The sequence below is a fragment of the Domibacillus sp. DTU_2020_1001157_1_SI_ALB_TIR_016 genome (genome assembly GCF_032341995.1).
Classification (GTDB): Bacteria; Bacillota; Bacilli; order Bacillales; family Domibacillaceae; genus Domibacillus; species Domibacillus indicus_A.
Genome location: NZ_CP135439.1, coordinates 2,800,533 through 2,858,203, shown reverse-complemented (window position 1 = coordinate 2,858,203; position 57,671 = coordinate 2,800,533). Strand labels below are relative to the sequence as shown.

General features: G+C 45.7%; 54 protein-coding genes, 4 pseudogenes and 3 riboswitches (1 of these 61 only partly in view). Of the genes and pseudogenes, 35 read left to right on the top strand and 23 right to left on the bottom strand.

What is annotated here, in order from left to right:
* Positions 1–132 precede the first annotated feature (132 nt).
* Together RRU94_RS22730 and RRU94_RS22725 are read left to right on the top strand one after the other, a co-directional pair.
* Positions 133–1,152, top strand: coding sequence for an STAS domain-containing protein (locus RRU94_RS22730; RefSeq protein WP_315693122.1), 1,020 nt, complete (start codon positions 133–135; stop codon positions 1,150–1,152).
* A 128-nt stretch (positions 1,153–1,280) separates the two neighbouring features.
* Positions 1,281–2,954, top strand: a complete 1,674-nt coding sequence (locus RRU94_RS22725) for a ribonuclease J (RefSeq protein ID WP_315696108.1) — start codon at positions 1,281–1,283, stop codon at positions 2,952–2,954.
* A gap of 32 nt (positions 2,955–2,986) precedes the next feature.
* Here the strand turns inward: RRU94_RS22725 and RRU94_RS22720 are convergent, their stop codons facing one another.
* Positions 2,987–4,006 carry a C40 family peptidase gene (locus tag RRU94_RS22720; RefSeq protein WP_315693120.1) on the bottom strand — a complete coding sequence of 340 codons (1,020 nt, stop codon included), beginning with the start codon at positions 4,004–4,006 and terminating at the stop codon, positions 2,987–2,989.
* A 212-nt stretch (positions 4,007–4,218) separates the two neighbouring features.
* Here RRU94_RS22720 and RRU94_RS22715 point away from each other — a divergent pair, with 212 nt between their 5' ends.
* From RRU94_RS22715 to RRU94_RS22705, 3 genes are all read left to right on the top strand, one after another.
* Complete coding sequence (locus tag RRU94_RS22715) at positions 4,219–4,617, top strand: hypothetical protein (protein WP_251272091.1); 399 nt, start codon at positions 4,219–4,221, stop codon at positions 4,615–4,617.
* A gap of 215 nt (positions 4,618–4,832) precedes the next feature.
* Positions 4,833–5,501 (top strand): thermonuclease family protein, encoded by a 669-nt coding sequence (locus tag RRU94_RS22710; protein WP_315693119.1) that lies wholly within the window; start codon positions 4,833–4,835, stop codon positions 5,499–5,501.
* 13 nt (positions 5,502–5,514) lie between these two features.
* Positions 5,515–6,291 (top strand): alpha/beta hydrolase, encoded by a 777-nt coding sequence (locus RRU94_RS22705; RefSeq protein ID WP_315693118.1) that lies wholly within the window; start codon positions 5,515–5,517, stop codon positions 6,289–6,291.
* Positions 6,292–6,297: 6 nt separating this feature from the next.
* Here RRU94_RS22705 and RRU94_RS22700 read toward each other — a convergent pair whose 3' ends face one another.
* Entirely contained in the window at positions 6,298–6,678 is a 381-nt protein-coding gene (locus tag RRU94_RS22700) for a ferritin-like domain-containing protein (RefSeq protein WP_251272088.1), read from the bottom strand.
* 112 nt (positions 6,679–6,790) lie between these two features.
* Here RRU94_RS22700 and RRU94_RS22695 point away from each other — a divergent pair, with 112 nt between their 5' ends.
* Positions 6,791–7,792, top strand: coding sequence for a quinone oxidoreductase family protein (locus tag RRU94_RS22695; RefSeq protein WP_315693117.1), 1,002 nt, complete (start codon positions 6,791–6,793; stop codon positions 7,790–7,792).
* Positions 7,793–7,842: 50 nt separating this feature from the next.
* Here the strand turns inward: RRU94_RS22695 and RRU94_RS22690 are convergent, their stop codons facing one another.
* The gene (locus tag RRU94_RS22690) at positions 7,843–8,406 is read right to left on the bottom strand and encodes a DUF3267 domain-containing protein (protein WP_315693116.1); all 564 of its coding nucleotides are present in this window, start codon (positions 8,404–8,406) and stop codon (positions 7,843–7,845) included.
* 235 nt (positions 8,407–8,641) lie between these two features.
* Here RRU94_RS22690 and RRU94_RS22685 point away from each other — a divergent pair, with 235 nt between their 5' ends.
* The 9 genes from RRU94_RS22685 to RRU94_RS22645 all read left to right on the top strand — a co-directional run bounded on the left by RRU94_RS22685 (position 8,642) and on the right by RRU94_RS22645 (position 17,819).
* Positions 8,642–9,634, top strand: coding sequence for a zinc-binding dehydrogenase (locus RRU94_RS22685; RefSeq protein WP_315693115.1), 993 nt, complete (start codon positions 8,642–8,644; stop codon positions 9,632–9,634).
* Between the two features lie 46 nt (positions 9,635–9,680).
* Positions 9,681–9,782: riboswitch (TPP riboswitch) on the top strand.
* Positions 9,783–9,858: 76 nt separating this feature from the next.
* The gene (locus RRU94_RS22680; protein WP_410492998.1) at positions 9,859–11,142 is read left to right on the top strand and encodes an acetylornithine deacetylase; all 1,284 of its coding nucleotides are present in this window, start codon (positions 9,859–9,861) and stop codon (positions 11,140–11,142) included.
* Between the two features lies 1 nt (position 11,143).
* Entirely contained in the window at positions 11,144–11,818 is a 675-nt protein-coding gene (tenA, locus tag RRU94_RS22675; protein ID WP_315693114.1) for a thiaminase II, read from the top strand.
* Entirely contained in the window at positions 11,811–12,575 is a 765-nt protein-coding gene (locus RRU94_RS22670) for an ABC transporter ATP-binding protein (protein ID WP_315693113.1), read from the top strand. Before tenA ends, RRU94_RS22670 begins: the two co-directional genes overlap by 8 nt.
* The gene (locus tag RRU94_RS22665; RefSeq protein ID WP_315696104.1) at positions 12,575–13,318 is read left to right on the top strand and encodes an ABC transporter permease; all 744 of its coding nucleotides are present in this window, start codon (positions 12,575–12,577) and stop codon (positions 13,316–13,318) included. The genes RRU94_RS22670 and RRU94_RS22665 overlap by 1 nt, the downstream gene beginning before the upstream one ends.
* The gene (locus tag RRU94_RS22660) at positions 13,315–14,325 is read left to right on the top strand and encodes an ABC transporter substrate-binding protein (protein ID WP_315693112.1); all 1,011 of its coding nucleotides are present in this window, start codon (positions 13,315–13,317) and stop codon (positions 14,323–14,325) included. Before RRU94_RS22665 ends, RRU94_RS22660 begins: the two co-directional genes overlap by 4 nt.
* A 118-nt stretch (positions 14,326–14,443) precedes the next feature.
* Positions 14,444–15,325 carry an alpha/beta fold hydrolase gene (locus RRU94_RS22655; RefSeq protein WP_315693111.1) on the top strand — a complete coding sequence of 294 codons (882 nt, stop codon included), beginning with the start codon at positions 14,444–14,446 and terminating at the stop codon, positions 15,323–15,325.
* A 164-nt stretch (positions 15,326–15,489) separates the two neighbouring features.
* Positions 15,490–16,419 carry an AEC family transporter gene (locus tag RRU94_RS22650; protein ID WP_315693110.1) on the top strand — a complete coding sequence of 310 codons (930 nt, stop codon included), beginning with the start codon at positions 15,490–15,492 and terminating at the stop codon, positions 16,417–16,419.
* A 68-nt stretch (positions 16,420–16,487) separates the two neighbouring features.
* Positions 16,488–17,819 (top strand): DUF2252 domain-containing protein, encoded by a 1,332-nt coding sequence (locus tag RRU94_RS22645; RefSeq protein WP_315693109.1) that lies wholly within the window; start codon positions 16,488–16,490, stop codon positions 17,817–17,819.
* A gap of 30 nt (positions 17,820–17,849) precedes the next feature.
* Here the strand turns inward: RRU94_RS22645 and RRU94_RS22640 are convergent, their stop codons facing one another.
* From RRU94_RS22640 to argJ, 4 genes are all read right to left on the bottom strand, one after another.
* Positions 17,850–18,164 carry a DMT family transporter gene (locus RRU94_RS22640; protein WP_315693108.1) on the bottom strand — a complete coding sequence of 105 codons (315 nt, stop codon included), beginning with the start codon at positions 18,162–18,164 and terminating at the stop codon, positions 17,850–17,852.
* Entirely contained in the window at positions 18,161–18,496 is a 336-nt protein-coding gene (locus tag RRU94_RS22635) for a DMT family transporter (RefSeq protein ID WP_315693107.1), read from the bottom strand. The genes RRU94_RS22640 and RRU94_RS22635 overlap by 4 nt, the downstream gene beginning before the upstream one ends.
* Positions 18,493–19,029, bottom strand: coding sequence for a TetR/AcrR family transcriptional regulator (locus tag RRU94_RS22630; protein WP_315693106.1), 537 nt, complete (start codon positions 19,027–19,029; stop codon positions 18,493–18,495). Before RRU94_RS22630 ends, RRU94_RS22635 begins: the two co-directional genes overlap by 4 nt.
* A 90-nt stretch (positions 19,030–19,119) precedes the next feature.
* The gene (gene argJ / locus RRU94_RS22625) at positions 19,120–20,268 is read right to left on the bottom strand and encodes a bifunctional glutamate N-acetyltransferase/amino-acid acetyltransferase ArgJ (RefSeq protein ID WP_315693105.1); all 1,149 of its coding nucleotides are present in this window, start codon (positions 20,266–20,268) and stop codon (positions 19,120–19,122) included.
* 170 nt (positions 20,269–20,438) lie between these two features.
* On the opposite strand from argJ, the gene RRU94_RS22620 reads away from it, so the two are divergent.
* Both RRU94_RS22620 and RRU94_RS22615 read left to right on the top strand, forming a co-directional pair.
* Positions 20,439–20,897 carry an N-acetyltransferase gene (locus RRU94_RS22620; protein WP_315693104.1) on the top strand — a complete coding sequence of 153 codons (459 nt, stop codon included), beginning with the start codon at positions 20,439–20,441 and terminating at the stop codon, positions 20,895–20,897.
* Positions 20,898–21,020: 123 nt separating this feature from the next.
* Positions 21,021–22,478: pseudogene (locus tag RRU94_RS22615) on the top strand (alpha-amylase); the annotation flags it as partial.
* 338 nt (positions 22,479–22,816) lie between these two features.
* Here the strand turns inward: RRU94_RS22615 and RRU94_RS22610 are convergent.
* From RRU94_RS22610 to RRU94_RS22600, 3 genes are all read right to left on the bottom strand, one after another.
* Entirely contained in the window at positions 22,817–24,469 is a 1,653-nt protein-coding gene (locus tag RRU94_RS22610; protein WP_315693103.1) for a glutamine--tRNA ligase/YqeY domain fusion protein, read from the bottom strand.
* Between the two features lie 77 nt (positions 24,470–24,546).
* On the bottom strand, positions 24,547–25,977 hold the full coding sequence (putP, locus tag RRU94_RS22605; protein WP_410493060.1) for a sodium/proline symporter PutP: 1,431 nt from the start codon (positions 25,975–25,977) through the stop codon (positions 24,547–24,549).
* Between the two features lie 152 nt (positions 25,978–26,129).
* Positions 26,130–26,459 (bottom strand): DUF948 domain-containing protein, encoded by a 330-nt coding sequence (locus tag RRU94_RS22600; protein ID WP_315693101.1) that lies wholly within the window; start codon positions 26,457–26,459, stop codon positions 26,130–26,132.
* Between the two features lie 117 nt (positions 26,460–26,576).
* Between RRU94_RS22600 and RRU94_RS22595 the strand changes: the two genes are divergently transcribed.
* Positions 26,577–27,812 carry a DUF2254 domain-containing protein gene (locus tag RRU94_RS22595; protein ID WP_315693100.1) on the top strand — a complete coding sequence of 412 codons (1,236 nt, stop codon included), beginning with the start codon at positions 26,577–26,579 and terminating at the stop codon, positions 27,810–27,812.
* A complete protein-coding gene (locus RRU94_RS22590) occupies positions 27,766–28,392 on the top strand; it encodes a DNA-3-methyladenine glycosylase (RefSeq protein ID WP_315693099.1) in 627 nt (208 codons plus the stop codon). Before RRU94_RS22595 ends, RRU94_RS22590 begins: the two co-directional genes overlap by 47 nt.
* A gap of 27 nt (positions 28,393–28,419) precedes the next feature.
* On the opposite strand, the gene RRU94_RS22585 is transcribed toward RRU94_RS22590, so the two are convergent.
* Complete coding sequence (locus RRU94_RS22585; RefSeq protein WP_410492997.1) at positions 28,420–28,620, bottom strand: hypothetical protein; 201 nt, start codon at positions 28,618–28,620, stop codon at positions 28,420–28,422.
* Between the two features lie 106 nt (positions 28,621–28,726).
* Between RRU94_RS22585 and RRU94_RS22580 the strand changes: the two genes are divergently transcribed.
* Complete coding sequence (locus RRU94_RS22580; RefSeq protein ID WP_315693097.1) at positions 28,727–29,896, top strand: DEAD/DEAH box helicase; 1,170 nt, start codon at positions 28,727–28,729, stop codon at positions 29,894–29,896.
* 70 nt (positions 29,897–29,966) lie between these two features.
* On the opposite strand, the gene RRU94_RS22575 is transcribed toward RRU94_RS22580, so the two are convergent.
* Together RRU94_RS22575 and RRU94_RS22570 are read right to left on the bottom strand one after the other, a co-directional pair.
* Positions 29,967–30,626 (bottom strand): Dph6-related ATP pyrophosphatase, encoded by a 660-nt coding sequence (locus RRU94_RS22575; protein WP_315693095.1) that lies wholly within the window; start codon positions 30,624–30,626, stop codon positions 29,967–29,969.
* Between the two features lie 5 nt (positions 30,627–30,631).
* The gene (locus RRU94_RS22570; protein WP_315693094.1) at positions 30,632–32,188 is read right to left on the bottom strand and encodes an ABC-F family ATP-binding cassette domain-containing protein; all 1,557 of its coding nucleotides are present in this window, start codon (positions 32,186–32,188) and stop codon (positions 30,632–30,634) included.
* Positions 32,189–32,312: 124 nt separating this feature from the next.
* Between RRU94_RS22570 and RRU94_RS22565 the strand changes: the two genes are divergently transcribed.
* The gene (locus RRU94_RS22565; protein ID WP_315693093.1) at positions 32,313–33,347 is read left to right on the top strand and encodes an STAS domain-containing protein; all 1,035 of its coding nucleotides are present in this window, start codon (positions 32,313–32,315) and stop codon (positions 33,345–33,347) included.
* A gap of 136 nt (positions 33,348–33,483) precedes the next feature.
* Positions 33,484–34,794 carry a hemolysin family protein gene (locus RRU94_RS22560; RefSeq protein ID WP_315693091.1) on the top strand — a complete coding sequence of 437 codons (1,311 nt, stop codon included), beginning with the start codon at positions 33,484–33,486 and terminating at the stop codon, positions 34,792–34,794.
* 33 nt (positions 34,795–34,827) lie between these two features.
* Here RRU94_RS22560 and RRU94_RS22555 read toward each other — a convergent pair whose 3' ends face one another.
* The 4 genes from RRU94_RS22555 to RRU94_RS22540 form a co-directional block, all read right to left on the bottom strand.
* The gene (locus tag RRU94_RS22555) at positions 34,828–36,516 is read right to left on the bottom strand and encodes a methyl-accepting chemotaxis protein (protein ID WP_315693090.1); all 1,689 of its coding nucleotides are present in this window, start codon (positions 36,514–36,516) and stop codon (positions 34,828–34,830) included.
* Between the two features lie 137 nt (positions 36,517–36,653).
* Positions 36,654–37,103 carry a C40 family peptidase gene (locus tag RRU94_RS22550; RefSeq protein ID WP_315693089.1) on the bottom strand — a complete coding sequence of 150 codons (450 nt, stop codon included), beginning with the start codon at positions 37,101–37,103 and terminating at the stop codon, positions 36,654–36,656.
* A 695-nt stretch (positions 37,104–37,798) separates the two neighbouring features.
* Positions 37,799–39,976, bottom strand: a complete 2,178-nt coding sequence (locus RRU94_RS22545; RefSeq protein ID WP_315693088.1) for a GDYXXLXY domain-containing protein — start codon at positions 39,974–39,976, stop codon at positions 37,799–37,801.
* 33 nt (positions 39,977–40,009) lie between these two features.
* Positions 40,010–40,714, bottom strand: a complete 705-nt coding sequence (locus RRU94_RS22540; RefSeq protein ID WP_315693087.1) for a TspO/MBR family protein — start codon at positions 40,712–40,714, stop codon at positions 40,010–40,012.
* A 138-nt stretch (positions 40,715–40,852) separates the two neighbouring features.
* Between RRU94_RS22540 and RRU94_RS22535 the strand changes: the two are divergent.
* Positions 40,853–41,167: pseudogene (locus RRU94_RS22535) on the top strand (toprim domain-containing protein); the annotation flags it as partial.
* Between the two features lie 292 nt (positions 41,168–41,459).
* Here the strand turns inward: RRU94_RS22535 and RRU94_RS22530 are convergent.
* The 3 genes and pseudogenes from RRU94_RS22530 to tnpA all read right to left on the bottom strand — a co-directional run bounded on the left by RRU94_RS22530 (position 41,460) and on the right by tnpA (position 44,772).
* Positions 41,460–43,649, bottom strand: a complete 2,190-nt coding sequence (locus tag RRU94_RS22530) for a DNA topoisomerase III (protein WP_315693086.1) — start codon at positions 43,647–43,649, stop codon at positions 41,460–41,462.
* A gap of 74 nt (positions 43,650–43,723) precedes the next feature.
* Positions 43,724–43,954: pseudogene (locus RRU94_RS25755) on the bottom strand (transposase); the annotation flags it as partial.
* 497 nt (positions 43,955–44,451) lie between these two features.
* On the bottom strand, positions 44,452–44,772 hold the full coding sequence (tnpA, locus tag RRU94_RS22525) for an IS200/IS605 family transposase (RefSeq protein WP_315696102.1): 321 nt from the start codon (positions 44,770–44,772) through the stop codon (positions 44,452–44,454).
* Between the two features lie 2 nt (positions 44,773–44,774).
* On the opposite strand from tnpA, the pseudogene RRU94_RS22520 reads away from it, so the two are divergent.
* Positions 44,775–45,080: pseudogene (locus RRU94_RS22520) on the top strand (DNA topoisomerase III); the annotation flags it as partial.
* Between the two features lie 134 nt (positions 45,081–45,214).
* Positions 45,215–46,123, top strand: a complete 909-nt coding sequence (gene metA, locus RRU94_RS22515) for a homoserine O-acetyltransferase MetA (RefSeq protein ID WP_315693085.1) — start codon at positions 45,215–45,217, stop codon at positions 46,121–46,123.
* A gap of 95 nt (positions 46,124–46,218) precedes the next feature.
* Here the strand turns inward: metA and RRU94_RS22510 are convergent, their stop codons facing one another.
* Entirely contained in the window at positions 46,219–46,995 is a 777-nt protein-coding gene (locus RRU94_RS22510) for a carbon-nitrogen family hydrolase (protein WP_315693084.1), read from the bottom strand.
* Between the two features lie 101 nt (positions 46,996–47,096).
* A riboswitch (SAM riboswitch) is annotated at positions 47,097–47,198 on the top strand.
* Between the two features lie 72 nt (positions 47,199–47,270).
* Here RRU94_RS22510 and RRU94_RS22505 point away from each other — a divergent pair.
* The 4 genes from RRU94_RS22505 (at position 47,271) to pabC (ending at position 50,628) form a co-directional block, all read left to right on the top strand.
* Positions 47,271–47,783: a class I SAM-dependent methyltransferase gene (locus RRU94_RS22505; RefSeq protein ID WP_251272057.1), complete on the top strand. Its 513-nt coding sequence runs from the start codon at positions 47,271–47,273 to the stop codon at positions 47,781–47,783.
* A 63-nt stretch (positions 47,784–47,846) separates the two neighbouring features.
* On the top strand, positions 47,847–49,220 hold the full coding sequence (locus RRU94_RS22500) for an anthranilate synthase component I family protein (protein WP_315693083.1): 1,374 nt from the start codon (positions 47,847–47,849) through the stop codon (positions 49,218–49,220).
* Complete coding sequence (gene pabA / locus RRU94_RS22495; protein ID WP_242233872.1) at positions 49,217–49,807, top strand: aminodeoxychorismate/anthranilate synthase component II; 591 nt, start codon at positions 49,217–49,219, stop codon at positions 49,805–49,807. Before RRU94_RS22500 ends, pabA begins: the two co-directional genes overlap by 4 nt.
* Positions 49,792–50,628, top strand: a complete 837-nt coding sequence (gene pabC / locus RRU94_RS22490) for an aminodeoxychorismate lyase (protein WP_315693082.1) — start codon at positions 49,792–49,794, stop codon at positions 50,626–50,628. The genes pabA and pabC overlap by 16 nt, the downstream gene beginning before the upstream one ends.
* Here pabC and RRU94_RS22485 read toward each other — a convergent pair.
* Positions 50,597–50,932, bottom strand: a complete 336-nt coding sequence (locus RRU94_RS22485) for a general stress protein (protein WP_315693081.1) — start codon at positions 50,930–50,932, stop codon at positions 50,597–50,599. The two genes, pabC and RRU94_RS22485, sit on opposite strands and share 32 nt — an antisense overlap.
* Positions 50,933–51,045: 113 nt before the next feature.
* Here RRU94_RS22485 and rraA point away from each other — a divergent pair, with 113 nt between their 5' ends.
* A complete protein-coding gene (gene rraA / locus RRU94_RS22480) occupies positions 51,046–51,528 on the top strand; it encodes a ribonuclease E activity regulator RraA (RefSeq protein WP_315693080.1) in 483 nt (160 codons plus the stop codon).
* A gap of 103 nt (positions 51,529–51,631) precedes the next feature.
* On the opposite strand, the gene RRU94_RS22475 is transcribed toward rraA, so the two are convergent.
* Entirely contained in the window at positions 51,632–51,808 is a 177-nt protein-coding gene (locus RRU94_RS22475; RefSeq protein ID WP_251272051.1) for a hypothetical protein, read from the bottom strand.
* 133 nt (positions 51,809–51,941) lie between these two features.
* Positions 51,942–52,129: riboswitch (cobalamin riboswitch) on the top strand.
* Positions 52,130–52,233: 104 nt separating this feature from the next.
* Between RRU94_RS22475 and RRU94_RS22470 the strand changes: the two genes are divergently transcribed.
* The 5 genes in view from RRU94_RS22470 to cobD are tightly spaced (each overlapping or abutting the next) and all read left to right on the top strand, a layout consistent with a single transcriptional unit that may run on beyond the window.
* The gene (locus RRU94_RS22470) at positions 52,234–53,190 is read left to right on the top strand and encodes an ABC transporter substrate-binding protein (protein WP_315693077.1); all 957 of its coding nucleotides are present in this window, start codon (positions 52,234–52,236) and stop codon (positions 53,188–53,190) included.
* Positions 53,153–54,208 carry a FecCD family ABC transporter permease gene (locus RRU94_RS22465; protein ID WP_315693076.1) on the top strand — a complete coding sequence of 352 codons (1,056 nt, stop codon included), beginning with the start codon at positions 53,153–53,155 and terminating at the stop codon, positions 54,206–54,208. The genes RRU94_RS22470 and RRU94_RS22465 overlap by 38 nt, the downstream gene beginning before the upstream one ends.
* A complete protein-coding gene (locus RRU94_RS22460) occupies positions 54,208–55,677 on the top strand; it encodes an adenosylcobinamide amidohydrolase (protein ID WP_315693075.1) in 1,470 nt (489 codons plus the stop codon). The genes RRU94_RS22465 and RRU94_RS22460 overlap by 1 nt, the downstream gene beginning before the upstream one ends.
* Positions 55,674–56,636: an adenosylcobinamide-phosphate synthase CbiB gene (gene cbiB / locus RRU94_RS22455; RefSeq protein WP_315693074.1), complete on the top strand. Its 963-nt coding sequence runs from the start codon at positions 55,674–55,676 to the stop codon at positions 56,634–56,636. The genes RRU94_RS22460 and cbiB overlap by 4 nt, the downstream gene beginning before the upstream one ends.
* Positions 56,611–57,671, top strand: partial view of a threonine-phosphate decarboxylase CobD gene (gene cobD, locus RRU94_RS22450; protein ID WP_315693072.1) — the 5' portion only. 10 nt of this gene lie beyond the right edge of the window; only the first 1,061 of its 1,071 coding nucleotides appear in the window; it begins with the start codon at positions 56,611–56,613; its stop codon lies beyond the right edge, outside the window. Before cbiB ends, cobD begins: the two co-directional genes overlap by 26 nt.

The window sequence follows — 57,671 nt, the reverse complement described above, 5'->3', positions numbered from 1 at the left end:
AAAAAAGACATAAACAACTTTAAATACGCTTTTGTAACAGAAAAAGATTCGAAATTGGACACGCTCTTAGACAAAAACTATAATGGGATTACTGTATAAAAAACACGTACTTACTACAAAGGGGCATCATAGATGGCAGCGAATCCACATATTACAATTGGCGGGCTTGAATTTGAGTGGGATTTGGAAAAAGGCAGGTTTATATTTGAAAGAGAAGATGCTGTCCTGTTTTGGATTTCTTCCGCGATGAGAACATTTTTTGATACCATTGAAGAAATTTCTGGTGAAGAAGCATCAAACCTTGTGTTTGAAACAACCGGTTTTCGGCAGGGACTGGTTGTAGGGCAGTATTTTGAAAAAATAAAAGATGTGAATGCGGCACAGGCAGCAGAGTTGATTACCAACACGTACGCATCGGCGGGCTGGGGACGAACGACGATCCAGGATTTGAACTTTGAAGCGAAAACGTTGACCGCTTTTATAAAAGACAGCTGGGAATACAAAATCAACAAAGCACAGGCAAAAAGGCAGGGCGGTAACTATCTTCCTGCTCATTATGCCGGTATTTTCACAGGGCTGTTTGGAGAAAACATCTGGTATGAAGTCGTGCAGGACCAGCTGGATGGGCATGAGCACAGCATTATTAAATATTTTCCATCGGACGTAACCATCTCCAATAATATTCACGAGCTGGCTCGTAAAAAAGAAGCGGAGGAAATTCTTCGGCTGGAAACTATTGTCGAAGAAAAAACAAAAGAGCTGAAAGAATTGGTCAGACAGCTGTCCTCGCCGATTATTCCTGTTCTTGAAGGAATCGTGGTCGTACCGCTTATTGGCAAATATGATGAAGACCGCTCAGAAGAGCTTGTGGTCAAAACGCTCAACAACCTTCCAGCCCATAAAGCAAACTATCTTGTCCTGGATTTAACAGGACTCGATAAAGACATCAGCGGCCATACCGTCAGCTTGATTGAGAAAATTGGCTCTGCCGCTTCCTTGATTGGGACTGAGACAATTCTTGTCGGTATTTCCCCGGAACTTGGCATGGTTATTTCACAGTCAACAATCAACTTGTCTCGATTTGATTGCTTTCAAACACTGCAGCACGGCATTTATTTTGCGCTGGCGCAGCATGGCCGAAAAATCGTTTAACCAGAAAAAAGCGGCGCTTCTTTTGAAGCGCCGCTTTTTTTGGTTAAAATCCTCTTCCTAAAGAAGGGCATAAAAGCGTTCGAACGGGGCACAATTTGGATAATGAGTTCATTGGGGAGGAAGACATGATGAATGCACAGGAAAATACACTATCCATCTTTGCCCTGGGCGGCGTAAATGAAATCGGGAAAAACATGTATGCCGTTCAGTATGCGGATGATATTGTTTTGATTGACTGCGGCTCGAAGTTCCCGGACGAAAGTTTATTAGGCATTGATTTAATTATCCCGGATATTACGTATTTACGCGAAAACGAAGAGAAAATTCGAGGGCTCGTGGTAACGCATGGACACGAAGATCATATCGGGGGCATCCCGTATTTTTTGAAACAGCTGAATGTGCCCATTTATGCGACACGCCTGACAATCGGCTTGATCGAAATTAAGCTGAAGGAGCACGGGCTGCTCGGCGATACCAAGCTGACACCGATTCATTCTGATTCAACCATTGAACTTGGAACCATCCGTCTGACCTTTTTTAAAACAAACCATAGTATCCCGGACTGCTTGGGCGCTGCGTTTCACACGCCGGAAGGAACGGTCGTACATACGGGGGACTTTAAGTTTGATTTGACGCCGGTCAATGATCAGTATCCGGATATTCATAAAATGGCGGGGCTTGGCCAAAACGGGGTGCTTGCTCTTTTATCAGAGAGCACGAACGCAGAGCGGCCGGGGTTTACGCCGTCTGAAAAGCATGTTGGACGGCATATTGAAGAAGCATTCAGTAAAGCACAGGGAAAAGTGTTTATTGCCACATTTGCTTCTAATGTTCATCGTGTGCAGCAGGTAGTGGATGCAGCAAGGAAAACAAACCGCAAGCTTGCACTGTTAGGGCGGAGTATGGTGAATGTCGTGTCGGTCGCCATTGACCTTGGCTATTTAGATATTCCGGATGATATGCTCATTGATGTAGAGGAAATCCACGACTTGGATCCAGAAAACGTAGCAATTCTTTGTACGGGAAGCCAGGGAGAGCCGATGGCAGCTTTGTCCCGACTGTCCAATTCAAAATACCGGCAGGTGGAAATCTACCCGGGAGACACAGTCATCTTGTCTTCATCGCCAATTCCGGGAAATGAACGAAATGTCGCACGCATTATTGATAATTTGTTCCGTCTTGGCGCTCATGTTATTTATGGATCAGGAGCGGCGACAGGGATGCACGTATCCGGCCATGGCTGTCAGGAAGAACTAAAGCTTATGCTGACTTTGATGAAGCCGAAGTACTTTATCCCGATTCATGGCGAATTCAGAATGCTGCAGCAGCACCGGCTGCTGGCTGAGTCTGTCGGTGTCCAGCGGGAGAATATTTTTGTGGTAAACAACGGAGATGTTGTAGATATCAACCAGTCTGAAGCCCGTCAGACACGGAGAATCCCGGCTGGAAACATTTTTGTGGATGGTCTTGGGATTGGGGATGTTGGCGATATTGTACTGCGCGACCGCAAACAGCTTTCCGAGGACGGCATGCTTGTGATTGTGATTACTTTAAGCAAAGCGGAAAACAAAATTGTCTCAGGACCTGATACGATTTCACGCGGGTTTGTGTATGCCCGCCAGTCAGAGGATTTATTGAATGAAGTAAACCAGATTGCAGCAAGTACGATTCAACGGTTGCAGGAAGCTGAAGTGACCCAATGGAAAGTGATGAAGCAAAACTTAAAAGAAACGGTTGGGAAGTTTTTGTACGCTCAAACAAAAAGGCGTCCGATGATTGTCCCTATTATTATTGAAGTGTAAAAAACATCCCCGGCAGAAAACCGGGGATGTTTTTATTGAATGTAACGGCGTGCGCCTGCATACTCCTGTTTGTATGGAGCAGTATTCATGGAAATAATTTCAATCCGCTTGCCGGCTTTTGGAGCATGGATCATCTGGCCGCTGCCGGCATACATGGCGACATGATGAACACGTCCTTTGCCATTATTATAAGCAAAAAACAGCAGGTCGCCTGGCTGAAGAGCGGATTTTGCCACTGCTTTGCCCGCTTTTGCCTGTTCGGACGCATCACGTGGAATGCTGATGCCGTGATACCGGTAAACCGAAGAAGTGAATCCTGAACAGTCAAAGCCGTAAGCCGACATCCCCGACCATAAATATGGAAGGCCGAGAAACTGTTTTCCTGTTGCCAAAAGCGTAGACCCGGTTGGTTTCGGAATGTTTGGAACTGCATCAAGCACCCGGATGTCGCTTTTCTTAAGCCATTTGGCGCCATTTGCCGGAGTCATAACTTGTACCCAGTTCGTTTCTGATTTAATAATCGGCAGTTCTGTATTAAAGCTGATTTCCATAAACGACTGTTTCTTATCATGAAACAAAAAAGCGGTCTTGGATTTTACCCATGCCGTCTGGCAGCCCTCGTAAGCAGCAGGCTGTGTGGTAAGTTGTGATTTAGGCAGCCAGCCTGGATAACCTTTACTGTTTTTGGACGTGAGCTGATCTTTCACAGCTACTTGTGCCCAGCTGCCGCTTGTTTTAAGCACAGTGACTTCCTGGCCATACAAGGCCTGTGTTTCTGCCCTTCCAGTAAGCCAAAGACGGTCTTTCACAGTGGACATGTTCGCTGTCCAGTCCCGCATGTTGACAGGATTTGAGAGGGACGGCTGATCTATCTTTCGTTTTGCACTCGTATCTTTCCAGAGCGTGGCAACAGATACATTAATATATGTTTTGCTGGCGGCTTTTTTTGTATAACAAGCAGTGGCAGGTTCAGCGGCTTTTGCAGCGGGAGATACGAGTGATAAAGCCATTACGCAAAGCATGATCGCTATCATCACCTTTTTGAAGGTCATATCTTAAAGCTCCTCTATTATATGGTATTTGTTGTCATGACTATATCATGATTTAAGAGAGTTGTTAATAGAATTTTTGTGTCAATATGCCCACGTCAGAGCATTTAAGATTATTCATAGTATATGTACCTCAGACAGAGAGGTTGAATGGAAATTGACTGATAGGCGCCTGCATCATGTATAATAGAGATGATTAAAAAGGAGGCGTTTGTATGGGAAAACAGTTACCAGTAGCAGAACAGGTGCTTCTTGCTTATTACGTACAGTATTATTTAGAGAACAAGCCGGATGTCATGTACGAGCTGCATGAACGGATGAGTGAGAATATGAAGCCGGCGGTTTATGAGATTGCCATGAACGACTTGTTTGACCAGGGGCTTATTAATGGCCTGGCAAAAATCCGTCATTACTATGAAACGGACGGGCATGTAATCAAGCCGATGATTACAAATGAAGGCATTTTATATATTAATAACATACTCAATATTCAGTCGTATGCAAGTGATGATAATAAACTTCAATATGTGCAAAATAGTTTGTCTACAAGCGGCCTCGAGCTGTCTGTTCCGGTTATTGCCGACTATATCCAGGAAGCAGCTGCCCGAAAATAATGCGAGAGTGTAGACAAACTAAGAAAGCAGGCTGATTGAAAACGCCTGTCTTTCCAGGAACGCCGCCGGCTGGGAAGCGGAGTGCCCTTTTCGGGGTCATGAGCATTCGCAGACGGCAAGTGACGCCGAAAGCGGGCGTTTGCGGGCAGCCTAAAACCTCTTTCAAAGAGGTTTTTTTTGTAGAAGTTCAAGCAGATAGAAAAGAGGATTAAAACGTGAAAAGAAAGGTGACACTGATTCTATGTTCAGCCGCAGCTTTCGTTCTGTCAGCCTGCAGCTTAGAAGATGTGAACGATGTTCTTGAAGTAACAGAAGATGTATTAACAGCGATTGAACAAGAAAATGAGCAAACAGAAACGAATATCGATGAGGCAGAGGAGCCGGTTAATGAAGCAGGCAGCATTCTAAAAACAAAAGGAGTAATGGAGCCGATACCGGCAAAGCTCGTCCGCCCGGTTGACGGTGACACCGCTGTGTTTGCTTTTGACGCGGACCGTGACGGGAAAGAAGAAGAATTCAGTGCCCGGTTTCTGCTTATTGATACACCAGAAACCCGTCATCCGCAGCTGGGCAGGCAGCCGCTCGGTGAGGAAGCAAAGGAGCGGACTGCAGAATTGCTCAAAGGCGGAGATATTACGATCGAATTTGATATTGGACAGCGTCTGGACAAGTACAATCGAATATTAGTGTATGTCTATGTGAATGGAAGAAGCGTACAGGAAACGCTTCTTGAAGAGGGGTTGGCGCGAGTGGCTTATGTATATCCGCCAAATACACGCTATCTGGATGAGTTTGAAGCGAAACAAGAAATAGCCAAGAAAAAGAAAAAAGGTATCTGGTCTATGGATGACTATGTGACCGAGCGTGGATTCAATTCAAAATAAGGGAGGAAGCAGAATGATTCACCTGTGGGAAGAAGAAATTCCTTTTAAGCTTGAGGGAGAGGAAACACCTTCTATGATGGCTTATCCAGCTGGGGATAGTACAGCGCCGGCTATGCTGATTTTTCCGGGAGGAAGCTATGCGAGAAGAGCTGACCATGAAGGAGAACCTGTCGCAAAGTGGCTGAACGGTCTTGGTATTCATGCCTTTGTTGTTCATTATCGAACAGCACCTTACCGTCATCCCGTTCCGCTTTTGGATGCTTCCCGCGCCATTCGTCTTGTCCGGCATCATGCAGTGTCATGGAATGTAGATCCAAACCGAATTGGCGTGCTCGGTTTTTCGGCGGGAGGCCACCTTGCCTCAACGCTTGCCACTAAATACGATCAGGGAATAGCAGATGCTGCTGATCCCGTTGAACAGCAGCCGTCTCGTCCGGACTTGCTCGTTTTAGGTTATCCCGTTATTACATTCGGCGAGCATCGCCATGAAGGATCGATGGAAAATCTGCTTGGACCCGGTTCATCGGGTGAACAGCGGCTGTTTCTATCGAATGAGCGGCACGTAACGAAAGAAACGCCGCCTTCCTTTTTATGGCACACAGCAGATGATGAGCCGGTCCCCGTGGAAAACAGCTTATTATTCGCGGCTGCATTGAGCCGGGCTTCGGTTCCCTTTGATTTGCACATCTTTGAAAGCGGCCGTCACGGACTTGGTCTTGCTGAGGATTATAAGGAAGTGTCTAAATGGGCGTCTATATGTGAAAGCTGGCTTCGCAAGCACGGTTTTTAAAAGAGATTATAAAAAAGATAGAAACCAAACCGCATGGCGCTGTTCATCGGCCGCCGCCCGGTTAAATACTTTTTTCACGTAAGGAAGATGAGTGGAATCGGCTATGTCCTGATAAAACTCAGACGTTTCCTGTTCGTCCTTAAAAGCCCGCAAAATGCCTTGCTTGAATGTTTTAGGAAAGGGTTCGGCACATACAGGAGAAGGAGCGTTTCCGGTTAACGCATGATAAAGGGAGGAGAATGTTTCTAAATGCCGGACTTCATCCGTGCGAATGGCTAAAATTCTTTCTTTCTGAGAAGGCGTTGAAGCCATATCTGCCAGCTTCTCATAAATGTGAATGGCTGTATATTCTCCATTGATCGCTTTTGTGAGTTTCTCGGTCAGCATCACAAGCACATCCTTTTCAGCAGCGTAGTGCTATATCGTATGCAGAGGTATGTTTTCTTGTTAAAATGGACGGGTAAACGCAGAAAAATGTCGAACAAAGGAGGAGAATGCAATGAAAGCCATGTTACTGCAGGAAACAGGCGGACCGAACGCGCTAAAGTGCGTGGAAGTAGAAAAGCCGTCTGCGGGCAGCTGGGAAATTATTGTGAAGCTGAAAAATGCTTCCTTAAACCGGCGTGATGTTTTCATTACATATGGCATGTACCCGGGTATGAAGCTGCCGGCTGTTCTTGGAGCAGACGGAGCAGGTATCGTAGAGTCCGTGGGAGACGGTGTGGAAAGTCTGCGGGCAGGGGATGAAGTTGTCATCAATCCAGGCCTTCAATGGGGAGATGACATTCGATTCAATCAGCCGGACTTTCACGTTCTCGGCATGCCTGCAGATGGAACCTATGCCGAATATGTAAAAATCTCATGCGAGAATGTGTATAAAAAGCCGGCTTACTTAACATGGCCGGAAGCAGCGGCTCTTCCGCTTTCTGCCCTTACGGCTTACCGGGCACTCATTACGCGCGGAGAACTGAAAAAAGGCGATACGGTCTTCGTCCCCGGCATTGGCAGCGGTGTAGCTTTATTTGCTCTTCAAATTGCTGTTGCAAAGGGAGCGCGTGTATTTGTTTCGTCAAGTAATGATGAAAAAATCGAACGGGCTAAACGAATGGGTGCAGCCGGCGGCATCAACTACCGGAGTGAGGGCTGGGCCAAAGCATTAAAGAGCGAAATGGGCGGCGCCGACTTGATCGTTGATGGGGTTGGCGGGGAAACCTTTAACCGTTTAATCGACCTTGCCAAGCCGGGAGGCCGGATTGTAAGCTTTGGTGCTACAGCGGGTCCAGTGCCCCAGCTCGTTTTGCCCCGCGCGTTTTTTAAGCATCTGGATATACGTGGAACCACAATGGGCAGTCCACAGGAATTTGCCGATATGCTGACATTATTTGAACAGGAAAAAATTCATCCAGTCATTGATAAGCATTTTCCGCTTGAAAAAGCTGCGGAAGCTCTCGGCTACATGGAAAATGGCGATTCATTCGGAAAAATCGTACTTGATATTTAATGACCGCATATCGAAATGCATTAAGCTGGAAAGCAAAAGTGGGCAGCTCCTCAAGAAGGACTGTCTATTTTTTGATTAAAAATATACAAAATTGGTTTGTGAAGATGGTCAAAAACGAACGCATTTTTAGGTACACGGCGCAGCTGCCCGTACATAGAAAAGTCACCTGCAGCTCCCCCGATTAAAAAAGCAGAAACGGTCATAAGAGAAGCACTGTTCAGCCAAATACCTATTACAAACGGAAGCAGCCCGGTCAGCCAAAACGGGAGCAGGAGCGCTTTTTTCATAGCGCGTGCCGGCAGCATTTTTTTCGTGCCCGCATACGCAACACCAAGTTCCCGGTTCACTCCGTATACAAGATCTTCACGTTTGCATTTTCCCCAAAGTTTAAACCCGATCAAATGACAAATTTCATGAAGCACAATAAGGATGGCGTAAAGAATGAGCCATAACAGGATACCAAGCATGGAAAAGGAAAAAAAGCTTTCTCCGTGAAGCATGACAGCGGCAAAACTGCCGATCAGGACGAACAGAAGAGTCAGCACAAGTGCCCAAATGTGAATCCTTTTCATATTCAGCTCAATCACATAATCTGGTTTACCCGGGAGATTCATTGTTATCCTCCTTTGATCGTCTGCTATTTGTGAGCGGTCTGTTCATATAGCTCCTCCATCGACCGGTTTAACACGGGAGTAACTGCGAAAAAAAACGAAAGTTAAAAGATCTATTACGATTTCTTTCATTCTGTTGTCTCTTTTTGCGAGCCTGATTACCAAAACACAAAAAGCCAGTCTCTATCTATGTATATGTTAAAATCATACCATATAGATAAAATGAAGGGGGAATTTGATGAAAGCCATTCTGCACGCAGGAAAACCAGGTCTGTCAGGCGTTTCAGCCGGTCAGATTGAAAAGCCGGTACCCGGACCGGGAGAAGTACGTATACGGTTAAAAGCCGCCGGCTTAAACCACCGCGATCTTTTTGTACTGCACCGTCATAAAGAAACAGAGCCGCCGCTTGTAATCGGATCAGACGGTGCCGGCATTGTAGATGAAGTGGGTGCTGGCGTAACCATAGTCCAAACTGGCGATGAAGTGATTATTAACCCGGGATTGGGATGGCCGGATAAAAGCGACGCCCCGCCGGAAGGCTTTGAAATTGTCGGTCTGCCTTTTCATGGAACATTTGCCGAGTTTATTACGGTACCGGCAGAAAATGCTGTACCGAAGCCGGCTCATTTGTCGTGGGAAGAAGCGGGTGTCCTGTCGCTCGCTGCCTTGACTGCTTACCGTGCTCTTTTTACAAGAGGAAAAGTAAAGCCGGGCATGACCGTTTTTATTCCCGGGATTGGCAGCGGAGTGGCCACTTTCCTATTGCAGTTTGCCAAAGCGGCTGGTGCTATAGTGTATGTAACATCCCGGTCAGAGGAAAAGCGCCAAAGAGCATTGAAACTCGGTGCGGACAAGGCGATCGATTCAGCTGCTGATTGGCGTGAAGCACTCGGAGGAGAAAAAGTGGATCTGGTGATCGAGTCTGTCGGAGCCGCGACTTTTAACCGGTCACTTGAGCAGTTAAAAGCAGGCGGCACCATTGTGACGTTTGGCGCTTCTGCCGGCGATGAAGTGATGATCAATTTGCGTACATTTTTCTATGGACAGTTTAATATGTACGGCTCCACGCTTGGGAGCGGAGAAGAAATGAGAGAAATGCTCGCGTTTATTGAAACTCACAATCTGCGTCCGGTAATGGACCGGACCTACACGCTGGACCAATTTAAAGACGCATTCATCCGAATGGAAAGAGCCGAACAAATTGGTAAAATTGCATTTGCTATTGAATGAGATGCTTTAGTGTGATAAAACTAGTATCAAGATCAAATTAAATAGGAATCACCGCTGGGGGTGCCTTCGGGCTGAGAGAGGCGAGCTGCCTTAACCCTTAAAACTTGATCCGGTTTGTACCGGCGTAAGGAAGAGGTGTTTTGACGCTTTATGTCCGATATGTCATCACAACCGTTTCTTCCATGAGAAGAAACGGTTTTTTTGTTTGGGAAAGGAAGAGAGCTGTGAAAGAGACGATCGAAGAAATACATAAACAAATAGATGAACGAAAAGAAGAGCTGGTTGAACTGCTGAAAACGTTAATTTCGTTTCGGACACCGGCACCGCCAGCCCGCAATACAGAAGAAGCCCAGCAGTTTGTTGCCCGGTTTTTGAGCACAAAAGGCTTTGGCATTGACAAATGGGATGTATACCCAGGGGATCCGAATGTGGTGGGTACGTTAAAGGGAACAAACAGCGAAGCTTATAAAAGTCTCATTATAAATGGCCATATGGACGTGGCAGAAGTAACGCCGGATGAGAAATGGGAGTCAGACCCGTTTACGCCAATCGTAAAAGAAAATGCTGTGATCGGACGCGGAGCGGCGGATATGAAAGGCGGCCTGGCCGGGGCGCTGTTTGCCATCCAGCTTCTTCATGAAGCGGGCATAAAGCTTCCGGGTGACTTGATCGTTCAATCCGTAATCGGCGAAGAAGTCGGCGAAGCTGGAACGCTGGAGTGCTGCAGGCGCGGCTACAATGCTGATTTTGCGCTTGTAGCTGACACGAGTGAACTGCACATTCAGGGACAGGGCGGTGTCATCACCGGCTGGATTACGCTAAAAAGTGACCAGACCTTTCACGATGCTACACGGCGGCAGATGATTCATGCAGGCGGCCGGCTGATGGGTGCGAGCGCTATTGAGAAAATGACAAAAATCATCCACGGCCTGCAGGAGCTTGAACGGCACTGGGCGGTAATGAAAAGCTATCCGGGCTTTCCGCCGGGAACGACGACAATCAATCCAGCGGTGATCGAAGGCGGACGCCATGCTGCTTTTATTGCGGACGAATGCCGTCTATGGATTACGGTTCATTTTTATCCGAATGAAACGTACGAAAGTGTAGCGCAGGAAGTCGAAGAATTTATCGGAAACATCGCCAAAAGCGATTTGTGGATGCAGGAAAATCCGCCGCGGTTTGAGTGGGGCGGTACGTCTATGATTGAAGACCGGGGCGAAATTTTCCCTTCGTTTGAGGTGGATCCTCACCATGCGGCTGTCCATGCACTGATGGATGCACATCAAACGGTTTTTCATGAAAAGCCTGTACTCGATGTGTCCCCTTCTGTAACGGACGGCGGCTGGCTGGCAGATGCCGGGATTCCAACGGCTATTTACGGACCCGGCGCGCTTCGTCATGCGCATGCGGTGAACGAACAGCTCGACATTGATGAACTCGTTCGCTACACAAAAGTGATGGCGGCGTTTATTTACAATTGGACACATCAAAAGAAAGGAGAGCGCTGAAATGAAATTTAGTGATCATTTGCGGGAAAAATGCCTGCCGATTTGGAAGCAAAACCATCAGCATCCATTTGTGCAGGGAATGGGAGATGGAACGCTTCATCCCGACCGGTTTCGTTTTTACATGGTGCAGGATTATTTGTATTTAATTCAATATGCGAAAGTGTTTGCGATTGGAGCAGTGAAAGCGGAAGATGTGGCGACGATGGGCCGGTTTGCCGCACTTTTAGACGGAACGTTAAATGAAGAAATGGCTCTGCACCGGCAGTATGCTGCGCGTTTTGGCATTACAGAAGAAGAGCTTGAAGCGGCAAAGCCGTCGCCGGTTACACTTGCTTATACGCATTACATGCTGCACGCGGCTCAAAATGGAACGCTGGCGGATGTGATGGCGGCTGTACTTCCGTGTGCCTGGAGCTACTGGGAGATTGGCAAGGAATTAAGTAAACGGCCGGGCGCTGCAGACCATGAGCTGTACGGTGAGTGGATTCGGATGTATGCTTCCGAAGAATTTGGCCAGCTTGCCCAGTGGTGCATTGATTTAATGGATGAGCAGGCGGATGGAAAGTCGGAACGGGAGCGTGCACGGCTTGAGGACATTTTCCTAAACACGACCCGGTTTGAATACATGTTTTGGGACATGGCATACAACGGAGAAATGTGGCCTGGCGATGCGTAAGCCGGTTCTCCAGTTTCAGGATGTGTCGTTTTCGTACGGCGGCAAAAAATCAATCCTTGATCAGTTGAATATGACGGTGTACGACCGTGAATTTGTGACGATTATTGGAGCGAGCGGCTCCGGCAAAAGCACTCTGTTTCGGCTTATTACCGGGCTGGAACAGGAGGAGACGGGTGCTGTTTGGTTAAATGGAGAGCAGTTCAAAAGCCGGCATGGCCGTACCGGCTACATGCCGCAGCAGGACTTGTTAATGCCGTGGCGGACAGTGCTTGAAAATGCGTCGGTTCCGCTTGAGCTGGCCGGCATATCCAAAAGAGAAGCAGCCAAACGCATTATACCGCTGCTGGATGAGTTTGGCCTTGAAGGATCAGCAGACAAATATCCGTCTGAACTGTCCGGCGGTATGCGCCAGCGTGTATCCTTTTTACGCTCTGTTTTGACCGGTTCCAATATTCTGCTTCTTGATGAGCCGTTCAGTGCATTGGATGCCATTACACGCCTGTCCATGCAGGAGTGGCTCCTGGATCAATGGGAACAGAGGGAGAAAACCATCCTCTTTATTACCCATGACGTGAATGAAGCGCTGTTTTTATCGGACCGGATTTTTATTTTCCGGGATACACCGGTCCGTGCCCTTGAGGAAGTAGCGGTTCCGCTTGGCCGCCCAAGATCGCAGCGGGATTTAAATGATCCGGCTGTAATAAAGCTGAAAAATGACTTGATTGACCAGCTGCGGAACGGGGTGAAAAAGCTGTGATGAAGAAATATGTACCTGCCCTGCTGATTGTGCTTCTCTTATTCGGCTTATGGGAGCTGGCCGCACGCCTGGTGAATCTTCCGTTTATTTTTCCGTCTCCGTCCGGTGTAGCGGTTCGTTTTTGGGAGCTTCGGGAAACACTTTTTCTAGAGCATCTGCCGTCTACACTGTCGATCATTTTAATCGGACTTGCCATCTCGATTGTGCTTGGCGTGGCGCTGGCGGTCTGGATGGCAGCAAGTGAAACGGCAGAACGGGCTTTTTATCCGATTGTGATTTCATCGCAAATGATTCCAACCATTGCACTGGCACCTATTTTTATCTTGTTTTTCGGCTATGGGATCTGGAGCAAGGTCGTGGTAACAGTGCTCATTACCTTTTTTCCGATCACGGTCAATACATTTGACGGTTTAAAATCCAGCAGTAAAGAGCTGCGTGAATTGATGCTCACCATGGGTGGAACAAAAAAGGATATTTTCTTTAAAGTGCAGGTGCCTTCTGCAAAGCCGCACTTTTATTCAGGGTTAAAGGTTGCGGTTACACTAAGCGTGATTGGTGCGGCGATTGGTGAATGGCTCGGAGCACAGGCCGGGCTTGGCTACTTCAGCCGCCGCATGATGACCCAGTTTGATGGAGCGGCTGTTTTTGCGCCTGTTGTGCTGCTCTCGATTGTAGGCATTGTGTTGTTTGTATTAGTTAAACTGCTTGAAAAGCGGTCAATGAAATGGAGGAAAAACGAATGAAAAAATGGATAGCGGGTGCTCTTGCTGCGGTTATGCTCGCAGGATGCGGAGCCAATGAAGAAAAACCAAAAGAAACAGCAGAAGAGGGCGGCCGAAAGGAGATGCAGGATGTCAGCATTATGCTGGACTGGTATCCAAATGCCGTACACAGTTTTTTATATGTAGCGAAGGAAAAGGGCTACTTTGAAGATGAAGGCATTAACCTGGACATTCAATTCCCGGCAAATGCGACAGACCCGATTGGAATGGCCGCGTCTGATCAAGTAACAATGGCCATTACGTATCAGCCGGATGTAATTGTAGCGCGTACTGAGCAAAATGTTGGTGTGAAGTCAGTCGGCGCCATTGTACGGGAGCCGTTGAACCGGGTTGTGTCGCTTGCAGAAAGCAATATTAAATCGCCAAAAGACTTGGAAGGCAAAACAGTTGGCTACACAGGAATTCCGCTGAATGAATCGATTGTGAAAACGATGGTGGAGAAAGACGGCGGCGATCCGTCGAAAGTAGACTTAGTGGATGTCGGCTTTGAATTAAACGCATCTCTTATCAGCAAAAAAGCGGATGCAGTGGTAGGGGCTTATATTAACCATGAAGTGCCGCTGTTGGAATTTGAAGGGTACAAAACCGCTAATTTTGATTTGACTGATTACGGTGTGCCGTCTTTTTATGAATTAATTGCTGTGACGAGCGATAAAACATGGAAAGAAAATCCGGAATTGATCGAAGCATTCTGGCGTGCAGCCGAAAAAGGATTTGAAGATGTGAAAAAAGATCCGGACGGCGCATTGGATATTTTAATGGCGAACCAGGAAAAAGAAAACTTCCCCCTTGAAGAAAAAGTGGAAAAAGAAAGCCTGGATATTTTGCTGCCGCTTATGGAATCAGAGCAGGGCTTTGGCTATCAGGAAGAAGAAACGTGGCAAAAAACAGCCGATTGGATGGAGCAGGCAGGATTGGTTAAAGGAAAACCAGCTGTCGATGAACTGTTTGTGAACATGCCTGAATAAGAAAAGAAGAGCTGTCCGGAAAACCGGGCAGCTTTTTCTATTCTCTCTTTGCATATTTAGGCAGTGAAGGGGAATGAAAAAAGAGACGAAGAAACATTCGCGGAAAGGAGTGAAGAAGGTGGATACATATGGATGGAAGAAGCATCTTATTAGGGTAAATGGAATCGATCTTTACACCGAAATGGCCGGGCCGGAGAATGGAGAGCTTGTTTTATTGCTGCACGGATTCCCGGAATGCTCCTATGGCTGGAAGAAGCAGGCTGATGCTTTGGTGGAGCAAGGCTATCGGGTGGTCGTGCCCAATATGCGGGGCTACTCAAAAAGCAGCAAGCCTGAGCCGATCGATGCGTATACACTCGATGTGATTGCGAAAGACATAATAAACCTTATTCAATTTTTCGGCTGTGAAAAAGCTCTTGTGGTGGGTCATGACTGGGGAGGCATTGTCGGCTGGTTTTTAGCTTCTGTTTATCCCGATTTTGTACAAAAGCTGGTCATTTTGAATGTGCCGCATCCAGCTGTTTTTGTCAAAACCGCTCCATTTTATCCCCTTCAATGGCTCAAAAGCGCTTATATTTTCTTTTTTCAGCTTCCGTTTCTGCCGGAATGGCTGCTCAAGCGAAATGAGTACAGCCTGCTCGAAAAGCTGATGAAAGCAACCGCCCATCCAGGAACCTTTGATGAGAAGGATATGCGGGTGTACAAAGAAGCATGGGCGGAAAAAGGGTCCGTTACAGCGATGCTTAATTGGTATAGAGCGATGCGGCATCAAGATTTTTTCGATATTTCAGCTCCCGGACCGGCTGTGCCTGTACGGATGCTATGGGGCCGAAAAGACGCGACGTTGTCTCTTATACTGGCCAAGAAAAGTGTCGAGCAATGTGGGAACGGGCAGCTTGTGTTAATAGATGAGGCAACTCATTGGCTTCATCATGAATATCCTGAAATTGTAAGTGCATGGATCAGCCGGTTTTTAAAAGAAGAAGCATCCGGATCATAAACAATATGAACAAAAAGAATAAAATAGCAATAACCTGTTCCTTCATAATGTACTATGTTACTCTTGTTTTATCCCCTGATGTGAACAGAAGTGGATCACATCCCCAGGGAAAACGGAGCGCCGCGCTCCGTTTTCTTTTTTGACAAGATGGAGGCGTTTTCAACATGTTGGTTTTCGCTAGTGTGTTCCTTCAAATTATTTTACCGATGTTTTTACTCATCGCTGCGGGAGCTGTTCTGCACCGGAAGTACACGCTGCATATGCCTACTTTATCAAAGCTTACGATTAACTTTTTTCTGCCGATGGTTTGCTTCGTCAATATATATGAAACGGAATTATCGGGCAAAACAGCTGGGATTGTTTTTGCCTATTTGCTGTTGTTCAATGGACTTTTAATTATGGCAGCGCTCCTTATTTCCAAGCTGGCCGGTTTTGACCGGAAGCTGTCCTCAAGCTATCAAAACAGCGGAGTGTTAAGCAATTCCGGCAATTATGGGCTGCCGGTAAGCGGTCTTGTCTTCGCGGCGAACCCGCTCGGTTTGTCGGTTCAGATTATTATCTCGATTTTTCAAAACCTGCTCACCTACACGTGGGGGTTTTACAATTCCGTTTCTGCTTCTGCCCAAGGTGAGAAAGTATTAAAAAAAGTGTTGAAGCTGCCAGTGCTTCATGCTCTTGTGGCAGCGGTTATCTTGAAGGCGGCCGGTGTGACCGTCCCTTCTTTTTTATGGTCGCCCATTCAGAACGCCTCTAACGCATTTTTGGCAGTGGCTCTTCTTACATTAGGCGCCCAGTGTGCGTATATGAAAATTACTTCTCTTTCAAAGCCGCTTGTGCTGGCTGTGTTTACCCGGCTTTTTCTGTCTCCCGCAATCGGGCTGCTCGTGATTACAATCTTGAATGTGCATGGCACGCTGGGACAGGCTATGTTTATTGCCAGCTCGTTTCCGACTTCGCGGAATAGTGCGCTTTTGGCACTTGAGTACGATAATTATCCTGAATTTGCTTCTCAAGCGGTGATCGTTACGACGATACTGAGCAGCGTTACGGTCGCTGTTGTCATTTATTTGGCCAAAATATGGTTCCCTGCGTAAGCGCTGTTTTTTTCAAACCGCGCTCTTTTTTGTTGTGGTAAAATAAAAAAGACGAGGGAGGGGTAGGGATGATTGAAAATTGGATGGCCGAAGTGCAAAAAACGCGCCGGACACTTCGTTGCAATATGCTGGAAACGGTGCTGAATGAATTTGACTCACGGATCACCGGCCTGAGTCATGATAAACGAAAACAGAAATACCGGCAAATGGCGGAAAATCCGTTTCGTTTTTTCCGGGGCAATGCGTATTTATTTTACTATGACGTAACGAAAATTCCATTTTCTTTCCATACACCGGAAGATAAGCCGACGTGGATTCAAGGTGATATGCATCTGGAGAATTTTGGGGCATTTCAAAACAGTGAAGGGGACCTTGTTTATGACGTGAATGATTTTGATGAAGGTTATATGGGTTCCTATGTGTATGATTTGCTCCGCATGACGGTCAGCATTGCACTTTATTGTGAACAATATGGATTTACTGATTCTGAAGAAAGAATGCGTACGTTTCTTCAAGCTTATTACAAACAGTTGAAAAAGTTTGTAAAAGGCAAAGAGAGTCCGGTGACACTGTTTTTCACAGAGGAAAACACGAAAGGACCGATCCGGAAAGTACTCAAAAAGCTTGAAAAGCGTGACCTTGCCAGACTGCTTGACCGCTGGACCGTTAAAGAAGCGGGCAGGCGGATGTTTGCACTTTCTGAAGAACTCCAGCCTGTTACACAGAAAGAACAGCAAAAAATCGAGGCCGCCTGGTGCCAGTATGTAGAAAGCCTTGATGAAGAAGACAGAAAGAAAAGCGAATTTTATGAAATCAAGCATATTGTTCGTAAAAGCGGGTCCGGAACAGCTTCGATCGGTCTCGACCGCTTTTACATTTTAATAGAAGGAAAAGAAGAATGCGAACAAGAGCTTGATGATATTATTTTAGAAATGAAGGAAGTTCGCGCACCGGTTCCTGCTTACTTTATGCCGTACGATGAAGAATTTTGGCTGAGATATGGCCATCAAGGTGAACGGGTGGTGACGACCCAAAAAGCGATGCATCACCATGACGATCCGTTTCTAGGTTTTGTCACGATTGATAACCGCCACTTTTATGTGCGGGAGCGCTCGCCATACAAAAAACGAATCAAGCCGGAAGATATTGAGAACAACCAGGAATTTGATAAAGTACTTGAAGTATTCGGCGGCATCGCGGCAAAAATTCATGCCCGTGCAGACCGTGACATCGAACATTCATTGCTTGACTACCATAGTGAGGAAGAAATTTTAAAAGCCATTGGGGAGGAATATGACGCATTTGAAACACAGCTTATTTTTATGTCTATGGCATACAAAGAGCGTGTAAAAAGCGATTATGTCCTGTTTTGCGGCTGGCTCAATACGAAGTTTATCTAAAAATAAAAAACTGCCCGAGGGCAGTTTTTTTTATGAAACGAGCTTTAAGCCAATGACTGAACTAATAATCATGGCAATAAAAAGAATCCGTCGAGAATCCCGGGGCTCTTTATAAACAATCATGCCGACCAGCGCGCTGCCGACAGTTCCAATGCCTGTCCAGACGCTGTATGCCGTTCCCATTGGAAGAGAGCTCATCGCAATGGTAAGAAGAAGAAAGCTTAAGCCAAAGCCGCCGAACATAACGAGAAAAGAACGGACTGTTTTTCGCTCGCTGACCATCGTCATTCCGGCAACACCGACTACCTCCAACAAACCGGCTGAAATTAATAATACCCAGCTCATGAAGCAGTCACATCTCTTTCAACCGTAACGGTTTTTAATCCAATTATCCCAATGAGGAGCACGGCAATCAGGCCAATTTTAATCCAGCTGAAGGGCTCATTAAAAAGTGTCATCTCAAGCAGAACGGTACCGGCAGAACCAAGCCCGACAAAAGCGGCGTAAACCGTCGTGGCCGGCAGCTGAGTTGAGCAATACAGCAAAAGAAGGAAACTGATCACAATCGCTGCTGCGGTCAGCATCCATTCAAACAGCGAATTGGCATGCTTTAATCCTGCTGCCCATCCAACTTCAAAAAATCCCGCTACGAGAACGAGAAACCATTTTACATTCATCTTTTTTTCTGTCCTTTCATAAAAGCTTGTTCATACACACGCCAAGCTGTATCGAGCCGCTTTTGCGAGCGTTCCCGCGTTCCATAGCACAGCTCAACAAATAAGCTGTCTAAAATAATCGTATACATGACGGCTGCGTCTTCTGCATGAACAGAATCAGACGGCAGCACCGTTTTTACTTTTTCTTCAAGCGCGTGAAGATATTCATCATACTTTTCTAAAATGCGCTTCTTTAAAAAATCAGGCGGAAAAAAAGAGCTTGTCAGCAAAAATCGAAATAGCGCATCTTTCTCATAAAGAAAAAGGTAAGACTGAAGGAGCTTGTGTAAATCACCTGCTTCTTCAACCCGTTTTGTTTCCGCATCAAAGGCATCTTCCATAATACATTCAAACAAGTGATCCTTGCTTTTAAAATGAGCGTAAAGAGAAGGCTTTTTAATACCGACTTTTTCACTGATCTGTGCCAGTGATGTTCCGGCATACCCATACTCGGCAAAAAGAGCCGCAGCCGCTTTTTTAATAGTTTCTTTCATGATAGCTTCCTTCCTAACGGTCGTTAGTCAAAGAGTAACATAGGTTGATGAAAAAAGCAAAAAGCCCGCCCGAGAGGGGCGGGCAGAGCTTCATGTCGTGTATTCACCATTAATTTTCACATAATCATAGGAAAGGTCACAGCCCCATACGGTAGCAGTGCCCGTTCCAGTTCCAAGTGATATTTTAATGAGTACTTCATCTGTTTTTAAATATTCCTCCAGCTCGGCGCGTTTGTCTTCTGTCGGTGCACCGTCTTGGAACACATATACGTCGGCAAAAGAAACGGAAACAGAAGAAGTGTCAACGGCATCATTTGAGTTGCCAATCGTGGACATAATCCGGCCCCAGTTCGGGTCTTCGCCGAAGAGAGCGGTTTTTACAAGCGGCGAGTTAATAATGGATTTACCGATTTTCTTCGCCACGGTATCGCTGTCAGCTCCTGTAACCTGCACTTCCACAAGTTTCGTCGCTCCTTCTCCATCCCGGGCGATTTCTTTCGCCAGTTCAATGCAGAGATCCGTCAGTACTGCTTCAAACTCGGCCAGATTCACTTCGCCTGCCAGTCCGTTTGCCATGATCGCGACTGTATCGCTTGTGCTTGTATCGCCATCTACTGACACGCTGTTGAACGATACATTTACTGCTCGCTGAAGCATCGCTTTTAAATCGTCTGCTTCTATTTTTGCATCCGTTAAAATATAACTAAGCATTGTCGCCATATTCGGCTCAATCATGCCAGATCCTTTGGCCATTGCAGCAAGCGTAACCTCCCCAATTTTGCGGGTCCGAAATTTCGGATACGTATCAGTTGTCATGATTGCTTTCGCAGATTGCTCAAGGCCGTCTGGGCGAAGCTCGGCTTTTAAGCCAGGCACAGCCGACACAATTTTTTCAATTGGCAGCGGTACGCCAATTACACCGGTAGAAGAAGGAAGCACATCAGAAGGGTCAATTCCAAGCTCGGCCGCAACCGCTTCCGTCATCGTCCGGGCATCCTGAAGTCCTTTTTCGCCGGTCGCCACGTTGGCATTTTTGCTGTTAACGGCAATCGCCTGCAGGTAACCGTCTTTCACATGCTCTTTGCCAATCACAATCGGTGCACCGCAAAATTGGTTTTTCGTAAACATCGCCGCTGCCGCTGCCCGTGTATCTGAGTAAATAATGGTGAAATCAAGTGTGTCGTCTTTTATCCCTGCATTGAGTGAGCAGGATGAAAAGCCTTTTGGAAAATGAGTCAAAGAAAATCCCCCTATACGTTTATGTCGATGCTTTTATTATACACGGAAACAAGGGGGAACGCGAAGAGTATTTGAATAATTATTCAAATTAAATGAATATATAGTATTGACATCTTTGCGGAATCAAGTAAGATAAAAGGATAAAAGAGAAGCGGAAAGGGTGAGAAAACGTGATTAAAGTGCGCAAAGCCGTGCTGGGTGACGTGGAGCAAATATTTGAACTTGTGAATCATTATGCAAAAGAAGGGCTGATGCTGCCACGAACAAAAGACTCGCTCATTCTGAATTTGCAATCGATTTCTGTTGCGGAAGAAGAGGGAGAGATTCTTGGCCTTGCGAGCCTTGCGATACTTGGTCACGATCTCGCTGAGGTTCGTTCGCTTGCGGTGAAAGACAGCGCAAAAGGGCGGGGCATTGGAAAGATGCTCGTCCAGCGCATTGTAGAAGAAACTGAATTAATTGGAATTCCAAAGTTGATTTCCTTAACGTATCAAGTCGCTTTTTTTGAAAAATGCGGATTTGAAATTATTTCAAAAACAGAGATGCCGCAGAAAGTCTGGACGGATTGTGTGCACTGCCCGAAATTTCCGAGCTGCGATGAAATTGCGATGGCAATTCAAACAGCTTAACGACCATCGGCTGCCTTGTATAAGGCAGCCGATTTATTTTTGTCAATCTGATCATTTTCTCTGCAAATTGGGTATAAAGAGTTTATACAGTTTTTCAACAAGAGGAAGACAGGAGAGATGAAGATGGAGCGAAATCGTACAATGATGCAGTTTTTTGAGTGGCATTTGCCGGCCGACCAAAAGCATTGGAAGAGGCTTGCCGAGCGGGCAAAAGAATTAAAGGAAGCAGGCATCGGTGCCGTATGGGTTCCGCCGGTTACGAAAGGACAGTCGGCCGAGGACCAGGGATACGGCGTGTACGATTTATTTGATCTTGGCGAGTTTGATCAAAAAGGAACCATTCCAACAAAGTACGGCACAAAAGAGGAATTACAGCAAGCGATTAAAGCATGCCATGAAGCCGGTATTCATGTTTACGTTGATGTGGTGATGAACCACAAGGCGGGAGCGGATGAAACCGAAACGTTTGCAGTTGTGGAAGTGGACGAGCTTGATCGCAAAAAAGTAATTTCAAAAGCGCCGTTTGATATTGAAGGATGGACCAAATTTACATTCCCTGGACGAAAAGGAAAATACTCTGATTTTATTTGGACATTTGATCATTTTAATGGCACTGATTATGATGCCAAAGAGGGCCGGACGGGTATTTTCCGAATTGAAGGTGAATATAAAAAGTGGAATGAAAATGTAGATGACGAATTCGGCAATTATGATTATTTAATGTTCGCCAACATTGACTACCGACATCCAGCTGTGCGCGAAGAAATGATTAAGTGGGGAAAATGGCTGGCGGAAGAATTAAATTGTGACGGATACCGGCTTGACGCGATCAAGCATATTGATTACAAGTTTATTGATCAATTTACAAAAGAAGTAGAAGAGGAGCATGATGGGGATTTCTTTTTTGTCGGTGAATTCTGGGTGCCTGACCTCGAATCATGCGCTCATATGATTGAAGCAACAGGCGGCCGGATTCATTTGTTTGATGTGCCCTTAAAATACAATTTGTTTACGGCCTCCCAGGAAGGGGCGAAATATGATTTATCGAAAATTTTCGATGGCACGGTTGTACAAAATTATCCGCAAAACGCCGTAACGTTCGTTGATAATCACGATACGCAGCCGGGAGAATCGCTGGAGTCCTTTCTGGCAGACTGGTTCAAGCAAAGTGCGTATGCGCTGACACTGCTTCGGCATGATGGTTATCCGTGCGTTTTTTATGGTGATTATTATGGAATTAGTGGCGAACATCCAATAGAAGGGAAAAAAGAAGCAATTGACCCGCTTTTATACTGCCGCCTACATAAAGCATACGGCGATCAGAAAGATTACTTCGACCACCCGAATACAATCGGCTGGGTTCGGCGCGGCGTAAAAGAAATTGAGCGCTCCGGCTGTGCGGTTGTCATTAATAACAGCGAAGAAGGTGGAGAAAAGCATATGTTTGTCGGAGAAGAAAGAGCCGGCGAAAAGTGGGTAGACATGCTGAATTCCCGTAATGAGATTATCGAAATAGGTAAAGACGGATGTGCCACATTCCTGGTCAATCCGGGTTCTGTTGCCGTTTGGGCGCTTCCGGAAACAGATGTAGAAGAGCCGGATCATAAAGAGAACCGAAAAAACGAACTGTTACAGGACTTCATGGAGGAAGTAAAACAAGAAATCAAGCAGGAAATCAAACAGGAATTAAAAGAAGAAGTCGAACAGGAAATTAAGCAGGAAGTAAAAGCTGAAATTGAAGAAGAAGCGATAGAAGAAGCTAAAAAGGAAATCAAAGAAGAGCTGGCACGGGAAAAGCCATGGAACGAAGGGACAGCGAAAACAGAACAACCAGGCAAAGAAAGTAAAAAAACACCAAAGAAAAAGAGAAAAAAATAAAGGAAAACCCGCCGTCTTGAATGACGGCGGGTTTTTTACCATTACAATCTAAATGAGCTTTTCAAAGAGACAATCCGGTTAAAGACTGGCTTGCCAGGCTCAGAGTGCTTCGGATCTACATTAAAGTAACCGTGGCGGAAAAATTGCAGTTTTTCCTGTGCGTCTATCTCCTTCAAGTTTGGCTCAATAAATCCGTTTAATGTTTCAAGCGAATTTTTATTTACATAATCGAGGAACGTTTTGCCTTCTGTGTCCTCGCCTTCTTCGCTGTCCATAATGAGCGGCTCATACAAGCGGAACTCAGCAGGTACTGCGTGTGTTGCATCTACCCAGTGAATCGTTCCTTTTACTTTCCGTTCATTAAAGTCAGAACCGCTCTTTGTGCGTGGATCGTACGTGCAGTGAATCTCAACTACATTGCCGTTCTCATCTTTAATGAAGTCTTCGCATTTAACAAAATAAGCGTGTTTCAAGCGAACTTCATTGCCTGGGAAAAGGCGGAAATATTTTTTCGGCGGTTCTTCCATAAAGTCTTCCTGCTCGATATAAATCTCACGTGAAAACGGAATTTTCCGCATACCCATTTCTGGATTTTCCGGATTGATTTCCGCATCCAGCCATTCAACCTGGCCTTCAGGATAATTGGTAATGACAAGTTTTAATGGACGGAGTACACCCATTGTCCGAGGTGCTTTCAGCTTCAGGTCTTCACGGACAAAGTGGTCAAGCATAGCTGAATCCACCACACCAGAGTTTTTCGATACGCCTGTTTCTTTCACAAATTCGCGAATTGCTTCTGCTGTAAAACCACGGCGGCGCATGCCGGAAATGGTCGGAAGGCGCGGGTCATCCCAGCCGTCTACATGCTTTTCGTCTACAAGCTGTTTTAATTTCCGCTTACTCATCACCGTATTGGTAAGGCCTAGACGGCCAAATTCGATTTGCTGCGGCTGCATATCCATTTCGCATTCACGGACTACCCACTCATAAAGAGGACGGTGGTCTTCAAATTCTGTTGTACAAAGAGAGTGCGTCACGCCTTCAATCGCATCTTCAAGCGGATGCGCAAAATCATACATCGGATAAATGCACCATTTATCGCCTGTATTGTGATGAGACGCATGAGAAACACGGTATAAAACCGGATCACGCAAATTTAAATTAGGGGAAGCCATATCGATTTTTGCCCGAAGCACTTTTGTTCCATCTGCAAATTCGCCGTTTTTCATCCGCTCGAATAAATCAAGGTTTTCTTCTACAGTCCGAGCGCGGTACGGGCTTTCTTTCCCTGGCTCTGTAAGCGTACCGCGGTATTCACGGATTTCGTCAGCAGACAGGTCGTCCACGTAAGCGAGCTCTTTTTTAATTAGTCGTACAGCGCGTGCGTACATTTCACCAAAGTAATCGGATGCGTAGCGAAGTTCATCCCACTCATAGCCAAGCCAGGCAACGTCTTCCTTGATCGAATCCACGTATTCCTGATCTTCTTTTAATGGGTTTGTATCGTCAAAACGCAAATTCGTTTTGCCGCCAAAATCGTCAGCAAGCCCGAAGTTAATGACGATTGATTTCGCGTGGCCAATATGCAGGTAGCCGTTCGGCTCAGGCGGGAAACGGGTGATAACATGATCCCGTTTGCCTGATTCCAGATCCTGTTTGATGATCGTGCGAATAAAGTTAGATGATTGTTCCAAGTGAATCCAGCCTTTCTCTGTTAAGGTCATGTATGCCTATTATATTTCACTGACCGCACGAAAGAAAGGGCTGGACCTTATTCTTTCATTTTCGCGGTAAATTCGTTGAATCGTTCTTCCGTTTTACCCTCTGTTTTTGTCAGCAGACTAACGAGGATAATCGCTAAAAGAGAAAGAACGAATCCTGGAATTAATTCGTAAAGGAAGTCTGCCAGTGCAGGGACTTCCGCCCAGAGGATGACGGTTACGGCTCCAACGAGCATTCCGGCGAGTGCGCCCCATTTCGTCATTCGCTTCCAGTACAGACTGAGCAGAATCGCCGGCCCAAACGCAGCACCGAACCCGGCCCATGCATAGCTGACAAGCCCTAAGATCGTATCATTTTTCTCCCAGCCAAGCGCAAGCGCGATAACAGAAACGATCAGTACAGCGGCACGTCCAAGAAATACCAGCTCTTTATCAGACGCATCACGGCGTAAAAACGTTTTGTACAGATCTTCCACGAGCGAACTCGATGTGACAAGAAGCTGCGAAGAAATCGTACTCATAACGGCCGCTAAAATAGCGGATAGGACGAAGCCAGTAATAAAGGGGTGGAATAAAATTTCACCCAGTTTAATGAAAATCGTTTCCGGATCACCGATCGCAAGACCGTTCATCGAGTAATACGCGATGCCAAGGAAACCGGTAAACATTGCTCCAACGATAGAGAAAATCATCCAGCTCATGCCGATCCGGCGCGCTGTTTTCACATCTTTTCTGGACGTGATCGCCATGAAACGGACGATGATGTGCGGCTGCCCGAAGTAGCCTAGTCCCCATGCAATCAATGAAACAATGCCCAATACACTTTGTCCCTGGAAAATATCCAGCATTTTCGGATCAATGGATCGTACTTCTGATACAGCTGTACCAAGTCCGCCAATTTCGATAAGCGTCACAATCGGTACAAGAACAAGTGCCAAAACCATAATAATTCCCTGTACAAAATCAGTCCAGCTCACTGCAAGAAAGCCGCCGAACAATGTGTAAGCCACAACAATTCCTGTCACAAGCAGAAGTCCTGCATGATAATCAAGTCCAAACGTTGTATTAAACAATACGCCGCCGGATACCATACCAGAGGAGACGTAAAACGTAAAGAAAACTAAGATGACAATGCCCGATACGAGACGCAGCACTTTTTTACGGTCATCAAAGCGGTTTTCCAGATAACCGGGTATGGTGATGGAGTCATTTGCTACTTCCGTGTAAACGCGAAGCCGAGGTGCTACATAAAGCCAGTTTGCCCAAGCTCCAAAAGTTAATCCAAATACAATCCATGCTGAACTAACACCTGATACATAAATTGCACCCGGCAGTCCCATCAGGAGCCAGCTGCTCATGTCTGATGCACCGGCAGAAAGTGCCGTAACAGCAGGACCTAATCCACGGCCTCCAAGCATGTAGTCGGTTAAGTTAGACGTTTTTCGATATGCTAACCACCCGATCAGCAACATGCCGGCCATGTAAATACCAATTGAAAACAACAGCCAAAAACTCATTCAAACATCCTTTCTTGTTTTTTGCGTAACGGTAACCATTATAACGAACTAAATGAAAATGTAAAAAAAAAGAGGCTCTTCGGCACTTGTCCGAAAAGCCTCTCATTCCTATCACATTAAGCCTTAGCAGTTTTTTTATTTTTTATTGGGTCGGCCGCTGTTTTGGCAAAAAATTTGGCGTTTTGTGGAATTTGTTTTGCTTCATTTACGGTTAATGTAACCGCTTGTTTTGCATGATCAACATCCGCCATAATGTGTTCTTGATGAACTTTTAGTTCATCTGTTTCGCCTTTAATTTTATCCGTTTCTGTTTGAATACGCTGCTGTGCTGCTTTTAAATGATCAACTTTTGGTTTGATCGATTTAAATGCTTTAACCGCTGAAACCGCAAAATAAATAAGCGCGGCCACAAAAATAGCGAGACTAATCCAGCCAATCCATTCCATAAACATAACCTCCTGAAATTCAATGCTTATCTTTACTGTACCCGGAACGAACAGAAAAGTAACAGAAAATGTTTTGGAAAACAGTCAAAACGGAAAAAAGAAGAGAGAGGTGGTTTGATGATAAAGGAACGGACGAGATTAAATTTATCACGCCATATTTGGATTGTACCGGGAATTTACAGCATCGGCGCTCTCCTTTTGGCAAGTTTAGTAGTTTGGATGGATATTTCGCATTACGCAGAGCTCAAAAGGTGGGTGCCGGACCGGCTTTTAACCAGCACTTCTTTGTCTGAGACCATTCTCGGCTCTATTGCAGGCTCTCTTTTAACGATGACCTCGATTACTTTTTCTACACTAATGGTTGTATTAACCACTTATTCAGGACAATTTTCACCGCGTATTTTACAAAACTTTATTCATGATAAAGTCACGCTTCGGGTTCTCGGTGTATTTATGGGCGGGTTTGTTTACTCCATGTTTTCCCTGCTGTTTATCCGCGAAGTAAATGCAGATGACCCGGTTATTTCTGCTGCAGTGGGAGTATGCATTGCGCTTATCTGTCTCGGTTTTTTTGCTCATTTCTTGCAGCATGTGGCCGATTCTATTCAAGTAACCAAATTAATTGACCGGCTGGCAGATGATGCAGTGGAAACCATTGAAAAAGTGGAGGCTGCAGGCAGCCGGGTGGATGAGCATCCGCCTGTGCCAGAAGGAGAACCGGAAATGCTGATCTCCGGTAAAAAAGGCTACATTCAATTATATGAATGGGAAAAGCTTTTAGAGACGGCGAAAAAACACGATTGTGTAATCGAATTGCTGGAACCAATCGGGACTTTTGTAACAAAAAAAACGCCTCTCGTTAAGATGTACCGCTCTCGTTCGTTTCATCGGGATGTGCGCGATTACGTAAAAGTCGGTGAGGAACGGACGCCGGTACAGGATGTGGAGTTTGCCGTTCAAAAGCTCGCTGAAATTACGCTGCGGGCCCTGGCTCCGGGAGCGAACGATCCGAATACAGCAATTGACGGAATCCGCCATATTGGGATGGCACTTGATGAAGCAAGCCGCCTTGATGGAAAATACACTGTTTTTGAAGACAGAGTAATCATCCCTCGACGTCCGTTTGAAAAGATTTTATATGAAACGTTTTATGAAATTTGTTATTCGGGGCGGGATCGCGTGTCTGTCCTTTTGGCTGTATTTGATGCATTAGACATGATTTCGGATAACAATACCCCGGCCATTCAAAAAAAGGTGCGCGATTTCGGCAGCTATGTCTGGTCAAAAGTAGAGGAGGATATTTTAAATGAAGCAGACCGGCAAAACATTACAGAGCGCTTCAAACAGCTATAGCTATAAGCCGGTTAGTGACGCGTTTTTTCATGGACCGACGCTGTCTCTGGCCCGCAATTTACTCGGCTGCCTTCTTGTGAAGGAAACAGAAGAAGGCATAGCTTCAGGATTTATTGTGGAAACAGAGGCATACCGGGGCCCATTAGACCGTGCAGCGCACAGCTATAATAATAGAAGAACAAAGCGTACAGAAGTGATGTTCGCGGAGCCTGGGCGCGTGTATACCTATTTGATGCACACACACTGTCTCGTGAATGTGGTGAGCGGGGAAGAAGGACTGCCGGAAGCTGTATTGATCCGGGCAGTGGAACCGTACGATGGGATCGATTTAATGATGGAACGGCGGGGAGAAATGCCGATGAAAAATTTAACGAGCGGTCCCGGCAAGCTGACAAAAGCACTTGGCATTCATATGATCGATTATGGACGTCGGTTTGATGAGCCGCCCCTGTTTATTGCCCACGGCTTCACACCGGAAAAAATCGCCGTCGGCCCCAGAATCGGCATTCCAAACAGCGGAGAAGCAAAGGATTATCCATGGCGCTTTTGGGTGGAAGGCAATCCGTACGTTTCCAGATAAAAAGCAGCGGCGAGACGGCCGCTGCTTTTAATCCGGATATTTTTCTTCGCTTGAGGAAGAGTTTTTTGTTTTATGCTTGTCCTTTTCTTCCCGCTGTTCCATTTTCAAATCTTCAAGTGGAATCGCATCTACGTTTTGTTCTTCTTCAAATTTATCATACAGGCTTTCGTTTTCGGTGTCGATTTGCTCTGGGTTGTCCATTTTGCCTTGATCAAGCTTTTTATTCATTCGATTCATCTCCTAAGAAATCGTTTTCTGTACTGTAACCTTATTTTGTCATTGTTAAACATGAGAAAAAAATGGATAATAAACAAAAAACAATGAAGGAGCTTTTATGTCAACACAACCCGATTTTTTATCATCACTGCAGCCATTTTTACAAGAATCATGGGAGAAGGCCGGTTTTAAGCAGGCTATGCCCGTTCAGGAAGAAGCCATTCCACTTTTATTGGATGGCCGTGATGTGATTGCTGAATCACCGACCGGAACGGGAAAAACGCTGGCTTACGTTTTACCGATGCTGGAGAAAATCGACCCGAAGCGCAATCAAGTTCAAGCGATCGTCATGGCGTCATCGCGTGAGCTGATTATGCAAATACAAGAAGAAATCCGCACATTCGGCGGCGGTGTGATTACATCTGCCGGCATGATTGGCGGCGCAAACATTAAACGGCAGACGGACCGGCTGAAAAAACCGCCTCATATCGTCTGCGGAACACCTGGACGGCTTTTAGAACTCATTGAAATGAAAAAATTAAAAATGCATGAAGTGAAATTTATCGTGCTGGATGAAGGGGATGAGCTATTTACAACTGCCCTTTTTGAGCCGGTTCAAGCGATTATCAAAGCTACACAAAAGGACCGCCAGCTTGCTTTGTTTTCGGCTACGATGCCCGCTGCAGCTGAAGAGAAAGCAAAAGAGCTGATGAAGGATCCGGAAACTGTCCACATCAAAAAAGGAAGCCTGCCTGAGGAAGGAACAGTGCGCCACCTTTATTTTACCTGCGCGTGGAAAGAAAAGCAGCAAATGATCGAAAAGGTCATGCGTGTATTCGAGCCCGAGCGGATGCTCGCTTTCATCAAAGACATTACGGATGTAAATGTGATGTCAGAGAAGCTGGCGTACAAAGGACTTAAAAATGCGGTGCTGCATAGTGAGCTTCGCAAAGAAGAGCGGGTAAAAGCCATTCGGGATTTCCGAAACGGCAAAGCACCGCTTCTGTTTGCAACAGATGTAGCCGCACGCGGACTCGATGTGAAAGGGCTGACCCATGTGCTGCACTTTGAGGCACCCCACAATGTGCGTGAGTACACACACCGTTCAGGCCGTACAGGACGTGCTGGTGAAGACGGTACAGTCATCACGTTGATTACAAGTGAATTTCAAGAAAAAGAGCTGAAAAAAATGGCGCGTCAAATGGGCGTAGAGCTCGAAAAATATGAATTTTTCAAAGGGAAAGCATTACCGGTAAAAAGCAAGCCGGTCCGGAGCGAAAAAAAATAATTGAAGCCGGGAAACAAATCCGGATAAAGTACGGAAAAGAAAAAGGAGACAGCTGCGGCTGTCTCCTTTTTTATAAAAATAGCTCCAGGCGGAATGAAGCATCTGACTCCAAAACGTCTCCAGTGCGGAACGAAATAGGATGTTGAAAGAGCGGTCCATCGTAAACAAACGTATGGAATTCACCTTTTTCACCCATCGGGCAGCAGTCCGTCTGCGCGATATCCGCCGTAAAAGAGGCATCGAGTGTCCGGCCGAGAAATTTCGGGCTGATCACGCCTTTACGAGTACGAATAATGAATGCTTTATATTGTGTATCAATAAATTCTTCTAGCATGCGGGAAGCTTGATCCGGCTCGGCACGAAGAGGGAAAAGAGCGGAAAGCCCTGCAGCGGCCGCTGTATTTTCTCCCCATTCAAAGTGAGCATCTGTATAAATGTCCCCGTATGCAACCCCATCCAGCTGAAACGACTCTTTCAGCTCGTGCAGGTCACGGATAAAGTCCTCCGTGTAGTGGTCATAGCGGCATCGAATAAAGTGAACCGGAACGCCAAGCGCTTTGCTCTGCGCTTCAATCAGTTCCATTTTCTCATCGTGCCCGAATGTGCGTCCCGTTTCAATCGGCGCTGTAGTGATGAGGCAGGCAATATCGACTGGCTGTTTTTTCAATATATGAAAAACCATCATGCAGTCTTTGCCGCCGCTCCACGACAGGGCAATTCGCTTTGGCATTCCCATTAAAACACCTTTGTCGTCCAGGATTCACCGTTCCAAATATCAGTGACAACATCCTGATAAAACTCAGGTTCGTGGGAAATAAGCAGAACGCTGCCTTTATAGTCTTTTAAAGCCCGTTTTAATTCATCTTTTGCATCTACATCCAAATGGTTGGTTGGCTCATCCAGCACCAAAATATTCGATTCCTGGTTAATTAGCTTGCACAGGCGGACTTTTGCTTTCTCCCCACCACTCAAAACGGACACTTTGCTTTCAATATGCTTGGTTGTTAAACCGCATTTGGCCAGTGCCGCCCGAATTTCGTACTGGGTAAATGAAGGGAATTCCGTCCAAAGCTCTTCAATACACGTATTACCCTTATCAGTTTTCATTTCCTGCTGGAAGTAGCCAATCAGCAGATTTTCACCGCGTTCAACCTTGCCCGAAACCGGCTTGATTTCACCAAGCAGGCTTTTTAACAGAGTGGTTTTACCGATACCGTTCGCACCGGTCAGGGCGATTTTTTGTCCGCGTTCCATGCGCAGATTCAGCGGGCGCGAAAGAGGCTCACCGTATCCAATCACCAGGTCGCGCGCTTCAAAAATCAGCTTGCTCGGTGTCCGGCCTTCTTTAAAGCGGAACTCCGGCTTTGGACGCTCTGCGGCAAGCTCAATGACATCCATTTTATCAAGCTTTTTCTGGCGTGACATCGCCATGTTCCGTGTGGAAACGCGCGCTTTATTACGGGCTACAAAGTCTTTCAAATCGGAAATTTCCTGCTGCTGCTTTTTATAAGCCGCTTCAAGCTGCTGTTTTTTCATTTCATACACTTTTATAAAGTCTTCGTATGTGCCGGCGTAGCGGTTTAGCTCTTGGTTTTCCATATGGTAAATCAAGTTGACCACACTGTTTAAAAATGGAATATCATGTGAAATAAGGACAAACGCATTTTCATATTCCTGCAGGTAACGCTTCAGCCATTCAATATGCTGTTCATCCAGGTAGTTGGTCGGCTCATCCAGCAGCAAAATTTCTGGCTTTTCAAGCAGTAATTTGGCCAGCAATACTTTTGTCCGCTGTCCGCCGCTCAAGTCATGTACATCACGATCAAGGCCGATATCATCAAGTCCGAGCCCGCGTGCTGTTTCTTCAATTTTGGCATCAATCACGTAAAAGTCATTGTTCGTCAGCAAGTCCTGCATCGTACCTGTTTCTTCAAGAAGCTTCTCCAGCTCTTCCGGCGTAACATCTGCCATTTGCCCAAACAATTCGTTCATTTTTGTTTCAATATCAAATAAATATTGAAACGCTGTACGGAGTACATCGCGAATGGTCATGCCCTGCTTTAATACCGCGTGCTGGTCAAGATAGCCGACACGGACATTTTTAGACCATTCTACTTTTCCTTCATCCGGCTGCAGCGTTCCAGTAATAATATTCATAAAAGTCGATTTTCCTTCGCCGTTTGCCCCAACAAGACCAATATGCTCGCCCTTTAGGAGACGAAATGACACATCATTAAAAATAGCACGGTCGCCGAAGCCATGGCTTAAGCGGCTGACTGATAAAATACTCATCTATATAAACTCCTTGTTCTTTTTTGAACATTATATCATTTTCCGAAAAAAACGGGAGAAAACTGTTAAACGGCGGGTACTCATTGTAAAATGACTGTATGAGAAACCACGGGAGGGATCATGGATGCAGGAAAAGCAGCAATTCGAAATCAATGGAACGAGCCTTCAATGGGACCGAGCAGAAGGGCTGTTTCAGTTTGAAGGAGCGGATGTAGTCCTTTTTTGGACAAAAACAGCGCTGAAAACGTTCATTGATACGATTGAGGAAGTAACAGGTGCAGAATCCGCCCGGGTTGTGATGGAAACCGCAGGATACCGGACAGGAAAAATCGTCAGCCGTTTTTATAAAGAAAAATGGAGCGTGGAAAAAACGCTGGAGCTCCTGCCCAATATGTACGCATCGGCCGGCTGGGGAGCGACAGAATTCAAGCGGCTGTGCTTAGCAGAGCGCCGAGCGGTTTTGTCTATTCGCAATGACTGGGAAAGCAAGGTCGTGCAGGCGCAGGGGAAAGAAGGTGCGGGCACATTTCTTGGAGGACATTGGGCTGGCGTACTGAGCGGATTGATCGGGGAAACAATTTGGTACAAAGTAACGGAGTATGAGGCGGACGAGGAAAAGTCATATAAAGAAATTGAATTGTTTCCATCTTCAAAAACATCGTCGGAAAACGTGCGCGAGCATATTCAAACACGGGAGCAGGAGACAATCACCCAGCTTGAAGCGATGGTTGAAAACCGGACGATTGAGCTGCGCAAGCTGATCCGTGAGCTGTCATCGCCAATTATTCCGGTTCTTGACGGCATTTTGGTTACGCCGGTGATGGGGCGGTTTGATCAAGAGCGGTCAGATGATTTTACGGAAAAAGCGCTTCAGGCCATCGTGGAGCACAAAGCGAATATGCTGATTCTGGACGTTACCGGCATTAAAGCAATGAACAATTTGATTTTAAGCACACTTGAAAAAGTGACACAATCCGTTCAGTTGATCGGCGCAGTGCCGATTGTCGCCGGCATTTCACCGGAACTGGGGATGGAGATGACTTCAAAAGGCATTTATTTGAACGATTTAAAGTGCTTTGCTACGCTAAAACATGCGATTCATTATGCGATTGCGCTGGAAGGCATGCAAATTGTGAAAAAAGAAGACGAATCATTATAAGAAATCCTTTGCCATTTGGTATGATAGGAGAAAACATGGGTACAGAAAAACTTACTTTTTTACCCCAGGAGGTGAGAGGAAAAAGCAGTCAGACTGCTTTTTCCGAGTATTGATAGATATAGGTATTGCTGTTAAATTGGTATCATTTGCGTTACTTATTGTATTAACCGGATTTTTTGTAGCAACTGAATTTGCTATTATCCGTGTGCGCCAGTCACGCATCAATCAGCTTGTTGAAGAAGGAAACAAGCGGGCGATGGCAGCGAAAAAAGTAACGTCAAACCTCGATGAATATTTATCCGCCTGCCAGCTTGGCATCACCATTACTGCTCTTGGACTTGGGTGGCTTGGTGAACCAACGGTAGAAGCTATATTACATCCGGTATTTGAACATTTCGAGGTTGCTCCATCCGCTGCAAGCATCTTGTCTTTTATTATTGCGTTTGCGGTGGTTACATTTCTGCACGTTGTTGTCGGAGAGCTTGCGCCAAAGACCGTTGCGATTCAAAAAGCGGAATGGGTAACATTAAAGTTTTCACCGCTCATTATTATTTTCGATAAAATCATGTATCCGTTTATTAAAGCATTGAATGGTTCTGCGCGCGGACTTGTCGGTATTTTCGGACTAAAGCCTGCGTCCGAGCATGAAATGGCCCATTCAGAAGAAGAGCTGCGGATCATTTTATCAGAAAGCTTTAAAAGCGGAGAGATTAATCAATCAGAGTACAAGTATGTGGACCGTATTTTTGAGTTTGACGAGCGTGTCGCAAAAGAAATTATGGTGCCGCGCACCGATATGGTTACACTGTCGAAGGATTTAAAGTGGGATGAAATTACCTCCATCATTGAGCTGGAAAAGTATACGAGGTATCCGGTGGATGATGGTGATAAAGATAATATTCTCGGCATGGTAAATATGAAGGAGCTGCTTTCGTATTATTTAAACCGGAACAGCGATCGGAGCCGGCCGCTCGAAGAATTCGTGAAGCCGGTCATTCGTGTGATTGAGACCATTCCGATTCATGACCTGCTTTTAAAAATGCAAAAAGAGCGTATTCATATGGCTGTGCTTATGGATGAATATGGCGGTACATCAGGGCTTGTAACAGTTGAAGACATTTTGGAAGAAATCGTTGGAGAAATCCGGGATGAATTTGATACCGATGAAAAACCGGACGTGCAAAAGCTTGGTGAAAAGCATTATTTATTAAATGCGCGCCTGCTGATTTCAGAAGTAAATGACCTGTTAGGCACAGAGCTTTCTGATGAGGAAGTAGATACGCTCGGCGGCTGGGCGCTCACTGAAAATATCGATGTTAAGCTTGGTGATTCGATTGAGCAGGATGGCTATGAATTCATTATCCGCGATGCGGAAGGCCACCATATTCATGCGATTGAAGTGAAAAAGTCCAGGCCGATAGAAGCCGAATCAGCATCAGCTGAATAAAAAGAGTCTGCGAAATTTTCGCAGACTCTTTTTTTAAAGGCGGAATTGAGCGACAATGCCCTTTAATTTTCCAGCCACTAAGCTTGTTTGAACAGACCGGTCCGCCACGGATTCAATAGCAGAGGAGGTTTGCTGTGCGGCGGCTGATATATCTACTGTCCGATCTTCAATCTCGCGGATGGCAGCGGCCAGCTGGCTGATTAGTTCGACAACCCGTGCAGAATTGACTGCTTCTTCATGAGTCAGCCGGGATACTCCGTCGATTTCATGCATGGTTTGTGAAACTGCCTCGTGTATGTCGGTTAGTGCCTGGGCAGTAAATTGAACGGTTTTATTTCCGGCTTCAACTAAGCTCGTATTTTCATTCATCGCTTGAACGACATGCTCGGTATGGCCGATAATATCACGGACCAGTTTTTCAACCTGGAGCACTTCGTCATTTGATTGCTCGGCCAGCTTACGGACTTCTTCGGCGACAACAGCAAATCCTTTTCCATGTTCTCCGGCGCGTGCCGCTTCAATGGAAGCATTCAAGGCGAGCAGGTTGGTTTGAGCTGCAATACTGGCAATGGTCCCGGCGATTTGGTTGATTTTTGCTGTAGATTCACTTAACTGTTGAATGGTTCTGCTTGTATCGGAAGAAGCGCGTTGAATTTTTTCCATATCGCGGCTGATATCCTCCACTCTGGCACGGCCTTCCTCGGCTGTTTCCATCGTTTTCTCAGAATGATGAACACTAACATCTGCTTTTTGTTTTCCTGTTTGAATGAGGGAAGCTAATTCCTGCAAAAGATCATTCGATTGTTCAGCGCTGACAGTGCCGTCTGACACGGAAGAAGCAACCTCTCCCATGCTGGCAGACACTTGCTGCACAGATGTTTTCATTTCTGTTAAAGACTCGGCTGTATGAGTTGAATTTTGCGCTAACTGCTCGGCTGTTTCTTTTAACGTCCCCATAACATTTCTGAAATTGGCGGCCATTCCATTTAGCGTACGGGCTAAATCACCAATTTCATCCTGCGTCTTATCATACTTGTTTACAACAGAAAGGTTGCCATCAGCTATTTCTTTTGCCTGGTCAATCAAAGCGGAGATTGGTTTTGTTTTGCGGCGGATTAACCATACGGTAACAATAGAAGCGAGAGCCATCGGAATCAAGCTGATTAAAATACCGTTTTTCACAACATCCCACGTCCGCTCGGATACAATGTTTCCGTTAAAATCGATGACGCTGACAGCCGCAATTTCCCCATCCACATAAATAGGTGCATAGCCTGACAAGCGGCTCATGCCTCCATACTCATACACTTTAGAGTAGGTAGGGTGGCCTGTTTGGGTCAGTGTGGATATCGCTTCCTCATCAATATAAAAAGAGTCTCCAACGCTAAAGCCTTTGTCCTTTAAATGATCGTCCAGCGCCAAAATGGTTCCGGTTTGATCAATAATATATTGTGTTTCAAAGATAGCTTTATGGCCAGTCGTCCAGTTTAACTGAGTGCTGAGAGCTTGAGCTGCTGCCTCGTCTCCTTTTAGGACGGCACGCATGGTGTCTTCTGTAATCAAGCCGGTTGTAATATTGGCACAGCCATATGCTTCAATTCCGGCAGCTTCATATAATTTGTCGTAAGCGGTTTTATAAGTAGCAACAGAAGTGATAATGAGCATTGCGATAATAATGCCGATAATGATAACGCCAAGCTGCCATGTAATCGTTCTTTTCATAACCGTGAGCCTCCTGATGGCATAACTGTTTTCTTATTTATACCATAAGTATCATGAAAAAAGTCTGTGTTTTTGTGACATTTTCATTACGAAAAAACGCCCGCCGCTGATAGGATCAACGACGGGCGTTTGAGTTATTAATCTAGTGTTTTAGAACCGATATACCGCTTGCTCCAATAAGAGTTAGACGTTTGATCAATCGTAACCCCTTTTGAGGAAGAAGCATGAATAAATTGATTATTGCCAAGGTAAATGCCTACGTGGGAAGCGCCTTTTTTGTACGTTGTAAAAAACATAAGGTCGCCGGGCTCCATGTTGGCTTTAGAAACAGCCTGTCCTTTTTTGTACATGTCGGCTGCTGTACGCGGCAGTGAATAGCCAGTTTGTTTATGTACGTATTGGATAAATCCCGAGCAGTCAAAGCCTGCCGGTGTTGTACCGCCAAATTGATAAGGTGTGCCAATATGCTCCTTTGCTTCAGCGATTGCCGCCTTGGCGTTGTAAGCTGCATTCGTTTGCTGAGCGGGCAAAAGGCCGCCGAACATGATGAAACAAATGCTAAGGAAGATCCATAATCCTTTTTTCACGCTAGTCCCTCCGGTCTGATGGCCGCTGCTAAACGGTTACATTGTAAGTTGATGTAAATATATCAGAAAATTTCGGGTATTGAGTTACAGATTTATGTATTTCATATTACAATTTCATGACAAAAACAGCCCGAAAGAAACTGAGCTTTTAGAATCTAGATAATAAAATCGTTTTCCGGGACATTCTTTCGTTTTTAAAGCGTAAGGATGTGGGGTGTTTGGACGGGAGTCGATAAGGCGGCGGGCGCGCGGCTTCGCTTTCCATGGGGCAGGCGCTGAGCCCGTCTTTGCAGCACAGCTGCCCAGCCGGTCTCAGCCGACCCGCTTGTCCCATAGGAGTCTTCGCCGCACACCCGCCGCCTGTGTGGTTGAACAGAATTTTATAGCCTGACAGATCTACTTGCCCCCATCACTAAAGCGGTAAAAGCGGAGATTGACATGCCTTCTTTGCTGATTTTTCGAAACAAATGGGGAAGCTGGCCGGACGAAGACTCCTGCGGGATGCACAGTGAGTCGGGAGACCCCGCAGACGCGTCCGCCGAGGAGGCTCCCGCACTGCCCTAAGGGGCGCGAAGTCCGGCCGGCTTCCCCTATCGGCTCTTTTTGAGAAATGATATTTCCAGAAAAGTCTCCTGCTCACTTTCGGTAGTAAAAGCTTTCGAAAAAAACAGCCCGAAAGAAATCGGGCCGTTTTTTTAGCGAATGGTTTCTAAAAGGGCATCTCCATTTTCAGCGATGCGGATAATTGCATGTGTTTTTTGCTCCCACTTTGTTCCTGTATTTTCAGGAATAAAGAAATGCTCAATACCGAGGGTTAATGTGCCATATCGCCCGGAACCTTTTATAAACAGGCCGTCTGGCTGCTGGTGCGTAAACGTTTCTGCTTGATAGACTGGAATCTGTTTTCCGTTATAGGATATAAACTTTGAAGTAGGCTTTAAGGACACATTGATTTTGCCTTCCGGAGGAGCTGTAGAGCTGTTATAAAATTGATCGCTGTACACTGTACCGATGGTGTAGCCAAGCTGAACATAGTCTCCTTGAATAAGGGAGCGCGGATCCACAGGAGCAAGCTCCAGCGCAGCCACTTCTCCTTCTTGAAGAAGCTGTTCTTTCTGCCAGGCAGTCGTGATTAAAAAGGCAGCTTGCAGCACAAGCACCACTGCAAACAGGCCGGCGCTCCATTTTTTGACGGGAACCGGGACGGTGTGTTTTCTTCCCCAGATGAACCAAAGGATGAAAAACAGCAGGCTGATCAGTAAAAAAGAAAGCGACTTATGCAAAAGCAGCCAGGCGTATTCATAGTATTTCCAGATAAAAAAGCCGATAAAAGCTGCCCAGACCGGCCAGCGGTACAGCCTTCTTTCCGAGGCAGGCTTAAAAAGGTGCCAGAAAATATATAAAAGAAACACGGCATGAAGAAAAAGAGAATCCCAGCCTTTTTCAGTCAGCGAGTAAAGCATAAAGAGAAGAGACAGCCAAAAACCAGCCATGCCGACAGGCTGCTCTTTGAAAGAAAGAAACACGACCGCATTTCCTACAGCAGCCGAGAATAACACCCACGTGCTAACAGAAAGCGATACATCATTTTCTGTCAGCAGGCGTAAAATGCCATACAGAAGCACAGCGTTCGCTGATATATAATAAAGAATGGATTCATTTCGTTTAAAAAGCAGTACAGTCAACAGCACGAGCGGAACCGCAAGGAGAAAAGCCGTCCAGGTACGATCCCATTCGGACACGAGATAAGAGAACAAAAAGATAAGTCCGGTAATTTGAAGTGTAAGACGGACCACCAGCCACGATTCTTTTTTTACAGCCAGGCCTGCAGCCGTGCAAAGAAGGGCGAGAACGAGAAAGCTGAGCGAAAAGTTTCCGCTGAACCCAAAAAGCATGCCGACAAACGAGCTCAGAGAAAACACGGCAATCAGTGTGCCGATGAATGCCAGGGCTCCTGTGAAAAAAGTAATCGTGTACCGTCTCCATTTATGATCACGCATGCTGCCGGAAGAGGCAATTTTTCGAAGGCCGATAATACTAAAAGCAAAAAGTAAAAGCAGCATCGGAAAACCTGTGTAAAAAATAAATTCTCCAAGCAGCTGGTAGGTCATGTAAAACACGTTCGGAACCACGTACAACCCGAAAAACAAAAGATGAACGCCTAATTCAAATGGATGGCTTTTTTGTGAACCGATAAACGCTCTCCAAAACAAAACGATAAATACAATATACGCAGCATGAAGCAGCAGAAAAACGGCACGGTAATCCATGTTGCCGGCAAGCGTATCATAAAGCATATGCGTATCGAGCAAATAAACCGCGCACCCCTGCATGATAACCAGAGATATAAACGAAAGCTTTTCTTCCTGGAGTTTGCGCCAGAAAACATAAATCGCTCCGTGCAAAAGAATGGCCCCTAAATAAATGAGCAGCTGCTCGCCATTCGTGTAGGTAATAAAGGCACCGGTTGGGTACAGCTTCAGCCAGAAAGTGAGCTCAAACAGTAAAAATGCGAGCCAGTACAGCGGCCGATAACGGGTAAAGGCGGCCAGGAGAACGGCAGGGATCAGTGTAACGAAAAATAGCACGTATGAATCCGCATGTGAGTTATACATCTGGCCAATGAGCGCGGCGGCCACCGCAAACGCAACAACCGACAGCAGCAGCCACCAGTTGCCGAGATACGCAAATGTGCGGCTTCTGCGGTATAAAAAAGCCAGTATGGCACAAAGGAGCAAAACCGATATGCTTAAACCGATTTTCACCGGACGGTCAAGCCCGGGCCAGTTGGCGGCGAAAAAATAAATAATGGCAGCAAAGAAAAAAATGAGGCCAAGTAAATAAGGAATGTCGCCTTTTTTTTGCGCAAACATAGGTATTCCTCCTCTTCTTTTTCTTTCAGTATACTATTTTTTGCGGGAGAAGAGAGAAGAGAGAAAAACAATTAAAGCGGCTCCGACGGCTGTAAAGGCGATAAAAGGCTCATCTGTCCAGTTTCGGGCTGCGATGCCAAAGAAGGCCCAAACAAACACAAGCGGATACACGGGGTCCCGGTGTGCAAAGCGAAACGTCACAGCCAGTACAGAAGCTAAAACAATCAGAAGAATCGTCCAGATGGCAGCCGAAAGGCCAAAGCCGTTCCATTTATAGTACGTTAAGGTATAGCTTATATTAGCCATTACAGCCACGCTGACCCAGCCGAGATAAACTGAAAATGGAAACCGGTCCCAAAAAGAAAAGTGTTCCCTTTCGATGCGTGAATAAATGATGATAAGTGAAACGAGCAGTGCGATGATCACCAGCGTGCTAAGTACCAAAAACTCATAGTGCCAAAGAAAAATCCATGTTGCATTAAAGGCACAGCTGAATAAAAAGGGTACATGAACCTTCCGATCAATATGAGATGGTTTGAAGCCCCGAAGCAGCCAAATAAGCAGCAGAAAATAAATGAATCCCCAAATCGAAAATACATAGCCGGCCGGTGTGAAAAGAACGTTTATTTTGTCGGAAATCTCGCCGGTCGTCTGTCCATTAAGGGGGACAGCGTTTGCCAGGCTGTTTACGGCCACAACGACAAGAAAGCCAATTAAATTAAGCCAAAAAATTCGCACAAAATCGCCTCCTTTTTTCGTTCTTTTCCCTTTTACTTATATGCGCTAACCCTTGTCCTTTTTCTGGTTGATATTTCAGAATAATTTTTGGGTGTGTGATATATATAGAAACAGTGCACCAATAGGAAGGATGGTTATATGAGCAAAACCGTTGTACTTGCAGAAAAACCATCCGTTGCCCGTGATATTGCCCGCGTTCTAGGATGCAGCAAAAAAGGGAACGCATTTTTAGAAGGAAATCAATATATTGTCACATGGGCGCTTGGCCACCTTGTGACACACGCAGATCCGGAGGGCTACGGCGATCAATATAACACGTGGAACATAGTGGATCTGCCGCTTATGCCAAATACGTTGAAAACCGTGGTGATCCGCCAGACGAGCAAGCAGTTTCATGCGGTAAAAGCACAGCTTCTGCGAAAAGATGTCTCGACCATCGTCATTGCGACCGATATTGATTTATATCTATAAAATGCGATGTACATAATTCCTAAAAGCTCTTTATGCCTTGATAAATTAAGAATATCTAAATGCTTTTTTTACTCATTAATAAAAACTGCACATAATTCATTTTTTGATGAATTATGTGCAGTTTTTTCTGAAGAATTTTAATTAAGATTAACAAAAAAGGCACGCAAAAATAATAGAAGAAAATAAGTCCCTATATTATTTGGATGTTATCTCTTCAATAATAAAACAGAAGCACCTATCCAAACTTGTAGATAGATACCTCTGCTTTTATAATTTAATCAAATTTTATTCCTTTTAATGCATCTGCAAATGCATTATTTATTGGTTCGACATCTTTTTCTTGCTGTTTTAAATATTTTTGCACACTTCGTTTATCTACTTTTCCACCAGATTCTTTCTTGCGTCTTGCTTCAAAGGCAGACAATTTCTCGCGATATCCACATTTACATGTGAAAATTTGACCTGCACCTTCACCGCGAAGTTCCATTTTCTTTTTACATTGAGGGCAGCGAGCATTCGTAACACGTGCAACATTTTTACGGTGACCACATTCACGATCTTGGCAGACAAGCATTTTTCCTTTTTTTCCGTTTACTTCAAGCATTGGTTTCCCGCAGTCTGGACAAGATTTCGTTGAGATATTGTCATGCTTGTATTTTTTATCGCTTGCCTTAATTTCAGCAACGATTTTTTTAGTGTAATTTTTCATTTCGGAAATAAATACTTCTTTTTTCAGTTTGCCATTTGCAATTGCTTCAAGCTTTTGCTCCCATTCAGCTGTTAATGTAGGGGATTTTAATTCTTCTGGTACTAGATCAAGCAACTGGCGCCCTTTTGACGTAATATGAATGTCTTTACCACGTTTTTCAATTAAGAATGAGTTGAATAACTTGTCAATAATGTCAGCTCGCGTTGCTACAGTTCCCAAGCCACCAGTTGATTTTAAAGTTGCTGCAAGCTGTTTGTTCTGTGTGTCCATGTACTTTGTAGGGTTTTCCATGGCTGAAAGTAATGTCGCCTCATTAAAGCGTGCAGGAGGTTTTGTTTGACCTGAGGTTTGCACAATTAATTTTACATCTAATTTATCGCCTTGTTCGATGCTAGGTAAAATTTGTTCTTTCAAATCATTTTCTGCGTCGTCATCCTCAAATCGATTTTCGTATGCTTCTTTCCAACCATTTGATAAAATGGTTTTCCCTCTAGCAACAAAGTTTTCATTACCGATTTTCGCACGAAGTGTTAATTGTTCATATTCAAACGCTGGGAGTAACACAGCTAAAAACCGTTTAACCACTAAGTCATAAATTTTACGCTCTTTATCTGTAAAAGCCGAAAAATTTACATAATCTTCTGTTGGGATAATAGCGTGGTGATCTGAAACTTTACTATCATCGACAAATGATTTCGAAGCTTTTATAGGCTTGCTTAAGATCTTGTTTGTTAAAGAACGATATTCTCCAACCCCGCAAGCTTTAAGACGCTCTGAAAGTGTTCCTACGATGTCTGAAGAGATATAGCGTGAATCTGTACGAGGGTATGTCAATACCTTGTGTTGCTCATACAGTTTTTGCATAATATTTAGCGTTTCTTTTGCTGAGTAGCCAAAAATCTTATTCGCGTCACGTTGTAGCTCTGTTAAATCATAAAGGCCAGGTGCAAATGATTTTTTCTTCTTTTTATCAATTTCTGTAACTACTGCATCAAGGCTTCCAAGCTTTTTAACAATGGTATCGATTTTTTCTTTTTCGAAACTACGGCTGTTACCTTTTGCGTCTTGCCATGTCAGCTTTAAATTCTCTGATGTCTGTGCTTCAATGCCATAATAAGTCTGTGCTTTGAAATGCTTAATTTCTTCTTCACGTTGGGCAATAATCGCAACTGTTGGTGTTTGGACACGTCCACAATTTAACTGTGCGTTAAAACGCGTTGTTAGAGCACGTGTTGCGTTTAATCCGATATACCAGTCGGCTTCAGATCGTGCCACGGCCGATGAATATAAATTGTCGTAGGCTTTTCCAGGTTTAAGGTTTGCGAAGCCGTCTTTTATTGCTTTATCCGTTACAGATGAAATCCATAAACGCTTAATCGGTTTATTTACTTTTGCTTTTTCAATAATCCAGCGTGCGACTAATTCTCCCTCTCTCCCTGCATCAGTAGCCACAATTATTTCGTTAACATCATTTCTAACGAGCTGACTCTTAACAGAATTAAACTGTTTTCCAGTTTGCTTCATTACAACTAATTTCATGCGTTCTGGAAGCATTGGAAGATCCTCTAAATTCCATGTTTTATATTTATTATCGTAAGCCTCTGGATCTGCCAGCGTAACCAAATGTCCTAATGCCCACGTAACGATATATTTATCACCTTCTAAAAATCCATTTCCTTTTTTCGTACACTTCAATACATTTGCAATATCGCGTGCAACAGAGGGCTTCTCGGCGATTACTACACTTTTTGCCATTTCTTTGAACTCCTTTACTGACTATGTACCGTCTAATATACCATAGTTTTAAGGAGGAAAATGTTTAGATGCTTCTATTTAGCAGTGATAATAAACATCGCTTGCTTAAGAATTTCGATCTCTTGTTTTAAACGTCTATTTTCTTTACGGATTTCATTTAATTTTCTAGGAGTGATTGTTGTTTCTATGCTTGAATGAAGTTTAATCCATTTGTAAATAGAAGTAGGGGACACCCTATATTCTGTTGCTAAGTCTGAAACAGACCGGCCCTCAATGTGTAATTTAACAACTTGTTTTTTAAACTGTTCGTCATATCTTTACTATCTTCAAAGTCTAACTTAAATAGCTCGTTAAACTTTTTTATGTTGTGATTATCTGAATCAACAGTACTTGAAGCTACTAATTCATTTTGAAAAATCTTATTAGGTTTATCCAATTCTAAAACTTTTGAAAGTTGACTTGGTAAAGGAATAATTTCTGCCCTCACATTGGCTTGTTTTAACTTCTCAGAACGCCCATACCAATGAGAGAAATACCTTTAGTTCTTGTGTATGTTTGATAAAAAAATTTGTATTTTCTCTCAGAATGAAACAACTATTTTTTTAATATAGTTTTTTGGGTTTAGCTTAAGAGCAGTTTATTTCATAATAGATGAACAAAAAATTAGCGCCGCATCCCCCTTCAAGATCTCCGATTTAGTGGGGGTTAGGCGCTAAGGTTTTTATTCTCCCTGTTCCTCTATATATTTTTTTATCACGTCGATTGTTGCTCTGCCTGTCGTTAAAATCATGTAGCTTCGGCCCTAAAAATAAGGCTTCCAATAAAATCGAGAGAGTTCCTGAGAGAATTCTTTTCTTATATACCGCGATGTAACGGTTTTATAGCTGTTAATGGTATTCACTAAGTTAATCTGAGGAGGGGCATCAAACAAAATATGTATATGATCCTCTTCGCCATTCATTTCAATTACCTGGCAGTTCCATTTTTCGAAGAGGCTGTCTGTGATCTCTTTCAGTCGTTTCATCATGTTTTGTGAAATACATTTTTTTCGATATTTTGTGACAACAACTAAATGATAAGTTAGTTTGTATCGGGCGTGTCTGTTCCTGTTATATTCGCTCATACCGGGAATGCGGCTACCGCAAGCAGGTTGCCCGTGTAACAAACGCCCGCTGCCCGAACTGCCACAAGAAAATGGAAATGCGGGGCGAAGGAGAAGGCCGCTTGTTTGTATGCAAATGCGGCCATCGGGAGAAGCTGTCTGCATTTGAAAAAAGAAAGCAAAAAAGTGGCAAGGGTGCGGCAACGAAGCGTGATGTGAATCAGTACCTGAAAAAACAAAACCAGGATGAACCGGTGAATACGGCGCTGGCAGATGCACTGAAAAACTTAAAACTATATTCGAACAACCGTTCCAAATTATTATTTTAGAATAATAATTTGGAACGGTTGTTTTTTTCTGAAAAAGGTGTCTATAATGATTTCAGAAACAAGAGCAGGGGATATCTATTTGGCTACTGTTTGTATCGTTTGTTTATTCATTATGACTTGTAGGGAGGAACATTATGCCGATTAATATACCGCATCAGCTGCCGGCACGCGAAGTGCTGGAAAGAGAAAATATATTCGTCATGGACGCGGATCGTGCCAGAACGCAGGATATTCGCCCGCTTAATATTTTAATTCTGAACTTGATGCCGGAAAAAGAAAAAACAGAAGCTCATCTTTTGCGTCTTCTTGGTAATACGCCGCTTCAAGTGAATGTCTCGTTCTTATATACGGCCACATATGAATCTAAAAACGTAAGTAAATCCCACCTCGAGCAATTTTATATTACGCTTGAAGAAGCGAAAAGCCGCCGTTATGACGGCTTGATTATTACTGGAGCGCCGATTGAGCTGATGGAGTTTGAAGCGGTCAGCTACTGGGCGGAGCTGCAGGAAGTTATGAACTGGGCAAAAACAAATGTAACGTCTACTTTGCACATTTGCTGGGGAGCACAAGCAGCGCTGTATCACCATTACGGCATCGGCAAGTTTGAACTGCCTAAAAAATGCTCTGGTGTATACGAACATGCAATCACCGATCCGACTGTAAAACTACTGCGCGGGTTTGACGATGTATTTTCGGCACCGGTTTCCCGCCACACAGATGTCAGCCAGGAAGCGATTGAGGCGAATGATGAACTGATTTTGCTCGCTTCTTCACCAGAAGCAGGCCCGCTGCTCATCATGTCAAAAGATGCGCGGAATATTATGATTACCGGACATCTTGAATACGATGCAACTACGCTAGCGGAAGAATACGAGCGTGACTGTGCGAAAGGCCTTGAGATAGACATGCCGGAAAACTACTTTCCAGGCAACAACCCTGCTAGTCGTCCGCCAAATAAATGGCGCTCTCACGCTCATTTGCTTTATTCAAACTGGCTTAACTATTACGTCTACCAGGAAACACCGTACGAATGGAAATGAAAGAGCAAGACCGTCCACGCATAATGGGCGGGTTTTTGCTTGCCCCTGGCTCCATAAAAAAAGCGCTGCCGGCATGTGCCGGCGGCGCTTTTTGCTTAATAAAACGATGTTCTTCTGTCTTCGAAAACAGGAATGCGGCTGCGGATTTCATCAATCGCACCAAAATCTATTTCACCGATAAGCATTTCCTCCGCTTCGCCTGCTTCAGCAATCACTTCACCCCACGGGCCGATAATCATAGAATGCCCGGCAAACTGATTGTCAGGGTCGGAACCAGACCGATTACAGGCAATCACATAAGCCTGATTTTCAATCGCGCGCGCCGTGAGCAGTGTGCGCCAGTGGTCTACACGGGCGAGCGGCCATTCGGCAGGAACGAATAAAACACGGGCGCCGTTTACAACTTGTTTACGGAACCATTCCGGAAAGCGAATGTCATAGCAGATAAATCCAGCCATCTTTTCACCGGCCAACTCAAACAAACCATCTTCCTCGCCGTCAATTAAATATTTTTCCTCATGCATAAGCCGGAACAAGTGCAGCTTGCTGTATTCATGAATGAGGCGGCCGTCTTTATCAACGATAATCATTGTATTTTTAACACCGCTGCCCGTATCATTGGCAACCGATCCGCCAACGATGTGCATGCCGTATTTTTGAGCTGCCTCTGTTAAAAACTGCTTGGCCCGCTCTGCTCCGCGGTCCGCAATTTCATTCAAGCGCGTTAAATCATAGCCAGTTGTCCAAAGTTCTGGCAGCACAGCCAGCTCGCAGCCGGCTTCGCTTGCTTTTTTTAAAAAGTCTGCCGCCCGGCTGTAATTTGCTCCCGGGTCGCCAAACGCTATATCCATTTGCAGACAGGCAATTTTCATGTTTTTCATCTCCGTTGTCTTTTTAAAAATTGTAACATGGTTGACAGGAAAAATGAAACATGTCATAATCCTCCTTAACAAATAAACGGACAATTGCATACATCTTATCAAGAGCAGGTAGAGGGACAAGCCCTATGACACCCGGCAACCGACCTATAGCAGGCACGGTGCTAATTCTTGCAGCGAAAGCTGAGAGATAAGAAGACTAACTAGAAAACCTTTCTTCTTATTTCGTGAAGAAAGGTTTTTTTATTTTTAAAAAGGAGGCGTCGGTCATGACCGTCAAAAACAAAACAGACAAGCCGTTAAAGATTGAACAAGGAAATTTATATACTACTATTCGACCTCAGCAGGGAGAGCGTGTCATGATTATCGGCGGCTCTGAAACGCTGACAGCGCGGTGTTCAGACGCAGGCGCAGCCGTTTTGCCGGTCGTTTCGTTTGCGCAGGTTCAGCAGCATGAATTTGATACAGTAGCAGCGCCGCTGTCTGTTCATCCGTATGCGGACGGAGCACAATGGACCGCTAAAGCCTATGAAGCGCTGAAAGAAGGGGGCCGGTTTGTTGCGGATTTCGCAGAATCAAGCTCTCTGCCTTCGGCATCAGACTATCCATACGCCGAATCACTTGCCGGTTACTGGGAGAGACTAAAAGCGGCCGGCTTTTCCACGATCTTATTTCAGCAGCTGTCCGCCAAGTCAGCACAAGAAGCTGTATTAAACGGCTGGACAGAGCTTGTATCATCTAAATATCCCGTTACGGTCAATCGTTTTATCGCTGTGAAATAACATTTTCAAAATGGGTGCCGCCGTATTATGATAAGGGCAACAACATGCGAAAGGTGGCACCACGTGAACATTTTTTACCGAAAAACGTCATATACACATGAACAATTTTTTCACCAATATACAGCACTTTCAAAAAATGAGCCCCATCATGCACTGCTTGAAAGCGGCCGGGGCGGACGCTATAGCTTTGCGGGTATTCAGCCTTCTGCCATCGCGGTTTCCGCTGAAGAAGGACTTGTTTTAAAAAAAGATGGGAAAGAGAAGCGGATAGCCGGCAATCCGGTTCATGCGCTTGTTTCGCTTCTTGACGAACGCAAAGTACCGAGGAAGGAAGGGCTGCCGGATTTTCAAGGCGGCGCTATTGGCTGGATCAGCTATGACTATGTCCGGTTTATCGAAGATCTTCCGGATCATGCTGAGGATGATACCGGCCTGCCGGATACATGCTTTTTGTTTTTTGATCAGTGGGCGGCGTTTGATCATCACACGAATGAGCTTTTTGTGATGCAGCTTGCCGAAACGGAAGAAGGACTGGATGAGTGGTTTGAAGCATGGGGTGACCCAGCAGGACCGGTAGATTGGACATCTGGACAGGGAACGGATAAAACAGACGTTTCTTTCCCGGAAGAACAGTTTAAAGAAGCGGTTGAACGGATTCGTGAATATATTGCGGCAGGAGATGTGTTTCAGGTGAATTTATCGGTTCGCCGTGCCCGTCCCCTCACCGTACCGCCGCTTGCTGTGTACGCGGCGCTTCGCAACTTGAATCCTTCTCCTTATATGGCTTATATTCAAACACCGGACTTTCAAGTCGTTTCCGGCTCGCCGGAGCTGCTGGTGAAAAAAAGCGGACAGAAGCTGTCAACCCGGCCGATTGCCGGGACACGTTCACGCGGTAAGGATGACGCTGAGGATGAGCGTCTTGCAAAAGAGCTCATCGACAATGAAAAGGAACGAGCGGAGCACGTAATGCTTGTGGATTTGGAGCGCAATGACCTGGGCCGTGTTTCCCGCTACGGCTCTGTTCATGTGGATGAATTTATGGTCATTGAAAAGTATTCACATGTCATGCACATTGTGTCTAATGTGTGCGGAGAGCTGGCGGAAAAGAAAACAAATGCTGATGTGATTGACGCTGTTTTCCCGGGCGGAACGATTACCGGAGCGCCAAAAGTGCGGACGATGGAAATTATTGAAGAGCTTGAGCCGGTACGCCGCGGCATTTACACCGGCTCCATCGGCTGGATTGGCTATAACGGAGATATGGAACTAAACATTGTCATTCGTACCATGCTCAGTGCGGGCGGCTATGGATATGTCCAGGCCGGTGCAGGCATTGTCATTGACTCAAAGCCGGAATATGAATACAAAGAGTCGCTGAAAAAAGCAGCCGCCATGTTAAAGGCGATGGAACTTGCGGAGGATGCACACACATGATTTTGATGATTGATAATTACGATTCATTTACGTATAACCTTGTTCAATATCTTGGAGAACTTGGTGAGGATCTGGTTGTCCGGCGGAATGATGAAATAACCGTTGCCGCCATTGAGGAGATGAAACCGGATTTTGTAATGATCAGCCCGGGACCGTGCACACCAAATGAAGCGGGAATCAGCCTGGAGACAGTTGAAAAGCTGTCAGGCCGGGTTCCGCTTTTTGGGGTTTGTCTTGGCCAGCAGTCGATTGCACAAAGCTTCGGCGGTGATGTTGTGCGCGCCGAGCGGCTGATGCACGGCAAGACGTCGCCTGTTTTTCATGATGGCAAAACCATTTTCAAAGGATTGCCAAGCCCATTTCGGGCGACCCGTTATCATTCACTGATTGTAAAAAGAGAGACACTGCCGGACTGCTTTGAGATATCGGCCTGGACAGAGGAAGGTGAAATTATGGCCATCCGCCATAAAACACTAGCGGTGGAAGCGGTCCAGTTTCATCCAGAGTCTATCATGACCGAATATGGAAAAGAAATGCTGCAAAACTTTATGGATACGTACAAGGAGCGGCCATGTTCACATACGTAAATGGACAGGTTATCCCGAACAGTGAAGTGCGTATTTCTCCGTTTGACCATGGATTTTTATATGGTGTCGGCGTATTTGAAACGTTTCGCACGTATGATGGAAGGCCTTTTTTACTCGGCGAGCATCTAAACCGGCTTAATCAAAGCTTGCAGGAGCTTCATATTGATCTACAGGTTGCGCGTGAAGAAATGCTGGATATTTTAGCGCAGCTGGAAGAAGCAAACGGATGGCGTGATGCGTACATCCGGTTTAATGTGTCAGCCGGAGAAGGAGACATTGGGCTGCAGACCGCTCCGTATCAAAAACCAAATGTGATCGTGTTTCAAAAAAAGCTGGCACCTGCCGGGCCAATGACCGAAAAAAGGGGTGTTTGGCTTGAAACGAGGCGGAACCGTCCGGAAGGTGAAAGCCGGCTGAAATCCCATCATTATTTAAATAATATTTTTGGGAAAAGGGAAGCCGGGAGTGATCCTTCTATAGAAGGGATATTTTTGACCGAAGACGAGTTTGTCGCAGAAGGCGTAGTATCGAATATGTTTTGGATCGAAAAAGGAACGCTGTACACGCCAGCGCTCCAAACAGGTATTTTGGGCGGCGTTACCCGCCGATTTGTCATGGATATTGCCCGTGATACAGGTCTCCGCGTTGAGGAAGGCCTGTATACGCCGGCCGAGGCAGAAGCGGCGGACGAAGTGTTTGTAACCAATTCCATTCAAGAAATCGTACCACTGCGGGCACTTGGTGAAAAAACATTTCCGGGTGCTGCCGGCGAAGCAGTGCAGCTATTATTTAAACAGTACCGGAGTGCTGTTCGTCAGTGACGAGCAGCACTTTTTCTTTTGCAAGCTCCTTGTGATACTTTTCCGCGTCTTCTTCAGATAAACCAAAGTCAATAAGTACGTCTTTCACCGGCTTTTCACGGGTAAAAATCGATTTTACTTTTTCTTTTAAGGAAGGGCCCGCGGTTTCTACATTTGCTTCCGTCCGATTTTGGATGGTTAAGTATACATCGGCATCCTTTGTAAGAGCTGTTATTTTAGCGGGATCATATCCTTCTACTTTTAAATCTTCTATTTTACGAATCACATCAATTTCTCCATCAAATAAGCCAATTACCTGTTTCATGATAAACCTCCCTGCAAAATGAATTATCATTCTTTTCCCTGGGTTTTCTCCATGAAAACCTGGAGGGATCAACCAGGTTTTGTCGAACCTAAAGGAAAAGGGAGATGATAAAGGTGATTAAAACAGCTGATTTATGTGATCATTATGCAGAAGAACTCACGCTCGTCGGACTTGAGCTGAAGTCATACGGGGGCAAAAAGCAATTTCATGGGCCTATTTCAACCGTGCAGGTATTTGAAGACAATGTACTTGTAAAGCAGGCGTTGCAGACGATTCCGTCCGGGCATGTTCTTGTAGTGGATGGAGGCGGCTCAAAAAACTGTGCACTTGTTGGCGATTTGCTTGGTGCAATTGCGGAAGAAAGAAAACTTGCAGGCATCCTTATCAATGGCTGTGTGCGTGATACAGCAGAGCTTGCTAAACAAAATATCGGTGTTTTAGCCCTCGGCAGCAACCCGTTTAAAAGTGTGAAAAAAGGCGAGGGAGAAAGGGATATTTCGGTCACATTTGGCGGCGCTGAATTTGTGCCAGGGCAATATGTGTACGCAGACGAAGATGGCATTCTGATTGCTGAAAAACCGGTACACGAAAAGTAAAGTTCGGGAGTGGATCGTTTTTCTTCCTTATTATTATGTTTTTTAAACGTGCAGAAAAACGGCTCCAACATATTGTTTATGGTGGAGCCGTTTTTTTTCTTTTTTAAAGTTTGTCATCATGTGAATGGTCACGATGATTAATAAATTGGCCCTCTTCATCTGGCGGCCTGTCGACTTTAGGCGCATCGGCAGGATAGGATGAGCCTCGGATAAAGCGGATTAGGATAAAACCTACAATGATGATAACGGCCAAAATCAGAAAGACTGTTAGTCCGTTCATGGAGCCCGCCTCCTTTATTCCTTCTCTTCCACTTATTTTAAACAATAAACCTTTATCTCACTCTTCAAAACGGAATATTCAAAAAGTATTCAGTTTCGACTCTTCTTCGGGTATAATGAGCGATGACGGAAAACATATAGGAAATGAGCAAGGTGAAGCCGCTTTGTGCGGATTCTGAAAAGGGAAGCTGGTGAAAGTCCAGCGCGGTCCCGCCACTGTAAATGGGAGCATCCGGCAGACTTGCCACTGTGCAAAAGCACGGGAAGGCGCCGGGTGTGATGAACATAAGCCAGGAGACCTGCCCTGCTCATGCACCAAAAACCTGCGCGGATAGGTGGTGTGACGAACCCTGATTTCGGGTTCTTCATGCGCCTTTTTTTAAACAGAGGTGCTTTTTTTGTGTGTTAAAAAAGGAGGAAATACAAATGAAAAAAACGTGGATCACACTTGGTCTATCAGCAGCACTCTTAGCAGGCTGCGGAGGCGGGGAAGAAAAAACGACTGATACAGCCAAAGAAAATGAGCCGGCGAAAGAAACCGCTGCTTTTCCTGTGACCGTTACAGGAGCCGACAATCAAAAAGTAGAAATTGAGGCAGCGCCTAAACGTATTGTTACACTCGCGCCGAGCAATACGGAGATTGTATATGAGCTTGGGCTGGGTGAGGAAGTTGTGGGAGTTTCGGATAATGATACATATCCTGAAGATGTTAAAAACAAAGAAAAAGTAGGCGGAATGGAGTTTAACGTTGAAAAAATCATCAGCTTAAAGCCGGATTTAGTGCTGGCGCATGATTCTGCTGGGGCTGCTGCGGAAACAGGTATTCAACAGCTTCGTGATGCTGGTATTGATGTACTTGTGATCAACAATGCAGCCAGTATTGATGAAATGTATCAATCATTTGAGCTAATTGGTGAAGCAACAGGAACAACGGCAGAAGCAGAAACAGAAGTAAAAGAATTAAAAGCTGGCTTTGCCGACCTTGAAGAAAAAGCTTCTTCTATTAAAGAAGAAAACGAAAAAAGCGTGTTCTTTGAAGTAGATCCGACCTTGTATACAGCAGGAAATGGTACGTTTTTAAATGAAATCTTCGACATGCTTCATATTAATAACACGATGGCCGACCAAGAGGGCTGGCCGCAGGTAACAGAAGAAGCGGTTATTGAAAAAAATCCAGATGTTATCCTATTAAACTATGGAGGTTATGTTGAAAACGCAGTGAATGGTGTGTTGAAGCGTGAAGGCTGGAGCAATGTAAATGCAGTAAAAAATAAAGAAGTATTTGAAGTAAATGCGGATCTTACAAGCCGGACTGGCCCGCGCCTTGTAGAAGGGGCTGAAGCCATTGCGGAAGCGGTCTACCCAGACGTTTTTGCTCAATAAAAAAACGGCTTACATCATTGCGCTGATTTTTCTGGCTGCTGCCGCATTTGCCGGAACAGCAGCGGGAACGATTAGGGTACCATTTAGCCAGATTGCGGCTATTCTAGCACATCATATCGTTGGAACGGAAGGGAATATAGATCCGTCCATTGATAATATTGTATGGGAAATCCGTTTTCCCCGCGTTGTACTGGCAGGACTGATTGGGGCCTCACTGGCGATTGCGGGAGCTGCTTTTCAAGGCTTGCTCCGCAACCCGCTGGCGGATCCATATACCCTTGGCGTTTCATCGGGTGCATCGGTAGGAGCGGTTCTTGTATTGTTTTTTCATGTATCTATTCCGTTTCTGGGCGGCTTTACGCTTCCCGTTGTAAGTATAGTGACGGCTGTGCTGACGATTTTTTGTGTACTGCTGTTTGCGCAGGCCATTGAACGATCGATGAAACTTGAAACCATTATTTTAACCGGTATTATTTTCAGTTCGTTTTTAGGCTCATTTATTTCGCTCATGATTGCCCTTACGGGGGAAGAGCTCCGGCAAATCATCAATTGGCTGCTTGGCAGTGTGTCAATGCGGGGATGGCCTTATGTACAGCTGATGCTGCCGTTTTTTGCAGGAGGTGCACTCCTTCTGCTGTACTTGGCGCCAGAGTTAAACGCCATGTCATTTGGAGAAGAGAAAGCGAAACACCTGGGAGTGAATGTTCAGCGAAAGAAAATACTCGTACTGATTGCAGGTTCCATTTTAACTGGAGCGGCCGTTGCGGTATCCGGTACAATCGGATTTATCGGCCTCGTGGTTCCACATTTTGTACGGCTTTTGATCGGGCCTGACCATCGACATTTGCTGCCCTTGTCCATGATTGCCGGCGGTGGATTTTTGATTATAGCAGATCTTGCCGCCCGTACGATCATTTCACCGACAGAGCTGCCCATTGGCGTCATTACATCGCTGATTGGTGCACCGGTATTTGCACTTATTTTAATGAACCGAAAACGAAAAGGGGGCGTCGCGTGATGCTGCAAGTGAACGAGCTTTCAGGAGGATACGGAAGCGGGCTTATTGTCCGCGGCGTATCCTTTTCTGTTAAACAGGGAGAATTATTCGGTATTTTGGGGCCGAATGGAAGTGGTAAATCAACTTTACTGAATATGATCAGCGGGCTGATCAAGCCGGCTGCGGGAGAAGTTCTCATAAAGGGAAGACCGATTGATTCATACAGTCCGAAAGAGCTGGCGCGCATTATAGCGGTTCTTCCGCAAATGACGTCCAGCCAGTTTGCCTATACGGTAAAAGAAACGGTGTCGCTTGGACGGTACGCGCACCAAACCGGTTTTTTTAAATCATGGACTGAGAGGGACGAAGAAATGGTACAGGAAGCGATGCAGCGGACCGGAACAGCGGCGTTTTCTGAAAAACCGTTGTCTGCCCTGTCCGGCGGTGAACGGCAGCGTGTTTTCCTTGCGCAGGCGCTGGCGCAGGAGCCGGAAATCCTGCTGCTTGATGAACCGACCAACCATTTAGATCTGCCTTTTCAAAAAGACCTGCTCGATTTGCTGAAAAGAATGACAGCAGATGGATTAACGGTCGTTTCCATTTTTCATGACTTAAATTTATCTTCTTTATACTGCGACCGGCTGCTGCTTATGAACAAAGGAAGAATTCATGCGCTCGGCCAGCCGACTGATCTGATGGTGGAGCAGGAGATTCGGGATGTGTACAGCACAGAGGTGCAAAAGCAGCCGCATCCGGAAGTGCCAAAGCCACAGATCAGTATCCTGCCGGAAAGGGTCCTGTCAAAAGAAGCTGTTGACATTGATGCGCATTTGCTTGAGCATCATGGCGGGCACCTGGTGCTTCGTTCACCCATCCCCCTTAAATCGCTGTCATCCGGTGTGATTGGCGCCGGATGGGGATGGCGGAACACGTTTGTAAACCGTCATGTGGACAAGCATTACAATATCGATAACTATGAGCAGGAAGCTGCTGCTTATTTTACGCAAAATGGATTTAACCTGCAGGAAACCGTTGGAATGATGACGGCCGTTTATATGGAGGATGCAGACTGGCGAAAAGAAGTGCAGGAAGATGCTTCTGTTTTTGCGGTGGCAACAGCCGGTGCCGGCAATGCAGTAGATGTTACGCATCCGCGCAGCAGCTGGAAGCAGCATCCTGCGCCAGGAACGATCAATATATGGGTTTTTGTAAACGGAAAATTATCGGAAGAAGCTTTTGTCCAAGGGATTATGACAGCTACCGAGGCAAAAACAAAAGCGCTTGCGGATAGAGGAGTGTTGGATGTGAATACGGGAACAACGGCAACGGGCACCTCAACAGATAGTATATTAATAGCAGCAACACAGAACGGTTCCTATCACCAGTTTGCCGGATCGGTTACGCCGCTTGGCATTGCGATTGGCCGGGCGGTCTATCAATCGGTGACGGCGTCTCTTGAAAAAACAGCCCGCAGAAAGGGCGGCCTGTGATCGGTCATGCTGCGGCGATCGTCATCGCCCTGTTTCTGGACCGGCTTGTTGGTGATCCGCGCAGCTGGCCGCATCCGGTTAAATGGTTTGGCGCGCTGATTGCTTTGTTGGATAGAAAGTGGAATAAAGGAGACCGCCGTTTCGAAAAAGGACTGGCTATGCTGGCCGTTGTTCTTCTCATGACCGGCGTATGTTCATTTGGCGCGCTGGCGCTCGCTGCCCGTATTCATCCTTTTTTCTCTATTACTTTAGAAGCCGTCATGATCTGGGCATCAATTGCACCGCGAAGCTTGAAAGAAGCAGGAATGGATGTGTATCACCCGCTCATTGCCGGCGATATGAAGGAAGCGCGCCATAAGCTTTCGTGGATCGTCGGGCGTGACACGGAAAAGCTTGATGAAGGGGAGATTACGCGCGGGGCGGTAGAAACCGTCGCAGAAAATACATCGGATGGCGTGATCGCTCCGCTGTTTTGGGCAATGGTTGGCGGAGGCGGAGCCGCCCTCCTGTACCGTGCTGTCAATACGTGTGATTCGATGGTTGGATATCGAAACGAACGGTACGGCAGATTCGGCACGGCATCTGCCCGTTTTGATGATATCGTTAATTTTATTCCTGCCCGTTTGACCGCCGTCCTGCTTATTTTAGCGGCCAAAAAGCCGCAGGGAGGACGGGGCTATGCATGGCATATCGTACGGCGCGATGCGAAAAAGCATCCATCGCCAAACAGCGGCTGGTGCGAAGCAGCTGTAGCGGGGCTGCTTCAAATTGAGCTGGGTGGATTAAATACATACAAAGGTATTGTGTCAGACCGTGCCCGAATGGGAGATGCCATTCGTCTCCGCCGCGCGGAACACATTATCGAAGCCGCTAAATTAATGGAACGAGCTGCTTATTTATTTGTGCTGCTGTTCCTTGCAGGAGTGATCATTTATGAAGCTGCCATCACATGGGGCTAACCCCGGTCATTTATATCAGGCATCGGGCGTAGAAAAACCGGAAAGCATGATAGATTTTAGTGTAAATACAAATCCGTATGGGCCGCCCCGCTGGCTCAAAGAAACATGGCCGTCTCTTTTTGAAGTGGTGGAAGACTATCCGGACCCGTCCGGTAAAGCAGCCAAAGCAGCCATTGCCGCCCGATTTTCTATCGGTTCGGGAAATCTTTTGCTCGGCAATGGCGCGGCTGAGATTATTCATTTTATTGCCCGCCATGCGGCCGGCCGCAAAGTGGTGATTGCAACGCCGGCTTTTTCGGAATATGAAGATGCCTGCCGGGCGTACGGCTGCGAGATCCGGCATGTGCCGGTTGATCCGGAAAACTGGGTGCTGCCAATTGAAGAACTGGCCGAGCAGGCAAAAGAAGCAGCCGTACTGTTTCTTTGCACGCCAAACAATCCAACCGGACAGGTGTTTCAAAGAGAAGAGCTGCTTGCGCTGCTTCGCCAGACCCGCCTGTTTGGCACATGGATTGTTGTGGATGAAGCTTTTTATGATTTTAACAGCAGGGAGTCTTTGATCACAGAGATTGCTTCGTTTCCGCATTTAGCGGTGCTGCATTCCATGACGAAAATGTACGCGGTCGCCGGCCTGCGCATCGGCTACGTGGCAGCTTCACAGGAAATCATTCATGCCCTTACACCTTACCAGCCTCACTGGAATGTAAATGCGATTGCGCTTCGGACCGCCGAAAGAATCGCGCAGGATACGGTCCATGCCGAGCAGACGAGAAAGTGGATTGAAGAGGAAAGGGATTGGACCGCAAGTGAGCTGGCGAAAGCAGGATTTATGGTTCTTCCATCTGCTGTAAATTTTTATTTGCTGCGGGATCCGGCACTCGTTGACCAAAAACCGCTGCTCCGCTTTTTGCTTGGGAAAGGTGTCGTCCTGCGCCATACAGAAAACTTTCGCGGGCTGGATGGAAAATGGCTTCGTTCCGCGGTCAAAGGAAGGGTGGAAAATGAGCATCTGCTCACTGCTTTAAAGGAGTGGAA

Bases quoted from the DNA above. Each gene is read 5' to 3' on its own strand.
- RRU94_RS22730 (WP_315693122.1), top strand. From the start codon at position 133: ATGGCAGCGAATCCACATATTACAATTGGCGGGCTTGAATTTGAGTGG.
- RRU94_RS22725 (WP_315696108.1), top strand. From the start codon at position 1,281: ATGAATGCACAGGAAAATACACTATCCATCTTTGCCCTGGGCGGCGTA.
- RRU94_RS22720 (WP_315693120.1), bottom strand. From the start codon at position 4,006: ATGACCTTCAAAAAGGTGATGATAGCGATCATGCTTTGCGTAATGGCT.
- RRU94_RS22715 (WP_251272091.1), top strand. From the start codon at position 4,219: ATGGGAAAACAGTTACCAGTAGCAGAACAGGTGCTTCTTGCTTATTAC.
- RRU94_RS22705 (WP_315693118.1), top strand. From the start codon at position 5,515: ATGATTCACCTGTGGGAAGAAGAAATTCCTTTTAAGCTTGAGGGAGAG.
- RRU94_RS22700 (WP_251272088.1), bottom strand. From the start codon at position 6,678: ATGCTGACCGAGAAACTCACAAAAGCGATCAATGGAGAATATACAGCC.
- RRU94_RS22695 (WP_315693117.1), top strand. From the start codon at position 6,791: ATGAAAGCCATGTTACTGCAGGAAACAGGCGGACCGAACGCGCTAAAG.
- RRU94_RS22690 (WP_315693116.1), bottom strand. From the start codon at position 8,406: ATGAATCTCCCGGGTAAACCAGATTATGTGATTGAGCTGAATATGAAA.
- RRU94_RS22685 (WP_315693115.1), top strand. From the start codon at position 8,642: ATGAAAGCCATTCTGCACGCAGGAAAACCAGGTCTGTCAGGCGTTTCA.
- tenA (WP_315693114.1), top strand. From the start codon at position 11,144: ATGAAATTTAGTGATCATTTGCGGGAAAAATGCCTGCCGATTTGGAAG.
- RRU94_RS22670 (WP_315693113.1), top strand. From the start codon at position 11,811: ATGCGTAAGCCGGTTCTCCAGTTTCAGGATGTGTCGTTTTCGTACGGC.
- RRU94_RS22665 (WP_315696104.1), top strand. From the start codon at position 12,575: ATGAAGAAATATGTACCTGCCCTGCTGATTGTGCTTCTCTTATTCGGC.
- RRU94_RS22660 (WP_315693112.1), top strand. From the start codon at position 13,315: ATGAAAAAATGGATAGCGGGTGCTCTTGCTGCGGTTATGCTCGCAGGA.
- RRU94_RS22650 (WP_315693110.1), top strand. From the start codon at position 15,490: ATGTTGGTTTTCGCTAGTGTGTTCCTTCAAATTATTTTACCGATGTTT.
- RRU94_RS22645 (WP_315693109.1), top strand. From the start codon at position 16,488: ATGATTGAAAATTGGATGGCCGAAGTGCAAAAAACGCGCCGGACACTT.
- RRU94_RS22640 (WP_315693108.1), bottom strand. From the start codon at position 18,164: ATGAGCTGGGTATTATTAATTTCAGCCGGTTTGTTGGAGGTAGTCGGT.
- RRU94_RS22635 (WP_315693107.1), bottom strand. From the start codon at position 18,496: ATGAATGTAAAATGGTTTCTCGTTCTCGTAGCGGGATTTTTTGAAGTT.
- RRU94_RS22630 (WP_315693106.1), bottom strand. From the start codon at position 19,029: ATGAAAGAAACTATTAAAAAAGCGGCTGCGGCTCTTTTTGCCGAGTAT.
- putP (WP_410493060.1), bottom strand. From the start codon at position 25,977: ATGGCCGGCATGTTGCTGATCGGGTGGTTAGCATATCGAAAAACGTCT.
- RRU94_RS22600 (WP_315693101.1), bottom strand. From the start codon at position 26,459: ATGGAATGGATTGGCTGGATTAGTCTCGCTATTTTTGTGGCCGCGCTT.
- RRU94_RS22595 (WP_315693100.1), top strand. From the start codon at position 26,577: ATGATAAAGGAACGGACGAGATTAAATTTATCACGCCATATTTGGATT.
- RRU94_RS22590 (WP_315693099.1), top strand. From the start codon at position 27,766: ATGAAGCAGACCGGCAAAACATTACAGAGCGCTTCAAACAGCTATAGC.
- RRU94_RS22585 (WP_410492997.1), bottom strand. From the start codon at position 28,620: ATGAATAAAAAGCTTGATCAAGGCAAAATGGACAACCCAGAGCAAATC.
- RRU94_RS22580 (WP_315693097.1), top strand. From the start codon at position 28,727: ATGTCAACACAACCCGATTTTTTATCATCACTGCAGCCATTTTTACAA.
- RRU94_RS22575 (WP_315693095.1), bottom strand. From the start codon at position 30,626: ATGCCAAAGCGAATTGCCCTGTCGTGGAGCGGCGGCAAAGACTGCATG.
- RRU94_RS22570 (WP_315693094.1), bottom strand. From the start codon at position 32,188: ATGAGTATTTTATCAGTCAGCCGCTTAAGCCATGGCTTCGGCGACCGT.
- RRU94_RS22565 (WP_315693093.1), top strand. From the start codon at position 32,313: ATGCAGGAAAAGCAGCAATTCGAAATCAATGGAACGAGCCTTCAATGG.
- RRU94_RS22555 (WP_315693090.1), bottom strand. From the start codon at position 36,516: ATGAAAAGAACGATTACATGGCAGCTTGGCGTTATCATTATCGGCATT.
- RRU94_RS22545 (WP_315693088.1), bottom strand. From the start codon at position 39,976: ATGTTTGCGCAAAAAAAAGGCGACATTCCTTATTTACTTGGCCTCATT.
- RRU94_RS22530 (WP_315693086.1), bottom strand. From the start codon at position 43,649: ATGGCAAAAAGTGTAGTAATCGCCGAGAAGCCCTCTGTTGCACGCGAT.
- tnpA (WP_315696102.1), bottom strand. From the start codon at position 44,772: ATGAGCGAATATAACAGGAACAGACACGCCCGATACAAACTAACTTAT.
- metA (WP_315693085.1), top strand. From the start codon at position 45,215: ATGCCGATTAATATACCGCATCAGCTGCCGGCACGCGAAGTGCTGGAA.
- RRU94_RS22510 (WP_315693084.1), bottom strand. From the start codon at position 46,995: ATGAAAATTGCCTGTCTGCAAATGGATATAGCGTTTGGCGACCCGGGA.
- RRU94_RS22505 (WP_251272057.1), top strand. From the start codon at position 47,271: ATGACCGTCAAAAACAAAACAGACAAGCCGTTAAAGATTGAACAAGGA.
- pabA (WP_242233872.1), top strand. From the start codon at position 49,217: ATGATTTTGATGATTGATAATTACGATTCATTTACGTATAACCTTGTT.
- pabC (WP_315693082.1), top strand. From the start codon at position 49,792: ATGTTCACATACGTAAATGGACAGGTTATCCCGAACAGTGAAGTGCGT.
- RRU94_RS22485 (WP_315693081.1), bottom strand. From the start codon at position 50,932: ATGAAACAGGTAATTGGCTTATTTGATGGAGAAATTGATGTGATTCGT.
- RRU94_RS22475 (WP_251272051.1), bottom strand. From the start codon at position 51,808: ATGAACGGACTAACAGTCTTTCTGATTTTGGCCGTTATCATCATTGTA.
- RRU94_RS22470 (WP_315693077.1), top strand. From the start codon at position 52,234: ATGAAAAAAACGTGGATCACACTTGGTCTATCAGCAGCACTCTTAGCA.
- RRU94_RS22460 (WP_315693075.1), top strand. From the start codon at position 54,208: ATGCTGCAAGTGAACGAGCTTTCAGGAGGATACGGAAGCGGGCTTATT.